General features: G+C 37.0%; 53 protein-coding genes and 3 tRNA genes. 19 read left to right on the top strand and 37 right to left on the bottom strand.

All coding sequences use genetic code 11. From position 1 onward, the window contains the following. Nucleotides 1-131: 131 nt before the first annotated feature. Together ahpC and ahpF are read left to right on the top strand one after the other, a co-directional pair. Nucleotides 132-695: an alkyl hydroperoxide reductase subunit C gene (ahpC, locus tag FDO66_RS01965; protein ID WP_141430733.1), complete on the top strand. Its 564-nt coding sequence runs from the start codon at nt 132-134 to the stop codon at nt 693-695. A gap of 14 nt (nt 696-709) precedes the next feature. Next, nucleotides 710-2,239 (top strand): alkyl hydroperoxide reductase subunit F, encoded by a 1,530-nt coding sequence (gene ahpF, locus FDO66_RS01960; protein WP_141430732.1) that lies wholly within the window; start codon nt 710-712, stop codon nt 2,237-2,239. 217 nt (nt 2,240-2,456) lie between these two features. Here ahpF and FDO66_RS21390 read toward each other — a convergent pair whose 3' ends face one another. Continuing rightward, a complete protein-coding gene (locus FDO66_RS21390) occupies nt 2,457-4,079 on the bottom strand; it encodes a PEP-utilizing enzyme (protein WP_220095141.1) in 1,623 nt (540 codons plus the stop codon). 11 nt (nt 4,080-4,090) lie between these two features. Further along, entirely contained in the window at nt 4,091-4,936 is an 846-nt protein-coding gene (locus tag FDO66_RS01950) for a PEP/pyruvate-binding domain-containing protein (RefSeq protein WP_141430731.1), read from the bottom strand. Between the two features lie 199 nt (nt 4,937-5,135). Between FDO66_RS01950 and FDO66_RS01945 the strand changes: the two genes are divergently transcribed. From FDO66_RS01945 to FDO66_RS20670, 4 genes are all read left to right on the top strand, one after another. Further along, nucleotides 5,136-8,093 (top strand): helix-turn-helix transcriptional regulator, encoded by a 2,958-nt coding sequence (locus FDO66_RS01945; RefSeq protein WP_141430730.1) that lies wholly within the window; start codon nt 5,136-5,138, stop codon nt 8,091-8,093. 205 nt (nt 8,094-8,298) lie between these two features. Next, a complete protein-coding gene (locus FDO66_RS01940) occupies nt 8,299-8,994 on the top strand; it encodes a hemerythrin domain-containing protein (RefSeq protein ID WP_181444411.1) in 696 nt (231 codons plus the stop codon). Nucleotides 8,995-8,997: 3 nt separating this feature from the next. Next, on the top strand, nt 8,998-9,864 hold the full coding sequence (locus FDO66_RS01935) for an SDR family oxidoreductase (protein ID WP_141430728.1): 867 nt from the start codon (nt 8,998-9,000) through the stop codon (nt 9,862-9,864). A 31-nt stretch (nt 9,865-9,895) separates the two neighbouring features. Then, entirely contained in the window at nt 9,896-10,636 is a 741-nt protein-coding gene (locus tag FDO66_RS20670; RefSeq protein WP_181444410.1) for a hypothetical protein, read from the top strand. A 395-nt stretch (nt 10,637-11,031) separates the two neighbouring features. Here FDO66_RS20670 and FDO66_RS01925 read toward each other — a convergent pair whose 3' ends face one another. The 5 genes from FDO66_RS01925 to FDO66_RS01905 all read right to left on the bottom strand — a co-directional run bounded on the left by FDO66_RS01925 (nt 11,032) and on the right by FDO66_RS01905 (nt 16,708). Further along, the gene (locus FDO66_RS01925; protein WP_141430727.1) at nt 11,032-12,309 is read right to left on the bottom strand and encodes a cation:dicarboxylate symporter family transporter; all 1,278 of its coding nucleotides are present in this window, start codon (nt 12,307-12,309) and stop codon (nt 11,032-11,034) included. 200 nt (nt 12,310-12,509) lie between these two features. Then, entirely contained in the window at nt 12,510-13,364 is an 855-nt protein-coding gene (locus FDO66_RS01920; RefSeq protein WP_141430726.1) for a MurR/RpiR family transcriptional regulator, read from the bottom strand. Nucleotides 13,365-13,451: 87 nt separating this feature from the next. Further along, on the bottom strand, nt 13,452-14,867 hold the full coding sequence (locus FDO66_RS01915; protein ID WP_258535534.1) for a sensor histidine kinase: 1,416 nt from the start codon (nt 14,865-14,867) through the stop codon (nt 13,452-13,454). Further along, on the bottom strand, nt 14,857-15,543 hold the full coding sequence (locus FDO66_RS01910; protein ID WP_141430724.1) for a response regulator transcription factor: 687 nt from the start codon (nt 15,541-15,543) through the stop codon (nt 14,857-14,859). The genes FDO66_RS01915 and FDO66_RS01910 overlap by 11 nt, the downstream gene beginning before the upstream one ends. 151 nt (nt 15,544-15,694) lie before the next feature. Continuing rightward, nucleotides 15,695-16,708 carry a hypothetical protein gene (locus FDO66_RS01905; protein ID WP_141430723.1) on the bottom strand — a complete coding sequence of 338 codons (1,014 nt, stop codon included), beginning with the start codon at nt 16,706-16,708 and terminating at the stop codon, nt 15,695-15,697. A 467-nt stretch (nt 16,709-17,175) separates the two neighbouring features. Here FDO66_RS01905 and FDO66_RS01900 point away from each other — a divergent pair, with 467 nt between their 5' ends. Beyond that, nucleotides 17,176-17,412 (top strand): DUF4386 family protein, encoded by a 237-nt coding sequence (locus FDO66_RS01900; protein WP_141430722.1) that lies wholly within the window; start codon nt 17,176-17,178, stop codon nt 17,410-17,412. Between the two features lie 474 nt (nt 17,413-17,886). Here the strand turns inward: FDO66_RS01900 and FDO66_RS01895 are convergent, their stop codons facing one another. Continuing rightward, nucleotides 17,887-18,186 carry a LysR family transcriptional regulator substrate-binding protein gene (locus tag FDO66_RS01895; RefSeq protein ID WP_395939745.1) on the bottom strand — a complete coding sequence of 100 codons (300 nt, stop codon included), beginning with the start codon at nt 18,184-18,186 and terminating at the stop codon, nt 17,887-17,889. Nucleotides 18,187-18,289: 103 nt separating this feature from the next. On the opposite strand from FDO66_RS01895, the gene FDO66_RS01890 reads away from it, so the two are divergent. The 8 genes from FDO66_RS01890 to FDO66_RS21440 all read left to right on the top strand — a co-directional run bounded on the left by FDO66_RS01890 (nt 18,290) and on the right by FDO66_RS21440 (nt 25,733). Next, nucleotides 18,290-19,285: an ABC transporter substrate-binding protein gene (locus tag FDO66_RS01890; RefSeq protein ID WP_258535533.1), complete on the top strand. Its 996-nt coding sequence runs from the start codon at nt 18,290-18,292 to the stop codon at nt 19,283-19,285. A 16-nt stretch (nt 19,286-19,301) separates the two neighbouring features. Further along, on the top strand, nt 19,302-20,222 hold the full coding sequence (locus FDO66_RS01885; RefSeq protein ID WP_141430720.1) for an ABC transporter substrate-binding protein: 921 nt from the start codon (nt 19,302-19,304) through the stop codon (nt 20,220-20,222). Beyond that, nucleotides 20,222-21,370, top strand: a complete 1,149-nt coding sequence (locus FDO66_RS01880) for a phosphotransferase enzyme family protein (RefSeq protein WP_141430719.1) — start codon at nt 20,222-20,224, stop codon at nt 21,368-21,370. The genes FDO66_RS01885 and FDO66_RS01880 overlap by 1 nt, the downstream gene beginning before the upstream one ends. A 157-nt stretch (nt 21,371-21,527) precedes the next feature. Then, entirely contained in the window at nt 21,528-22,292 is a 765-nt protein-coding gene (locus tag FDO66_RS01875; RefSeq protein WP_141430718.1) for an ABC transporter permease, read from the top strand. A 4-nt stretch (nt 22,293-22,296) separates the two neighbouring features. Beyond that, entirely contained in the window at nt 22,297-23,037 is a 741-nt protein-coding gene (locus FDO66_RS01870; RefSeq protein WP_141430717.1) for an ABC transporter ATP-binding protein, read from the top strand. 20 nt (nt 23,038-23,057) lie between these two features. Continuing rightward, complete coding sequence (locus FDO66_RS01865) at nt 23,058-23,903, top strand: MerR family transcriptional regulator (RefSeq protein WP_141430716.1); 846 nt, start codon at nt 23,058-23,060, stop codon at nt 23,901-23,903. A gap of 3 nt (nt 23,904-23,906) precedes the next feature. Continuing rightward, nucleotides 23,907-24,761, top strand: a complete 855-nt coding sequence (locus FDO66_RS01860) for a sulfurtransferase (RefSeq protein WP_141430715.1) — start codon at nt 23,907-23,909, stop codon at nt 24,759-24,761. A 450-nt stretch (nt 24,762-25,211) separates the two neighbouring features. Then, on the top strand, nt 25,212-25,733 hold the full coding sequence (locus FDO66_RS21440) for a hypothetical protein (protein ID WP_258535532.1): 522 nt from the start codon (nt 25,212-25,214) through the stop codon (nt 25,731-25,733). Nucleotide 25,734: 1 nt separating this feature from the next. On the opposite strand, the gene FDO66_RS01850 is transcribed toward FDO66_RS21440, so the two are convergent. Continuing rightward, nucleotides 25,735-27,126, bottom strand: a complete 1,392-nt coding sequence (locus FDO66_RS01850) for an amino acid permease (RefSeq protein WP_181444439.1) — start codon at nt 27,124-27,126, stop codon at nt 25,735-25,737. 490 nt (nt 27,127-27,616) lie between these two features. Here FDO66_RS01850 and brnQ point away from each other — a divergent pair, with 490 nt between their 5' ends. Next, entirely contained in the window at nt 27,617-28,969 is a 1,353-nt protein-coding gene (gene brnQ / locus FDO66_RS01845) for a branched-chain amino acid transport system II carrier protein (protein WP_141430714.1), read from the top strand. A gap of 463 nt (nt 28,970-29,432) precedes the next feature. Here brnQ and FDO66_RS01840 read toward each other — a convergent pair whose 3' ends face one another. From FDO66_RS01840 to FDO66_RS01730, 23 genes are all read right to left on the bottom strand, one after another. Next, complete coding sequence (locus FDO66_RS01840) at nt 29,433-30,680, bottom strand: DUF4153 domain-containing protein (RefSeq protein WP_141430713.1); 1,248 nt, start codon at nt 30,678-30,680, stop codon at nt 29,433-29,435. A 47-nt stretch (nt 30,681-30,727) separates the two neighbouring features. Beyond that, entirely contained in the window at nt 30,728-30,943 is a 216-nt protein-coding gene (locus FDO66_RS01835) for a helix-turn-helix domain-containing protein (protein WP_141430712.1), read from the bottom strand. A gap of 11 nt (nt 30,944-30,954) precedes the next feature. After that, nucleotides 30,955-31,437, bottom strand: a complete 483-nt coding sequence (locus FDO66_RS01830) for a DUF2975 domain-containing protein (RefSeq protein WP_141430711.1) — start codon at nt 31,435-31,437, stop codon at nt 30,955-30,957. Nucleotides 31,438-31,938: 501 nt separating this feature from the next. Continuing rightward, the gene (gene rlmH, locus FDO66_RS01825) at nt 31,939-32,418 is read right to left on the bottom strand and encodes a 23S rRNA (pseudouridine(1915)-N(3))-methyltransferase RlmH (protein ID WP_141430710.1); all 480 of its coding nucleotides are present in this window, start codon (nt 32,416-32,418) and stop codon (nt 31,939-31,941) included. A 91-nt stretch (nt 32,419-32,509) separates the two neighbouring features. Continuing rightward, entirely contained in the window at nt 32,510-32,671 is a 162-nt protein-coding gene (locus FDO66_RS01820; RefSeq protein ID WP_141430709.1) for a CxxH/CxxC protein, read from the bottom strand. A gap of 233 nt (nt 32,672-32,904) precedes the next feature. Further along, entirely contained in the window at nt 32,905-34,119 is a 1,215-nt protein-coding gene (locus tag FDO66_RS01815) for a S1C family serine protease (protein ID WP_141430708.1), read from the bottom strand. Between the two features lie 97 nt (nt 34,120-34,216). Beyond that, nucleotides 34,217-35,011 carry an MBL fold metallo-hydrolase gene (locus FDO66_RS01810; protein WP_141430707.1) on the bottom strand — a complete coding sequence of 265 codons (795 nt, stop codon included), beginning with the start codon at nt 35,009-35,011 and terminating at the stop codon, nt 34,217-34,219. A gap of 6 nt (nt 35,012-35,017) precedes the next feature. Then, complete coding sequence (locus FDO66_RS01805; RefSeq protein ID WP_141430706.1) at nt 35,018-35,815, bottom strand: two-component system regulatory protein YycI; 798 nt, start codon at nt 35,813-35,815, stop codon at nt 35,018-35,020. Next, nucleotides 35,802-37,124: a YycH family regulatory protein gene (locus FDO66_RS01800; protein WP_141430705.1), complete on the bottom strand. Its 1,323-nt coding sequence runs from the start codon at nt 37,122-37,124 to the stop codon at nt 35,802-35,804. The genes FDO66_RS01805 and FDO66_RS01800 overlap by 14 nt, the downstream gene beginning before the upstream one ends. Next, nucleotides 37,121-38,953 (bottom strand): cell wall metabolism sensor histidine kinase WalK, encoded by a 1,833-nt coding sequence (gene walK / locus FDO66_RS01795; protein WP_141430704.1) that lies wholly within the window; start codon nt 38,951-38,953, stop codon nt 37,121-37,123. Before walK ends, FDO66_RS01800 begins: the two co-directional genes overlap by 4 nt. A gap of 8 nt (nt 38,954-38,961) precedes the next feature. Beyond that, entirely contained in the window at nt 38,962-39,672 is a 711-nt protein-coding gene (gene yycF / locus FDO66_RS01790; RefSeq protein ID WP_141430703.1) for a response regulator YycF, read from the bottom strand. A 423-nt stretch (nt 39,673-40,095) separates the two neighbouring features. Further along, nucleotides 40,096-40,168 (bottom strand) — tRNA-Phe (locus FDO66_RS01785). A 49-nt stretch (nt 40,169-40,217) separates the two neighbouring features. Beyond that, nucleotides 40,218-40,293: transfer RNA gene (locus FDO66_RS01780), tRNA-Asp, on the bottom strand. Between the two features lie 23 nt (nt 40,294-40,316). Beyond that, nucleotides 40,317-40,391, bottom strand: a tRNA-Glu gene (locus tag FDO66_RS01775). Between the two features lie 195 nt (nt 40,392-40,586). After that, nucleotides 40,587-41,873, bottom strand: a complete 1,287-nt coding sequence (locus FDO66_RS01770) for an adenylosuccinate synthase (protein WP_141430702.1) — start codon at nt 41,871-41,873, stop codon at nt 40,587-40,589. Between the two features lie 304 nt (nt 41,874-42,177). Further along, the gene (dnaB, locus tag FDO66_RS01765) at nt 42,178-43,542 is read right to left on the bottom strand and encodes a replicative DNA helicase (protein WP_141430701.1); all 1,365 of its coding nucleotides are present in this window, start codon (nt 43,540-43,542) and stop codon (nt 42,178-42,180) included. Nucleotides 43,543-43,853: 311 nt separating this feature from the next. After that, nucleotides 43,854-44,303: a 50S ribosomal protein L9 gene (rplI, locus tag FDO66_RS01760; RefSeq protein ID WP_141430700.1), complete on the bottom strand. Its 450-nt coding sequence runs from the start codon at nt 44,301-44,303 to the stop codon at nt 43,854-43,856. Next, the gene (locus FDO66_RS01755; RefSeq protein ID WP_141430699.1) at nt 44,300-46,273 is read right to left on the bottom strand and encodes a DHH family phosphoesterase; all 1,974 of its coding nucleotides are present in this window, start codon (nt 46,271-46,273) and stop codon (nt 44,300-44,302) included. Before FDO66_RS01755 ends, rplI begins: the two co-directional genes overlap by 4 nt. Nucleotides 46,274-46,299: 26 nt before the next feature. Further along, a complete protein-coding gene (locus FDO66_RS01750) occupies nt 46,300-47,238 on the bottom strand; it encodes a YybS family protein (protein WP_181444408.1) in 939 nt (312 codons plus the stop codon). 412 nt (nt 47,239-47,650) lie between these two features. Further along, nucleotides 47,651-47,893 (bottom strand): 30S ribosomal protein S18, encoded by a 243-nt coding sequence (rpsR, locus tag FDO66_RS01745; protein WP_141430697.1) that lies wholly within the window; start codon nt 47,891-47,893, stop codon nt 47,651-47,653. A gap of 28 nt (nt 47,894-47,921) precedes the next feature. Further along, entirely contained in the window at nt 47,922-48,428 is a 507-nt protein-coding gene (gene ssb / locus FDO66_RS01740; protein ID WP_141430696.1) for a single-stranded DNA-binding protein, read from the bottom strand. A 59-nt stretch (nt 48,429-48,487) separates the two neighbouring features. After that, the gene (rpsF, locus tag FDO66_RS01735; protein WP_141430695.1) at nt 48,488-48,775 is read right to left on the bottom strand and encodes a 30S ribosomal protein S6; all 288 of its coding nucleotides are present in this window, start codon (nt 48,773-48,775) and stop codon (nt 48,488-48,490) included. Between the two features lie 149 nt (nt 48,776-48,924). Continuing rightward, nucleotides 48,925-50,070, bottom strand: a complete 1,146-nt coding sequence (locus tag FDO66_RS01730; RefSeq protein WP_483861450.1) for a glycosyltransferase family 4 protein — start codon at nt 50,068-50,070, stop codon at nt 48,925-48,927. 416 nt (nt 50,071-50,486) lie between these two features. Here FDO66_RS01730 and tnpB point away from each other — a divergent pair, with 416 nt between their 5' ends. Then, nucleotides 50,487-51,683, top strand: a complete 1,197-nt coding sequence (gene tnpB, locus FDO66_RS01725; RefSeq protein ID WP_220095140.1) for an IS200/IS605 family element RNA-guided endonuclease TnpB — start codon at nt 50,487-50,489, stop codon at nt 51,681-51,683. 261 nt (nt 51,684-51,944) lie between these two features. Here the strand turns inward: tnpB and ychF are convergent, their stop codons facing one another. From ychF to FDO66_RS01710, 3 genes are all read right to left on the bottom strand, one after another. Next, nucleotides 51,945-53,045 (bottom strand): redox-regulated ATPase YchF, encoded by a 1,101-nt coding sequence (gene ychF, locus FDO66_RS01720; protein ID WP_141430693.1) that lies wholly within the window; start codon nt 53,043-53,045, stop codon nt 51,945-51,947. Nucleotides 53,046-53,353: 308 nt separating this feature from the next. Beyond that, nucleotides 53,354-53,551, bottom strand: a complete 198-nt coding sequence (locus FDO66_RS01715) for a DUF951 domain-containing protein (protein WP_141430692.1) — start codon at nt 53,549-53,551, stop codon at nt 53,354-53,356. 12 nt (nt 53,552-53,563) lie between these two features. Next, nucleotides 53,564-54,460 carry a mechanosensitive ion channel family protein gene (locus tag FDO66_RS01710; RefSeq protein ID WP_141430691.1) on the bottom strand — a complete coding sequence of 299 codons (897 nt, stop codon included), beginning with the start codon at nt 54,458-54,460 and terminating at the stop codon, nt 53,564-53,566. A gap of 269 nt (nt 54,461-54,729) precedes the next feature. On the opposite strand from FDO66_RS01710, the gene yyaC reads away from it, so the two are divergent. Continuing rightward, nucleotides 54,730-55,341 (top strand): spore protease YyaC, encoded by a 612-nt coding sequence (gene yyaC / locus FDO66_RS01705; protein WP_141430690.1) that lies wholly within the window; start codon nt 54,730-54,732, stop codon nt 55,339-55,341. 100 nt (nt 55,342-55,441) lie between these two features. Here the strand turns inward: yyaC and FDO66_RS01700 are convergent, their stop codons facing one another. Both FDO66_RS01700 and FDO66_RS01695 read right to left on the bottom strand, forming a co-directional pair. After that, nucleotides 55,442-56,293, bottom strand: a complete 852-nt coding sequence (locus FDO66_RS01700) for a ParB/RepB/Spo0J family partition protein (protein ID WP_141430689.1) — start codon at nt 56,291-56,293, stop codon at nt 55,442-55,444. Further along, nucleotides 56,286-57,047, bottom strand: a complete 762-nt coding sequence (locus tag FDO66_RS01695; protein WP_141430688.1) for a ParA family protein — start codon at nt 57,045-57,047, stop codon at nt 56,286-56,288. The genes FDO66_RS01700 and FDO66_RS01695 overlap by 8 nt, the downstream gene beginning before the upstream one ends. A gap of 401 nt (nt 57,048-57,448) precedes the next feature. Here FDO66_RS01695 and FDO66_RS01690 point away from each other — a divergent pair. Continuing rightward, nucleotides 57,449-57,671 (top strand): hypothetical protein (locus FDO66_RS01690; protein WP_141430687.1); only part of this gene is annotated, 223 nt, incomplete at its 3' end.

The following is a 57,671-nucleotide window of genomic DNA, read 5'->3' as shown; positions in this document are numbered from 1 at the left end:
AATAATAAATTTGAAATTAGAATTATTATTTTTAACCAATAATAATAAAAAACAATTTTTGAATTATTTATTGGTTATTTAAAGTTTGGACTAAATGTCCTATTTCAAAAAAACACTAGGAGGAATTTATAATGTCTTTAATCGGAAAAGAAGTACAACCATTCAAAGCACAAGCTTTCCAAAATGGCCAATTTATTGAGGTTACTGAAGAAAACTTAAAAGGAAAGTGGAGCGTATTTTGCTTTTATCCAGCAGACTTTACATTCGTGTGCCCTACTGAGCTTGAAGACCTTCAAAACCAATACGCTACTCTAAAAGAACTTGGAGTTGAAGTGTATTCCGTTTCAACGGATACTCATTTTACACATAAGGCATGGCACGATCATTCAGAAGCTATTGGCAAAATCGAATATATTATGATCGGCGACCCTTCACAAAAAATCTCTCGCAACTTCGATGTACTAAACGAAGAAGAAGGTCTTGCTGATCGCGGTACTTTCATCATCGATCCAGACGGTATCGTTCAAGCAGTTGAAATCAATGCAGGCGGCATCGGCCGTGATGCAAGCACTATTGTTAACAAGATTAAAGCAGCGCAGTATGTTCGCAACAATCCAGGTGAAGTTTGCCCAGCAAAATGGCAAGAAGGTTCTGCAACACTTAAGCCAAGCCTTGATCTTGTAGGAAAGATTTAAGGAGTATTCTCTCGATGATACTAGATGCAGATATAAAAGCACAATTAGCCCAATATCTTCCACTGATGGAGGGCGATGTGCTCCTTAAAGTTAGTGCAGGATCCGATGACGTTTCTCGCGACATGGTGGCTCTAGTGGATGAATTAGCCACCATGTCATCTAAAATTAAGATAGAGAAAACACAATTACAGAAGACACCAAGCTTTAGTGTCAATCGTATCGGCGAAGACACTGGAGTAACTTTTGCTGGTATCCCTCTTGGACACGAATTTACTTCATTAGTATTAGCTCTGCTGCAAGTGAGCGGAAGAGCTCCGAAGGTTGATCAGAAAGTAATTGACCAAATTAAAAGCATTAAGGGCCAATATCACTTTGAATCTTACATTAGCCTAAGCTGCCACAACTGTCCTGATGTGGTGCAAGCACTAAACTTGATGAGCACTCTTAACCCTGGCATTACGCATACTATGATTGATGGTGCAGCGTTTAAAGAAGAAGTTGAAAGCAAAAACATCATGGCAGTACCGACGGTGTTCCTAAATGGGGAATCATTCGGAAGCGGTCGTATGTCAATAGAGGAAATACTTGCCAAGGTAGGCAGTGTTCCAGATGCATCAGAGTTTGCTGATAAGGATCCATTCGATGTGCTTGTAGTTGGAGGCGGACCAGCGGGTGCAAGTGCAGCAGTCTATGCAGCACGTAAAGGCATTCGTACAGGTATTGTTGCTGAACGCTTTGGCGGTCAGATTATGGACACTGTCGGCATTGAGAACTTTATCAGTGTGAAGTATACTGAAGGTCCTAAGCTCGCAGCAAGTCTTGAAGAACATGTGAAAGAGTACGACATTGATATCATGAATTTACAGCGTGCCAAACGTTTAGAAAAGAAAGACTTGATCGAAATTGAACTGGAAAACGGTGCTGTTCTAAAGAGTAAAACCGTCATCCTTTCAACAGGTGCTCGTTGGCGCAATGTTGGAGTACCAGGCGAAGCAGAGTTCAAAAACAAGGGTGTCGCATACTGCCCTCATTGTGATGGACCATTGTTTGCAGGGAAACACGTAGCCGTTATTGGCGGCGGTAATTCCGGTATTGAGGCAGCAATTGACCTCGCTGGAATTGTGAAACATGTAACGGTTCTTGAGTTTATGCCAGAACTGAAAGCTGATTCTGTACTGCAAGATCGTCTATACAGTCTGCCTAACGTAACTGTCCTTAAGAACGTTCAAACAAAAGAAATTACCGGTACTGATAAAGTAAACGGCATTTCCTACATTGAACGTGATACAGGAGAAGTTCATCATATTGAACTACAGGGTGTGTTTGTTCAGATCGGTCTTGTACCAAACACGGATTGGTTAGGTGAAACGATTGAACGTACTAGAATCGGTGAGATCGTTGTAGATAATCATGGAGCAACGAACATACCTGGAGTGTTTGCTGCAGGAGACTGCACAAATAGTCCATATAAACAGATCATTATTTCAATGGGATCAGGCGCGAATGCAGCCTTAGGTGCATTCGATCATCTAATCCGAAATTAATGAACGAAGATGCGTAGCCAAGAAAACCGTTAATGCAACAGTTTCTTGGCTTCGCTCTTTTTTCATCAAATTTACTCGTGTTTTACCGTAGTAACTACTTCGTTATCACACGGGATTAACATCCAATATCTTTAATTTTCGAAAGTCGCTCTAACAATAGTAAAGCGACTTTCTTTCTTTTCCACAAGCTTTCTAATTTTACAATTATGTTATTGGATTATAAAAAGTATACAACCCCATTGGTACCATCTACAGTCACTTGATCCCCATCCTTTAATATGGATGTTGCTACCTTCGTTCCGACAACTGCAGGAAGCTTATATTCCCTAGCAATTATGCTGGCATGCGACAGGATTCCACCAGCATCAGTAATAAGGGCGCCAGCAATTGAAAATAGAACAGTCCATGGTGGTGTCGTTGTTTTACACACGAGGATATCACCTTTATTTAGCTTTGCGAAGTCTTCTTGCCTGTAGATGACCTTAATCCTTCCAGTATAAATGCCCGCAGAAGCAGCGTTTCCTTTGAAGGATTTCCCTTGTTCTTCCCTGACGTCTTGGGGCAATCCAAAAATACGTTCAATCACCAGATCTGGGGGTAGGTTTGGTGGAGTACCAAAGAATGGCTTCGGTTTTATGTTCTGATATTCTTTAAATCTATTTTTATTTTGCTCAACGACATCATGGAGAGCCTTAGGCTCATGTAAGACTTCCAACAAATCGTCAAGGTATACGAAGAAAATGTCCTCTTTGCATGTAATAATCTGATGCTGAACTAAGGTTCGTCCTACATTCTTAAGGAAGTAGCGCGATTTTGCAGCAATCATCGCATCGATATAAAAATGATGATCCTCATCAGCGCCCCAACAGGCTAATGCCCATTTATACATCTTTTTAAAAAGGTTCGTCAGTTCACCATCGGGAAGGCGTTCGAATAATTCTTTCACCTTTGCATGACGTTCAGCAATGACTTGATTGAACTCCGCATCGAAATCGTAATCTTTTTGTACGTAGTTCATAATAATAGACAGGGAAAAGGATGGATTCTCAAACCAAGTTTCTTCAGTGAACTCATGGGTAAGAGCTGTACGGTGACCATAGATACTTAAGAAGTCCTTTAGATCCTTCATAAATTCCCTTCCCTCGGTTGTATGCTCCATCGATTCGACTGGATTCTCAGATGTCGTAAGAGCAGAGCGTAGAAATGCTGAGGATTTGACCTGATTGGCTAAGAGCCATAATCCACGATCCGTTTCAAGAGACATATTCATAACCCCCTGCAACAAATCATATACAACCTTAGTATTCTCTTCTCCAGTTACCTGTCGATAAACTTCCTCCAATGCAACCGCCAAAGATGTTCTGGGTATGGTGATTTCAAAGTGGTACTGCCAGGCTTTCGAATAGAATTCCTGTAATTCTTCAACAAAGTCCAATGCTTGTTTCAACGATAAATTCCCAACAGATCGTTCACCCAACTTCTTATAGAATGGCATATAGAATTCATTAACCTTGCGCTCTAAATATGATTTGATCTGAGGAAAAAATTCATCCATTTTTTTCTTATGCTTGATCATTCTCTCTTCACATGGCTCTGGATGAGGAGGCATCGTTTGATAATAATATCCATTATCGGACTTAACAATGAATTGAGTGATTGGCATTTTCATGTTTTCAAAGGCTCTTTTGGTTCCAGTAGTTACGGCAGGTATCATAAAGGATGCAAAAAGAGGTGTTAATGGTTTGGTGAAGTGGGTATCATCTAGCATCCAATATCCTTGCTGTTTTTCACTTTCGCTAAGTATCAAACTTTTTTTCCATTCTGATATATAGGGAATCATGATACTCTCCTTTAAGTTGTAATCTGTCTTGCTTGTAGGATATAGAGTTTTCCTTGCCGATATGCAAACTCAAGGTCAACGGGATAACCAAAAATTGTTTCAATGTCCATAGTTATTTTCTTTAGTTCATACAGCTGTTCCTCTCGTAAACTAAAACTTGATTTTTCTTCTGGGGGCATTTCGAGTATACGTGTCCCATCCTGATAGAGAACAACTTTGTATTCTTTATCTCCAAGTTCCTTTTTAAGGATCGCATTCCCTTGTTTTGAAAGGATGAAAAAGTCTGGAGTGACTAAGCCTGAAACAACCGCCTCACCTAATCCAAAACTTGAATTTATTACAATCTCGTCTTCGTTGCCTGTAATGGGATTTTTACTAAAGATAACCCCTGCTACATCCGCATCTATTAATTCCTGAACAATAATGGACATAGCTGGTACTTGGTCAACTGCAGAAAATCTTTGTGCCAGATAGGATTGGGCATGGCTCTGATAGACTGAAAGCCAACAGCGCTTAATCGATTCTAGTAAATTAACTGAGGTAATATTAAGAAGCGTTACAAATTGTCCAGCAAATGAGGCCGTCTCTAGGTCTTCTGCGGAACAGGAGGAACGAACGACCACAGGAGGGTTAACATATGCTTTATACGCTTCTTCAATTTCTTTAGACAATGAATTAGGATAAATCCACCAATCAGGATTGTCGCTTCTCTGAATTTCAAGCTCAAATGCATAAGACGTGATGATGAAACCTTTTGGAACAGGGAATTGGGACTGAAAAAGAAGCGCAAGGTTTTCGGCCTTTCCGCCGATAGCATCTTCAGCCTGTGTTTCTGAAAAAGGAATAATCCTACGCAAAAACTAACACTCCTTACTAGTAATGCATTCCTAAGATCATTATACGAATAAATAAGTTGTTCCTCTATCAGGTGAATGACGTATTTATATACATGTAATAACAAGATAGAGCAAAGGAATAAGTTTACAATACGGAGAATATATATCTTAAGATAATTAATTAAACCATGACTCCTTAAGGAAGGATTGTTTTCTAAAGATGATAATAAAAAAATCACAGATTGTTGAGAGGGAGAAATACTTAAACCAAATTCCTGCAATCATTGAAAACCTTATGGATGGAAAGGGAACAGTTGTGACCATAATGGGTGAACCCGGTATTGGGAAAACCAAGCTTACCCAGGAAATCATGAATATAGCAAGTGAGCTTCTATGCAAAATCTTGCTTGGCCGCTCTTATTCTGTCGGAAGTGATATTGCTTACACTCCGATTATTGAAATGTTTAATCAGAATTTCCGAGGTATAGATCCAGATAAAATAACAGCTTGGACGAAGGATCTTCCAGATTTAGGGAAGCTATTTCGCCGATTACAGCTTCCTGAGCCACCAAAAGTAGGAGACCCTGCATTAGAAAAGACACGTCTATTTGAGTCATTGGTTTGTCTTGTGGAACGAATGGCGGAAGGACAGCCACTTTTGATCATTCAGGAGGATTTGCATTTCGCTGATCCTGCTTCCTTGGAATTTCTCCATTACTTGAGCCGTGGAATGGGTATCACTCCTTTGATTCTAATTTTAACGATTGATACCTTTGAACTATCGATCAACCCTAATATAAGCGGATTCATTCAATCCTTACGAAAAGAAGAATTCTTTAAAGAATTTCACCTTAACCGCCTGAGTGAAATAGGGGTTACCCGTCTACTTACTGACCAACTGGGGAGTACCTTACCGGACGGCTTTATTCCTTTAATCATGAAACATTCTGAAGGAGTGCCTTTGTTTATAGATGAATTGCTTCATTCTTTACTTGAAACAGGCGCATTATCCATGCAAGATGGAGGTTGGACTCTCTCCGTACACTCAATCGATACCATTCCATATCGAATTAAAGAGCTGATTAAAGTTCGTATTCAAAGAATTCAATCCAAGGATAAAAAAGTTCTCCTCTATACAGCTATATCAAAGGGTACTGTATCCCATCGAATCCTCCATCGTCTCACACAGATGAATGAAGATGACTTTTTATTAGCTATTCAAAGGCTCAAATCAACAGGACTTATTTATGAAGAAATTCAGGAGATGGAGGTACATTACGGTATCTACCATGCTTTAGTTAAGGAAGTCGTTTACGAAGAGCTTCCTATTATGGTACGCCGACGTGCCTATAAATTTTTCATTGAGGTACTAGAGGAGAGTGGCTATGATGATGTTGAGTATTTAGCTCATTTGTATTATGGCGCTGGGCCTGAAGCAGACCCTGTACAAACCATAAACGTTTTCCTCAAGGAAGCAGAGAGAGCCCTTTCATTATATGCTTATGTATCTGCCGTAAAGTATTATAAATCTGTCCTGCAGCTCATCCAAACAGGTAAGATCGCTGAGGAAAAAAGTCGAATTCCATGCCTCCTAAAACGCTTAGGGATAGCCCATAAAATGCTGGGAGAACGCAGTGAGGCCCAGCGGTATTGTCTAGAATCCATTCGTACATATGTTCAATATAACGATCAAAAAGAGATAGCACGTTTGCATGGATTATTGTCTATTATCTTTTGGGAATCAGGAGACATTGAACTGTCCTTGCAGTATTTGGAGGATGGTCTGGCTATAGCTAGAAGACAGCATGATTCGCCTGAAGTCCGCTATGAACTTTTGCTAACTAGTCTGGTTTTTTTAAGCCGACTTAAAAGACCTGTGGAATATTGCCAAGTATATGAAGAAATTCAAGAGGTACACAAGCTGGTTGGAACACCCGAAGCTGCGGCTCAAGCAAAAGTAGCGGAAATCGATTATTGGACATGCTACGTCTATAAGGAAAATTACATGCCTGGGAAGGTTCAAATATTGATCGAAGACCTTGGCAAAATGGAGGTTGAAGATGAAGCGCTATTCCGCGGTTGCTACGTAAGCTCAATCAATTTTATCTTCTGCGGTCAGTACGAGTTAAGTAGAAGATACTCACAGAAAGCCTTTGAAGTCGCAAAGAGAATGCGTATTCTTGAATATGAGATCCGTAGTTATTGGATACAGGTTCAAGCAGATCTCTTAAGTGGTAATTGGAAACTGGCTCTACCCAAAATCGATATGAGCTTCGCAAAAGCAAGGAGAATCGACATTGGTAGACCTTTAATCTATGCCCATATTACAAAAGGGAGCGTTTATGCATGGATGGGTAAGTTTACAGATGCTCAGTTTTGCCTAGACGAAATGAAACGTCTTATCCCTGCCTTCCCAATAAAAGATGGGCACTTAATGGATATGCTGGCTCCGATCGAGATGATGATTGCATTAGGTACAGAAAGAGCAGCTGAATACTATGCTTCTATGGATCAAACACGACCTTATTACGTTGTATATCCTTTTTTCAACTTGGCACTGTGGGGGGAGATACAATTGGCCGCAGGCGATCGTATTGGAGCCCTAGAATCAGCAAAAGAACTTCTAGTTGGCAACATTGAAGAAAATCTTTTCTCTTGGGCACTAGGAAAACGATTATATAGTAAAGTTGATTTTGCATTAGGGAATAGGGAACCTGCTTTGGTCCACATAATTGAAGCAGCCAACCATTTTAAAAAGTTAAAAATGCCATTAGAACATTCGCGGTCATTACTTTTCTATGCTGAAATGATACTAGATAATGATCCAGATGAATCTAAAAAAAATTTACTCCAGTGTATGGAAATATTTGAGCATCTAGATGCTGAATATGATTTGCACCTGACGCAAGCACTATTAAAAAAACTTGGGGTTCGTTTGACCAAGCGCAACACGAAAAACTCTAATTACAAAGAAACAGAATTAAGCAAAAGAGAAATGGAAGTTGCCCGTTTAGTGTCTGATGGATTAACGAACATAGAAATTGCAGAGGCTCTTATTATTAGTCCGCGGACCGTAAGTACTCATCTTGAGAACATCTACAGACGTCTTGGTATCAACTCTAGAGCATCTCTTGTAAAATATCTAATGAAATTTGATCTTTCACTTGATAAACATTAAACAGAATGAGGTTAGCCGCTATTCACCCAATTTAATAGGGTAATAGCGGCTTTTTACGTATATTACGCTTTGAAAAAAAGAAATACGTAATCTTCGTTAAAAAGAATACGTTATTTACTCGATATGCCCCTAATTACAGTCATGATAATTTTATAAGTATGAACGAATGGTTCATATAAAAACCAAAACCAAAGGAGAGTTAAACATGTTTAATCGTTTTGATCTATATGCTCAAGTACACAAGGGAATCCGCTTCGCATTAAGCGGATTATGCTATCAAGCAGGATCGATCGACAGTTCTGATAACGAGAGAGTGAAATCTTTTGTCGAGGAGTTTAAGCAGGTTGTGATCATTCTGGAAGCCCATTCAAGAGATGAGGATGCACATATTAATGAATTTTACGAAAAATATGCACCTGAGACTTTACATCTATTGGAAGAAGAGCACAGTGTATTGGAACAAAATCTTGAGAAGCTTGTTGAACTAGTGGATCAGTTGGAATTGAAAAAGCAAGATCCCGCCCAGCATCAGAAGGTCTGGTACCAAATTAGTAAAGATCTAAACCACTTTACAGCGGATTACTTTTTCCACCTTCAAAATGAAGAGGGGCCTGGAATGAAGGCGTTATGGGAGCATCTAACGGATGACCAAATAAAAGAGATCTCCATAAATATCCGTTCATCCATTCCACCGCAAACGATGTCTATTTTTTTGCACTATATGATTCCAGCAATGAGCCATCAGGAACGAGTAGAGATGTTAAGTGGAATGAAGAAATTTGCACCGAAAGAAGCGTATGCAGGAGTTTTGAGATTAGCAGAATCCCGCCTAGACCAAATAAGTTGGATACAGTTGAAAACAGCACTTGAAGAAATCAAACCAGAAGGGGCTGGGTTATAAGGGATGAATATTCTTGTTATCGGAGGTACAGGTACGGTAGGAAGTCAGCTGGTTTCAGAGCTTTTAAAACGCAAAGCATCCGTTCGCATTCTTACACGAGATCCAAGTAAATATCAGCATATGAATCTAAACTTAGAATGGGTCCAAGGAGATTTGGAAGTACCTGAAAGCTTAGAGAGAGCATTTGATCAATTGGATGCCGTTTTTCTCTTAACCGGTCTGTCTAAGACGGAAACGAGCCAAGGAATTGCAGCCGTTGATGCGGCAAGAAAAGCAGGTGTTCCTAAAATCGTATTCTTATCCGTTCCAATGTATAAGCACATGTTACACATTCCTCATATTAAAAGTAAGATTGGGATCGAAGAAGCGATTAAGCAATCGGGGATGAATTATACGATTTTACGACCGAACAATTTTTTCCAGAATGATTACTATTTTCGTGAAGCAATTCTTCAATATGGGATCTATCCACATCCGCTCGGTTCGGTTGGATTGCATCGAGTCGATGTAGGCGATATCGCCTATGCAGCTGCAAACGCACTCCTTCTCAGTGGATATGAAGGAAAGGAATACCCCCTTAATGGACCAGAAGTATTAACAGGGGAAGCAATCGCTGAAACCTATAGTCGTATAACTGGTACTACTGTTCGTTATATTGGAGATAATCTGGATACATGGTATCAACAGGCTATTACGATGATGCCAGAATGGCTTGCTCAAGATTTTCGGGTTATGTATGAATCATTTCAAAATTTTGGTTGTCTGGGAACAGATCAAGACTTCATACTCCAGAAGCAATTGCTACTACGTGAGCCCAATTCATTTGAAGCTTTCGTAGCAGAAACCGTTTCTCGTTGGAAAAATGAATGAATAGTCATTATATAAAAGGAGATTATTAGATATGAAGAAATTAATTGCATTAATTGCATGTGGTATTTTAATAGTAACAGCTAGTGTGGTCTTTGCTTACTCTGGAGGCCAGTCTCAGAAAAAGCAACAGAAAGTAGAGTCATCAAGTACATCACATCAGCAGAGTATCCCAAAAGTTCTTGTGAATGGGGTAGGTATAAAGTCCGAGTTGAACCATTTCGCAGGTGAGAAACTATATGTATCGGTAAAAGAATTCGCATCATTATTTGATAAAAGCTATGAATACTCAAAGAAAGATAAGCTAGTAACGTTTAATGGGAAAACCATTAATATCCGAATTAAGTCAGGAGAACCAACTGCAAATATCAATGATTTGGCAGTAGCTGTAGATGCACAAAAGGTTAGCTGGGACGAAGATAACAATGAGTGCTATGTTCTTGCTCTTCCAAAAGGGACGATTCAATTAAATCCTCAGCCTATACCTAAAATGGGAGAACATTGGGCAAATCCTGAAGCAGGAGATCTTCCAATTGGACCAATTTACGGCGTTTACAATGGAAAACTAGTATTCCTTGAATATATGATCGATCAAGAAGACTTCATACAAGGAAAAAATCATGTGAACCTAGAAGGAATGAAAGGAGTACCGATGCCTCCAGTTGTTCAAGTTGATATAGAGTTTCAATCTCATGGACATACAGGTTTTGAAATTCCTCATTATGACATTCACAATTACTTTATTACGGATGAAGAACAACAAGAAATTGAATAATTAAGGAGAGCGGCTGACTCTACGATTGAGTCAGCTTTTCATAGCTTTGTAGGTGCCCTTTGAACTTAATGCTGGATACTTAAGGTTAAAGCTGAATTATGTATACACTACGCCCACCTTTTCGCAGTTATTTATGATACGGTACCCCCCGATTAATTCGAAACGCTCAAAAAAAGTGTCTGACCCCACAGTAGATTAATTAAAATGATTGGTTGATCCGCTTCAGGCATAAAAACTGCCAGAATGAGTAACTTCCATCGTAAATAAAGTTAGTGTGTCCCCACTATTATTATAAAGCGTAAAAAAAGAAGCTATTTTGAACACAAATAATCAAAATAACTTCTTTATCCAACTATCTAAATTAATTATATAAACATCATCTTATATATGTCATATTAAGCTACTTTTGACTTCTTGATAGAATCAATATAAGAATTTGCTTTTTCTTCATCAAACTGACCTTCCCATTTGGCAATAAAAACCGTTGCCAGACAGTTTCCAGTCAAGTTAACAGCAGTACGCGCCATCTCTAAAATTCGATCAATACCCGCAATAAAAGCTAACCCTTCTACTGGAATACCAACAGAGCCAAGTGTTGCTAAAAGGACAACAAAGGATGTACCTGGAACAGCTGCAATTCCTTTTGATGTTAACATCAATACAAGCATCAGTGAAATTTGTTCAGGGATGGATAAGTGTATCCCGTACATTTGTGCAATAAATAGCGATGCCAACGCTTGATATAATGTTGCACCGTCTAGATTAAAGGTATATCCCGTCGGCAGCACAAAGGATGTAATTCCTTTTGGACATCCATAAGACTCGAGCTTTTGCATAACCTTTGGCAAAACAGTTTCTGAGCTTGCTGTAGAATAAGCGAGCAAGAGTTCATCTTTTACCAAACGCAGCAAAGGGATCAGTTTAATTTTGGCGATTTTACAAATCAATCCAAAGACTCCCACAACTAAAAATATCATGCTTGCATACACAAGCAACGCGAACTTTCCAAGAGGAATCAGAGAGGACAATCCAAATTTAGAAACTGTTATACCAATTAAAGCAAATACTCCAAACGGCGCTAATTTCATAATTTGGTTTGTAACCCAAAACATCGTTTCTGCAACGCCTTGGAAAAAAGATAAAACAGGCTTCCCTCTTTCTCCTATTGCAGCAACACCCATTCCAAATAGAACAGAAAAGAAAACAACAGCTAGCATATCTCCTTGTACGAAAGCATTAAAAATATTGGTAGGAATAATATTTACAAATGTATCCATAAAACTATGTTCTTCCACATGTTTGGTTGTTTCTACATAGGAAGAAATATCGGTTTTCGAGAGATGAGCCATATCGACTCCTGCTCCCGGTTGAAAAATGTTCCCGAACAATAAACCTAAAATAATGGCGATTGTTGTAACAACCTCAAAATAAAGAATGGTCTTAAAACCTAGCTTCCCTATCTTCTTTAGATCACCAACACCTGCAATACCAGCAATAATGGAAGAGATGACGATAGGCAGCACAATCATTTTAATAGAATGCATAAATATATCAGCTATTGGCTGTAAATAAGTTGATACTGACGGATTGCCGTAGTAAACAGCGCCGATAATAATCCCAAGTATCAACCCTATGAATATCTGCACTGCTAAAGAAACTTTTAATTTCTTCACTTTTTTCACTCCTTAAAATAAACAAAATATTTCATAATTAAAATAAAAACGGAATATTTATTTCATAATAACCGTACCTTGACTAAAAAGAAAGAGTTGTATCAAAATTTTTTTGTTTTTACGAGTGAAAGTTTGAAATTTCGCCCTATTTTGGCATCAAGAAGACAAAAATAAAGACATAAGCCTAAAGAGACTTATGTCTATTGTTTTTTATAAAAAACATCTAAATTTTCCCAAACATCTTCCAAAAGTGCTAGTTTATCTTGAAAATTTGTTTGGTTTGCTTTTGCTACAGCAATAATTAAGGCATTAATAAGACTAAACGGTGCAACAAATGACTCGATAAAACTTAGCATTTGACTGTTTGCGGTTAATGTAATGTCTGCATGTGGAACAAGAGGAGACAGCAAGTTATCCGTTATCGCAATAGTGGTAGCTTCTCTTTTCTTTGCATAGGATAATACTTGTACCGTACTTTTCGCATACCGTGCAAAACTAATCCCAACCACAACATCCTCTTCACTCAAGTCATATAGATGTTCTGAAGCATTTTCAATCAGATGTATTAGTTCCACTTTTTCTAACATAAATTGAAGATAATATTGTAGAAAAACACCTAATGCGGTTGCACTCCTATTGGCTACAATATAAATACTTTTTCCCTTTGCCAATGCTTCAACAGCTTCTTTAAAAGATTCCATATCCAACTTTTCGATGGTGGCTTTAATATTTTCGATATCGCCTAAAAAGATATCGTATACTGCTTGATCTTCATCCACATACATCTTCTTTGACAATGCAAATTTTTCAGTCGAGGTAAGTTGTCGTTGAGCATTACTTTGCAGCTCTTGATTTAATTCTGGGTATCCGGAATAGCCTAAATAGGTAGCAAATCGAATAACTGTTGCATGACCGACACCTGTTACTTGTGCCAATTTATCCGCCGTCAAAAAAGGAACTGTATTGGGATTTTCTAAAATATATTTTGCTATTTTTTGAAAAGACTTGCTCATATTTGGAAAAAGCTCCGCAATACGCTTATTAATATTTCCCATTAAATTTGTTATCTCCTCTCCCTATCATTGCTTTTAAATTTCATTATTTATTCTATCTACGATTGGTGCCTGATACCATGTATTAATCTACTCTTTATTCCACACAATCGAAAAAGTGCTTCCTTCTTTTGTGCTTTGTTTTAATAGCAGGTCTGCTTTTAGCGTTTTGGCAAGCATTTTACTGAAAGGGAGTCCTAATCCGAGCCCTCTCACTTTTAATTTTTTCTTTTCACCTCGGAAGAATCGTTCAAAAATATATGGCTGTTCCTCTAAAGGAATTCCTGTCCCAGTATCTTTAACATCAATCGAATCTTCCGATAGACTGACAGTGATGGACCTATGTTCATTCATTGCTTGATAAGAATTGTTTAACAAATTAATCAAAATTTGTTTTAGACGAAGAGGGTCTGTTGTTCGATATATAGGCAATTCTGGTAATTTTACTTGATAATGAACAGGATGCTGTTGAGTGACTGCCCATTCTCGGACAATTTCCTTAATTAATAGATTCATATGACAATGCTCGGGCCTAATCGAGAAAGCACCTGCAGATAATGAGTTAAAATCCAATAAATCTTCAATCATCGTCTGCAGACGTCCGACTTCCTTTAAGGTAATATCTAAAAATTCTTTACTCTCTTCTCCTTTTACAATCCCATCTCGAACAGCCTGAACAAGTCCGCTAATAGATGTCACAGGTGTTTTCAAATCGTGAGTTACCCCAGCTAATAACTCAGCACGAAGCTTTTCAAGCTGCATTAGACGATTCGTCATTTCTTTAAAGGAACTAACTAGTTCAAATATTTCCTCTTCATTAATAGAAGTGTTTAGATCAAATTCATAGTTTCCTTCTCTTATTTGTGTAGCTGCATGGGCTACCTCTTGAATGGGTCTTAGTAATTTCTTAGCGAGAAAGTAAATGACAACCCATCCTAATAATCCTAAACCTACTAATAAAACAATTAACAAACGATATTCTTGTTTGACATCTGTTAATTCATCGGAGTTTTGCATGAGGACAACCCAACCCACTTTATTTTCTCCGTCCATGATGGGGGATTTTACAGCATAAACCTCTTCATTTTGCACCTTTATCTTCTGAGTAGTTTCATTATGTTCAATCACTTCAACTGGAACTCCGTCAAGTTCAGGGAACTTTCTATTTTTATGGGCCGGTCCACGAAGCGGTGGTCTTGAAAATATAGTCCTCCCATCCAAATCCGTAATGTATAGCTCTGGCTCCTTATCCAACTCAAGAACCTTTGCTCGCTCATTAAGCATTCGATCAAAAAGTGGGTCTCGTCCTATTTGTCCATTTGATTGAACAATTCGATGTGAAGTCTCAACCGCTAAATATTCCATTAAGTTTAAGCGACTTTGTAAGGTTGTTTGTTTAATCCACCAAAATGAACCGGCTCCGAGAAGAAAAAGACCTACTACAAGCGTAATAAGGTATCTTGTCGTCCACAGCTTAAGCAAGGTGGTTCTTTTTTTATTTTTCATAAACACAGAATTGATACCCCAATCCACGATGAGTTCGTATTTCCCCCTGAGTTAATGGCCAATCTTTCAATGCTTGTCTAATCCTCTTGATTGCTAAATCAACCGCTCGGTCACTGCCATCATAATCCATTCCCCAAACACTTTCGATTAAGTCTTCTCTTGTAAAGGTTCTATTAGGACGTTCAGCTAAAAAAATGAGTAAGCTAAGGTCTTTTGGTATCAAAATTACTTCTTCACCGTTAATGGTCACCATATTAGAATCTAAATTAATTTTTAAACTTCCATACTGCTTGCTATTTTCTGAATCGAGGACATTTGCTGAACGACGGAGCACCGCATGGACACGGGCAATCACTTCCTCCCCGACAAAGGGTTTTGTGATATAATCATCAGCCCCTTGATTCAGCCCCTTTAATCTATAATCAATATCTCCAAGAGCCGTCAACATGATTACAGGACAAGCACTTATTTTCCGAATTTCCTCAAGAGTACTCCATCCGTCCCTTCCAGGCAACATCACGTCAAGCAATACAAGATTAGGAGAGTGCTCTTTGAAGCAGAGGATAGCTTCTTCCCCATCAAACGCCTGGATGACTTCATAACCTGCATGCTGTAAATAGACACTCAAAACTCTTGAAATGGTTTGTTCATCTTCCACTATTAATATTTTTTTCATTTAAGACCTCCCTCATCTTTACTATATAAAGAATACTCACCAATTAACAAGTCTCCAATAGATGTTTCGTATATTTGTCTCATTCATGCCAAAAAAATAGGTCTATTAAAAAAACCCTCGATTTTAAACCGAGGATTTCTCTGATCAACCATTAAATTCCCATACCACCGCCAAAGGGACTTCCCTCTGGACCTTGGCCATGACTACCGCCAGGCCCTCCTTTAGATCCTCCATGTTGCCCGTGACCACCTTTTCCAAAACCAAAACCGCCAAATAAGTCATCTCCTAGTACTTCTTTCAACTTATCTGAATCTTTCTCATTGATTTCATCAACAAGTTCTCGTGTCGTTTTATCTTTCGTTGAGACATCAAGCTCTTTCGCTAATTCTTCCACTTTTTTCTCTTTTACTTCTTCTGCAATTTCTCGAATCATTTTTCCATCAATCGAAATATTAAACTCTTTGGCATCTTTTTTAACCTTTGCCGTATAAACTTCTTGAGCTATTTGATTGATTTCTTTTCCTTCAATGCTAATTCCAAGCTTCTTAGCCTCTTGTTTTACGGCTGCAGTAAACACTTCTTGAGACAAAGTGGTGAGGTCCTTTCCATCTGTAGATACTCCTAATTCTTTTGCCTTCTTATATAATTGAGCTTGTCTAATATCTTTTATTAATGTTTGAGCATCCTTATTTTCAGTCGTAACACCTAGCTCCTTCGCTTCTTTCGTAAGCTTTGCTAGTCTAATTTCTTCATGGAGAGTTTGTTCATCCTTTCCATCTGTTTTAATTCCTAGGTCTTTTGCTTCATTCTTTATTTTTGCTAGTCTAACTTCTTGAGCAAGTGTATTTAGATCCTTATTCGTGGTTTCAATTCCTAATTTTTTTGCCTCATTCTTGATCATAACTTCTTTAATTTCTTCGATTAATGTTTCAGCATCTTTTCCGCTTGTGTCAATTCCTAATTCCTTTGCTTTTGCTAGTAATTCTTCAGAGTTTCCTGCAAAAAATCCTCTTTCACCAAAACCCTTCCCCTTATGTCCCCACATGAAGTTTTCCACTTTACTATCTGTACCGTTCGTAATTGTATTATTAGCAAACGATGAAGTAGCATAACCTCCAAGCAATAAAACTCCTGCAATTGATAAACCGATTACTGACTTTTTCATTGAGAATCCTCCAAAGTTTTTTAAAATTTAGGTTCTGAAGATCCTTGAACCTTGTACTTTAACTTTAAAGCCCAAATAAGTCAGCAAAATGTCAAAGTGAAATTTTTATAAAATTATTCTTTTTATAAACATCCACTTAAATAAAAAGGTTTATCAAATTAATGAAAGATAAATGTGTCAGTTATATGTTTAAACAAAAAAAGCTAATTATTTCTCCGGCTTTTTAACTTCTATTCATTGTTCATCTAATATTCACCTTAAGATCCTATTAATTTCTCACAAAGTAAAAGACAAGTACCTTCTATGTACCTTTCAACATCTTTGAATATAATTTTGAATCTTTTATTTTTTTTAATTTCACCAATAACTTTTCTGTAGCAAATGAAAAACCAAAGCTCTTGACTTAAGTCAATGCGATCTTTCACTGCTTGAATTACAATACTCATAAACTTAAAGAGAGGTTTATTATGACAACACGTAGGAATGATCAAAATACTCAACATTCATCTGCAATAATTGCTGGTATATCCTTACTTATCATGACTATTGCGGCTTTTTTCTCATATGGTTATGTTCACAATTCATTAGTAGTTAGAGGAGATTCTGCTTCGACATTAAAAAACATCCAAGCATCAATTTCATTATTTGATCTCGAGATACTTGGATGGTTAGTGATTATTATTTTAGATATAATCGTTTCATGATATCACAGGAACATCCAATACTATTTCCCCAAGTTCTGTTTCACTTAAATCGGTAAACCGTTTCATATAATTTATGAGGATATCTTTCATACCATTTTCCTCTCGAAATATTTTTAGATTCACCCATTTTCAGTATATCAAGTTCTACAACATTTCATCAATTTTCCTTTGAAAAGGAAATGACTGTCTCTTTCTCATCATACATCCATTGTTAGATGGCAATATGGTATGGTTTGAATAAAGATAGGATCTTCAAGGAGATCAATTGACCCTGTTAAATGAAATCATCTTTATCACTTCAGTTCTATTATTTATCCTAACTTAATTCTAGTTAGTACTCCTCGTTTGTCAATACTTAGAAAACGCCGAAAAAACCTTCAGTATTTGCTGAAGATTTGGAACTTATACTAATCCTTGTATTCGTTACACCTGTTTTGTTCCGCCAATAGAATCAATATTAGTTGTACAGCATGATTAATTTGTCTGTTTAGATATCGCCCCAAAATATTCTACAACTAGCTCACGGAATTCCAGAGCAGCCCGCGAAATGTACCGACTCCTGTTCCATAATAAAGCTATCTCCCGTTCTAATTCGTGATTCTCTACTCGGAGATATGCGATATGTTCCCGTGGATTCCTTGCCGAGCTTGGTATGAAGGCTATGCCTATTTCTACTTCCACAAGAGTGCTTAGCCTTGCAGGTTCATCTCCTTCATATACATATTCAGGTATAAATCCAACAGATTTGGCATTATCTAATGGAATTTGACGTATAAAATTGAATTATAAAAATTATTGACACTCCAGTTAAGTGGAGTGTTTATAATCACTAATAACCAAGTAACACTATATGAATTATAAAATTAGGAGGTATATCGTGAAAAAAATTTTTTTAATCAGTGCAGTTGCATTATTTTTTTTAATCGCGGGATGTTCAAGTAACACAAGTTCCTTGGAATCGAAAAATCTTGAAAAAACAAAAGTAATTCTAGATTGGACACCAAATACAAATCATACAGGGATGTATGTTGCACTTGATAAAGGTTATTACAAAGATGCTGGATTAGATGTTGAGATCTCACAACCTGCGCAAGGAACTGCAGCAACATTAGTTGCATCAGGTAAAGGTGATTTTGGTGTTAGCTTCCAAGAAGATGTCACCTATGCGTTAACAAGTGACAATCCATTACCTATTAAAGCCATAGCTACTATTATTCAGCATAATACATCAGGTTTTGCTTCACCTGTTCATAAAAAAATTAAGACGGTTAAAGACTTTGAAGGAAAAGTTTATGGTGGCTGGGGTTCTCCCTCCGAAACAGCAATCCTGCAATCGGTGATGAAGGATAACCATGCAAATTTTAATAAGTTAAAAATTGTAAATATAGGGAATGATGATTTTTTCGCAGCAACAAAAACGAATTCAGATATCGGCTGGATTTTCGAAGGTTGGACTGGTATAGAAGCAAAACTTAAAGGAATTGAATTAAATTATATCCCGTTAACAAGTTTTAATAAATCACTAGATTATTATACTCCGCTATTAATTTCGAATAATGAGTTAATCGAGAATAATCCGAAGAAAGTAAAAGCCTTTGTGCAAGCAACAAGTAGAGGCTATGAATATGCGATTAAACATCCAAAAGAAAGTGCTGAAATTCTATTGAATTATGCGCCAGAAATCAACAAAGAATTGGCAATCGAGAGCCAAAAGTTTTTATCAGATAAATACCAAGCGGAAGCAAGTGAATGGGGAATCATGAAAGCTGACGTCTGGACAAACTATGCAAAATTTATGAAAGAAAATCATTTGATCAAGAAAAATTTAAACGTGAATGACGCATTTACGAACGAATTTCTACCTGGTCAATAAAGAGGAGGGTTAGACATTGAGACACATCAAAGTAATGTTAGAATACTTTCATCCTTGGACAAACTCTGCTGGATTTTATTATGCACGTGAACAAGGCTGGTATCGAGAAATTAGGTTAGAAATAGATTTTGTATGTTATGACCCTTATCGAGGAGACACGCTATCGTATTTGTATCGAAATGAAGTGGATTTTGGCATATTTCCAACGAATCGTTTGTTCGTTTATCGTGAAAAATCCCCCATTGTGAAAGGAATTGCAGCTATTAATCATACAGGGATGGAAGCCATTCAAACCATTAAAAGTACTGAAATTAAAAGGCCTGCCGATTTATCTGGAAAGCGTATTGCGATGAATCCCTCTCCCCGTGGTCTAGCAATGGTCAAATATTTAATTGAGCAAGATGGTGGAAAACCAGAGTTTGAAGTAGTAAATGCAGGTTATAGAGAACTGGAAGCGATTGACTTAGCAAATGGGGTAGCAGATGCAACATTTGGCAGTTATTGGGCTTGGGAATTACAGCTTCATTCAACAATTCCACATGACGAACGAATTATTTGGCCAGTCGATTCGATAGGTGCACCTAAATACCATAGTTATCTACTAGGCACGCAAGAAAAATTGATTAATCAAGATCCAGAACTTATCAGACAGTTTCTAGAGGTGACAGAAAGAGGATTCCTCGCCGTAGCAAAAGAACCGTTAATAGCTGCTTCTATCTATGAAAAAATCATTCCCTATTTCCCAAGTTATTTAGTGGAGTGCTCCCTTCCACTCATTGCACCAACTTGGTTAAATAATGGGCAATGGGGAGAGCAGCGAGAGGAGATCATGAAAGAGTACTCCGATTGGCTCGTACGATATCAGATTTTAGATGACCCGGATGGCTGGAAAACTGCTTATACAAATCATTTACTTCCTAAAAGGAGCATAGTGTAATGGCTAATAAAGAAATGAATGTAAAAAGTCACGGGATGACGATAGATTTAGTGGAACCTACTTGGATGATGATAACAATCGAGGAAATAGAAGCATTGCTTCTATTTTACCCTCAATTTAAGAAAGCGGAGAAATTAGTTTGGCATAGTCCACGGCCATTTTCCAGTGCAGTCATCAGCGTGATCGACGGTAAACGTTATTTCATAAAACGGCATGCACAAAATGTACGAAATGTGGAAGGATTATTAGAGGAACATGGAATTCTTCACTATTTACAAACGCAGGGTTTGCCGGTTAGTAAAATAGTGGAGGGTGTGCATAAGCAAACCGCTTTTTCATTACATGAATGGACATATGAAATACATGCATTAGGAAGTGGAATAGATTTATATAAAGATGCTATCTCTTGGTCACCTTTTTATTCTGAGCATCACGCTTACTCAGCTGGAAAAACATTAGCCTCCATGCATGTTGCTCTCAAAAATTACACAGCAGAAAAACGTAAGGTTCGTCCGTTAGTTTCTTGCTTTGAAATTTGGAATACAGGGGATCCAATTGCAGCTGCAGAGAAATTTATGATTCATCGCCCCGGTTTGGCAAATTACTTAAACCAACGCAAGTGGAAAGAAGATTTCCAAAATATATTGTTCCCTTATTATAAAAAGTTTTATCCTTTTGCATCATGCTTAGATCCTATTTGGACGCATAATGATTGGCATGCTTCCAATTTATTATGGACGGACCAATCCGATTATGCAGAAGTATCGATGATTTTAGATTTTGGTCTAAGCAATGTAACAAGTGCTGTGTTTGACTTAGCAACAGCGATTGAAAGAAATATTGTTGAATGGTTGGCAATAGATTCATATCAAAAACAAATTGTTCATTATCAATCATTGAAAGCGTTGCTGGCAGGGTATTTATCTATTCGGCCACTCACACAGGACGAACAAAATGCACTAGTCACGATTTTACCGATTGTACATACAGATTATGCACTAAGTGAAATCGATTATTTTGTACGAATGACAAAATCACAGAGGGACGCAGATTTGGCATATGATGACTATTTGCTAGGCCACGCAAAATGGTTCCAAACGGAAGAAGGGAAAAAGCTGCTGCAGAAATTAAAAGAATACCTACCGTAAAACAGCAAGGAATAGGAGAATATGCTAGGTTTTAAAAAAAGTTTTGACAAAAATATAAGATAAGGATAGATTATTAACTATTCCTATAAAAATACTATGTTTTAATATTACAAGTACAAAAACATTTGATATAGCGATGGTAAAGGAAGGAATCAATGTGACTGTTTTACAACGTATTGAGAATAAAATATATCCAATAACAACCATAATTTTATTATTAGTGGTTTGGCAATTTGTCGTCGTTTTTTGGCATATTCCCAAATTCATATTGCCTTCACCGATAAAGGTTATCCAAGCATTGATGGTAAATTTTCCGGTTATTTTAGACCACACAGAAGTCACATTGCTTGAATCTGTGATCGGGTTCAATATTTCTATCTTACTGGCTTTCTTATTAAGTATTCTAATGGATAACTATCCAATTATTAAAAAGTCAATATATCCATTAATGATTGTCTCTCAAACAGTGCCTACGATTGCCATTACTCCCATTATTATGATTTGGTTTGGCTTTGGAATGCTGCCGAAAGTGCTATTGATCGTGTTAGTATGTTTCTTTCCCATTGCCGTAAGCTTGGTGGATGGATTTGAAAAAGTAGACCGAGAGTATATGAATCTATTTAAAACGATGAAAGCAAACAAATTACAAACATTTTTGCACTTAAAGCTTCCTTATGCCATGGTCCATTTCTTTTCCGGTTTAAAAATAGCGGCAACTTATATGGTAATGACGACGATTATTAGTGAATGGCAAGGGGGAGTGAAAGGGATTGGTGTTTACATGGTTCGCGCAAAGAGTGCCTACGCCCTTGACCAATTGTTTGCTTCTATTTTGGTTATTGTAATCATCAGTCTTATCTTTATTTATCTAGTGGAGCTATGTTCAAAAAAAGTAACCCATTGGAAGCAAAGAGGTGTATAAATCCATGGAAAAAAAGCATTCTTTAGTGAAAACAGATGTGAGTATATTGCTTGAACAGATAGAAAAAAGCTACGGTGACACAAAAATATTAAGCGATGTTTCAATCCATGTAAAACAAGGCGAGTTGGTTACTATACTCGGTCCAAGTGGATGCGGTAAAAGTACGATATTTAATTTAATCTCAGGTCTGCAAAAGGCTGATGATGGTATTTTGCAAGTAAAAGAAGCAATTGGTTATATGCAGCAAAAAGACTTGCTGCTTCCATGGAAAAATATTATCGATAACATTGTACTACCACTAGATTTGCAGGGAAGAAACAAAAAAGAATCACGAGATCGAGCACTTGCTTTAATGGATAAAGTAGGATTAAGCGGATATGAAAATAAATATCCTGCAGAACTATCTGGTGGAATGCGCCAGCGGGCTAATTTCTTACGCACCTTTATTTCGTCCCAGAAAATTTTGCTGTTAGATGAACCATTTGGAGCACTTGACTCCATTACAAAAGGGAAAATGCAAAGATGGCTGCTAGATATAAAGGAAGCATTTGATATCACGATATTGTTCATTACCCATGATATTGAAGAGGCTATTTTGTTATCAGATCGTATTTATGTTCTATCGACGAAGCCAGCCAAAATAAAGAAAGAATTTAAAGTAGACTTTTTCCAAAAAAACAAGAAACAAAGGTTTACATCCGAAAAAATGTTGTATTTGAAAAATGAAATTCTCTTATTGTTATAAATAGCAGAAGGATGTGATGGATGGTGGAGCTATTTACGATTGGAAAAGTATCAAAAGAATGTTATATCCCCATACGGACATTACGATATTATGATGAAATCGGTTTGTTAAAGCCAGAGAAAGTTTCATCTGAAAATAACTATCGGTATTATACCCGTGAGCAAATTCAAAAAATACCTTTAATAAAGTATTATAAGGAGCTTGGATTTAAGCTGGAGGATATTAAAGCATTGTTAAGCCATCAACAATTACATTCACTAGATGACTATTTTAAGAAAGAAATAAGAGAAGTAGAATCTGAAATGAGGCGATTGAAGCAAAGACATTTTGCTATGAGCCAGTGGCGGCTCTTGCTTAAGCAAGGTCAATCTGCTTCTTGTGAAACAGACTACGACAAATTAAATATACATTGTATGACCATGCCAACTTATCAAACGGTCTCTTTTCGGTATTCATGTGAAACTATTATCAATAAGGATATTGAGTCGTACTTTAGCAATGCCTTTGTAGAATATTGTCATGCCCATAACTATTATACATATGGACCATTTATGCTTTATTTTGAAAATATTCAGCAGCGAATAGATAATAATGTTTTAACAGTTCAGTGTCACTCCACTGTTATAGATATGGAAGATACAGAATCAACCGCTGTTATTGGAGGTTTTCCTGTCCTTTCTGTCGTTTATAAAGGAAGCTATGATAAGCTCCCGAAAATCTATGAAAATATGCGGCGATGGGCGGAGAATCAACAAATTCGCCTGCAAAATCAGTCGTTTGAGCGCTATATTATTGATCATTGGTCCACAACGGACTCTAAAGAGTATGTTACGGAAATTATCATACCTATCGTTCAGGAGGGTTAAGCATTGAATCATATTGTTTCATTAGAAGAAGCTCATAAAAAATTACATGATGAAAATGTTGTTTTTATGGATGTACAATTCACCTTTGGAAAATCAGAGCTAGGAGATTCATATTATCAAAAACAGCATATTCCAGGGGCTGTTTATTTTCATTTAGATAGAGATCTATCAGGCCCTATTTTAGAACATGGCGGCAGGCATCCTATCCCAGATGCCTCTATCTTTGCGAAAAAACTATCTTTGGCAGGGATTGATAATGACACGGAAGTATTTGTATATGATAATACAGGCGGTGCTACTGCCGCACGTTTATGGTGGCTATTAAAATATTTTGGGCATCAGAAGGTTTCCGTACTCGAACACCCCCTTCAAAAATGGGTGGAACGTGGTTTTGAAGTGACTAGCGAACCCTCAACACCAACTTCGAAAGTATATATACCGAAAATTCAACCGAATACTACCGTTTCGATGGAAAATATTTTACAACATTTAGGCAGTTCTGAGCGCATTTTGATAGATGCAAGAACCAATGATGTGTACTCTGGTGAAAAGAAAACAAAGTATCCAAAAATAGGGCATATTCCAGGGGCTGTGAATATATTTTGGGAAGAGGTATTAAATGATCAATTAGCTTTCAAAAGTCCCGAAGAATTACAAGCCGTTTTTAAGCATGTACCAAGAGATAAAGAGATCGTTGTTTATTGCGGTGCAGGAGTTACCGCTTGTGCTAATGTGTTAGCTTTATATCAATTAGGCTACGAAAATGTAAAGTTATATGTTGGCAGTTGGGGAGATTGGGCAAGCTATAAACATACCCCCACCGAAATTGAAAAAAAGTATAATCCGCACAGGATTTAGTGTCCTGGATTTGCAGATGCATAAAGATCGGTCAACATTAGCATTGTATTTGTAGATACAGATTAAAATCTTAAGATTGGACAATTAATCATTGATTGTCCAATCATTAAATAAATATATACTTTTAGCCCTAAAGTTTCCCTCTACTTATGGTAAGGTTCTCCGAACAAAACATAATAACATGGTTAATTTTGAACACAAAGCATTCATATCTATATAGCATTTTCCCACAATCTTGTTGTGGGTTATATTTTTTCCTCAATATTGACTTCATTCAAAAAGCTTATTTTGGATAACTAATAATAAATTACTTATTTCCTGCTTCATATTCAAATTTAGACAAAATTATTAATTTTTGTTTTATAAAGCCCCTCTATTATGGTATCTAGCTGTTATGTCCAAGCTCACTTATTCCTTTTCCATATACTAATTAAAAAAGGAGGTGAGAAAATGAGTAAAAATAAAAATAGCTCTTCACACAAGGATGAAGAGAAAGTGAGTAATAATAAGCATAGCTCTTTATATACAGAGGAAACCAAAATAGGCGTGGCGCACCAAGAGTGTATTGACCGTGCTTATCGTTTTCCCATATTTTTAAGTACAACCACTCATTTAAATAACAACCAACAACGGTTTCTAAACCGTCTAATTTTAGAAATTGAGAATGCTTTGCTTTTTCCGCGTACATTACCTTTAAGCGAAAGTTATCCCGAGTCCATTTTAACTGATATTCGTCGGTTAGTTTCATCAAGCTATGGAATGTTGGCAGTAAACCTTCGTCGTTTTAAAATTCAAACAGTTGACGTAAATGCAGGACCCCTTCCGCCATCCACTCTTGCCTATATGATGTTTCTTAAAAATAAAATAGGGACCCAATGTTATAACTGTCCCTATTTATTGATAGTATATCATTTTACTTTATTGATTTTTTTACTCGCGATTACTTACTCTAACGTTAGTCAAACAAGGTGATTTATTTGTTAGTAATTCTATCATCTGTTTGAGCATCTACTGAAACACGCTTGCCTATTCCAAAAGCGTAAAAACTAATGACAACGATACCTAGGAAAACAATCCCTGCAATAAGCGACATTCGTGTATCATCATTAATCCACATGCCGATTAATACCATAATTAAAAAGATAATGGTTAAGTAGTTTGTCACCGGTGCAAAAGGCATTTTGAATGGGTGATTGTCTATTTCTGCTCCTTTTATTTTTCTGAATCGAATTTGACTAATCAGAATAACAAACCACGGAATCATACCAGGGAGTACACTTGCACTGTATACATACACAAATAAATTTACTGGTGCAATATAACTTAAAATAACGCCTATTGCTAAACCAACTAACACACCAATCGTACCGAATAAAGGCACACCGTTATTCGATAGTTTCAAAAAGAATTTTGGTGCTTGTCCATTCATTGCCAATGTATAAAGCATCCGCCCCGCACTATAAATACCACTATTACATCCAGACATTGCAGCTGTGATGACGACAAAGTTAATAAGCCCTGCTGCTGCTGTAATACCAACCTTCGCAAAAGTTGCAACAAACGGACTGCCAATTGAATCTAGTTGATCCCAAGGGTAAACTGTTACAATAATAAAAATTGCACCAATATAGAAGATTAAAATACGCCAAATAATACTTTGAATCGCTTTAGACAACGTTTTTTGCGGGTCTTTTGCTTCACCAGCTGTAATCCCAATCAGTTCGACACCTTGATAAGCTGCAATAACTAGTGATAGAGCAAAGAAGAACCCTGACCAGCCACCAGCAAAAAAGCCACCATTTTTCCAAAGGTTAGATACTCCGATAGCGTCTCCTCCGTTTCCAAATCCGAAGAAAATCAGACCAATCCCAGCAGCAATCATCAATACAATTGTTACGATTTTAATCATCGCAAACCAAAATTCAAATTCACCAAATGATTTAACAGAAATTAAGTTCGCTAAACCAAGTATCACCATTGCGATGATACCAGGTATCCAAGTGGGTAAATCTGGAAACCAGTACTTCATGTATGTCCCAACTGCAATAATTTCTGCCATCCCAACAATAACCCATTGGAACCAGTTACTCCATGCTGTCATATAGCCTGCTAATGGATGAATGTACTTATGGCCAAAGGTCGCAAATGAACCCGTACTTGGCTCTACATACAACATTTCCCCCATTGCACGCATAATAAAAAATATAAAAATCCCTGAGATTGCATAAGCGAGCAGTACTGACGGACCGGTCCATTGAATCGTACTAGCCGAACCCATAAATAAACCAACACCAATTGTACCCCCTAAAGCAATCATCTGAATATGACGTGCTTCCAAGCCTCTCTTCAATTCTTTGTGTGTCAATCGATTTCCTCCTCTTACACCATTAATTGCCGCCATTTCAAATAAAACTAAAACAATCTCTATTCGTTATTGAAATGATGAAGCTATCGTCCTTTTTTCAATCTATCTTAAAAGGTCCCTCCTGGAATTATTCATTCCTTGTTTATATAACACCTGAATTACTATCTTATAATAATAAAATCCACTAAAAAACACAAATGTACTTCCATTAAAAACACTTATTAATATTTATTGATTAAATACATACATTGAAATTTTAATAATTTTTTATTTTAAATTAAGTTGGTTTCCTAGTCTTAGAGCAAATGGGAAAGATGTCTCCATGTAACAGCTAATTCGCTTTTGGACATTGAAATGTTTCGCCTTTTTGAAAATTCCGAACTGCCTAATCACTCTCTTGCTCTAATATATTGTACGTTCTCTTATTGCTATGGCTAACTCCTAAATAAGGTGTTAAAATAGACGAAATTCATCTAGAAGGAGCATAAGTATGCAACAAAAAATATCATTTTATACCTATGCCATCATTGGCACGATGCTGTTCGGAATGTTCTTTGGCGCGGGAAATTTAATTTTCCCGATCCAAATGGGGCAACTCGCTGGCACGAATTTTTGGCCGGCATTAATAGGCTTCCTCATAACCGCAATCGGACTGCCATTTATGGGGATTTTAGCATTTGGTTTATCCGGGAGTAATGGATTACGTCATTTAGCAGGTCGAATCCATCCACTATTTGGAGTCGTTTTCGCCGTGGCACTATACTTAACTATTGGACCGTTTTTTGCAATTCCACGGACAGCAACGGTTCCTTTCGTGGTCGGTTTTGAACCGTATATCAATCCAGTGCATGGCAGTTTATATCTCGGGCTCTTTAGCTTTGTGTTTTTTGCGGTTGTCTATTATTTCTCTTTGAATCCAGCAAAAATTATCGACTATATCGGCAAATATTTAACCCCTGCGTTTTTAGTGTTTTTATTCATCTTAATTTTCATTGCCATCGTCAAACCGATGGGTCACTTCGGTAAGCCAATTGGTGACTATAGCGGTTTGGCCTTTATAACGGGCTTTAAAGAAGGCTATAACACGATGGATGCTCTTGCGTCACTCGCATTCGGCATTGTTGTCATACAGGCGATTAAGGGACAAGGCATCACCAATCCGAAAGAGATCGCGAAAACCACTTGGAAATCAGGCATTTTCGCCATGGTACTGATGATGCTGATTTACGGACTCATTACCTATATGGGGGCATCGAGCGTATTGGCCATCGGGACATACGATAATGGCGGTTTAATCTTTGCTGCAGTGGCTCAACATTATTTCGGATCATTCGGCTCCATTTTATTGGCAATTATTATCGTACTCGCTTGTTTAAAAACGAGCATCGGACTTATTACGTCTTGCAGCGAGTTTTTTAATCATATATTTCCAAAAGTAAGCTATAAATTGTTCGTTCTGGTACTATGTCTTATGTCATTTTTCATTGCCAACTTCGGTCTAAACAATATCATTCAATATGCGGTACCCGTATTAATGTTACTGTATCCTTTATCCATTGTTCTGATCTTATTAGCCCTTTGTTCATCTTTATTCGGCCATAAGCAGAGTGTTTACGTAACCACAATGTTCTTCACTTTTTGTGTAAGCTTCTTCGACGGCTATAGCACGTTAGTCGACAGTTTACCAAGCGCGTCTCTCTCTTTGTTCGAATCCATTAAATTATTCTACATGGATAATTTACCACTTTACGATATTGGGCTTGGCTGGATTTTACCAGCTCTAATTGGTGCGTTTATCAGTTTTTTATGGCCAACGAGTGCTAAAAAAACTGCTGTTCAATAATGCTAAGTAGGAACCGGCTTAGAATAATTCCTAAGCTGGTTCCTACTTTTCTATTCTCCGTAATCATAATTCCTCGTGTAAAAACCTCATTTACTTATGGTACGGTTCACCGAATGTCACCAAATAACATAATTTAATTAGAGAATAAAGTATATATAATTGTTTGAAAACAAAAGACCACTTATTCTAAATATATAGCTAATAACTATACTAAAACTTACTGATATTTAACAAAACAGTCTCTTTTGGAAGGAAAGGGACTGTTTTTTATTCCATTAATAAATAAAATATATACAAATTGCAACAATATATTATGTCTTCTAGTTTGAATACCCTCTTTTTAACTTTAATAATGAAAATAAGCCAAAACTATGCAACTCTGTATAAAAAGCTGCATAATATCGGCTCTAAGGATTTTATACGTTATAGAAGATTAGCTTTTCGTTACATTAACAGAGCCTTTCTAATTAAAAAGTATAGGAAAAGTAAATGTAACGAAAGCTGCCCAAAGTCCGTAGACCGGCAAATACTTAGTAACGGCATCTTGGATAGTTGAAGGTCCGGATTTGTTTTGTAGAAAACGCATATAGGAGAGCATAATCCAAATTAGATTTGCCCAGATAAGTATGTTTACTCCTAAAACAGCAAGTCTATTAGGCGTAATCCCATAAGAAGAAAGTCTGAACACGATGGCTGACAAAGCCACACTGTCAATGATAAGCGCAAGAACAATTAAGGCAAAATTTATATAATCTGAAATGTTCTTTTTCTCGTCTGAGTCGCTCTCGGTAATGGAGAATATGGTAACAGCCAATACACCAAGGAGTATTCCGTTGAAGGCTATCAGGAAATTGCGGTCCAAGAATGGATTTTTTCCGACCCATATAACCGTTATAAGATAGACCAACAATGTGACCAGGACAAGAGGACTAAAAATTTTAGCTATATATGGTGTAATATTCTTAGCAAGTTTAAGATTCATTGATACCAGGTATGCAGCCACAATAGCGAGCGCGGCAGCACCAAATAAAACGACATTGCTAAAATAGAAGTCTTCTATATCCAAGCCAACAAAGCTAAATAACTTCATGGTTAATGCTGCTAGTACCATTCCGCTAACTGCCATGCTGGCGTAGAGAATACAATATTCCAAATTAAATTTAATATAGGCTAATCTTGTACTGCCTTTTGAATATTCATTCCCTGTAAATGCAAGCCCTACCAATACCCATAAGAATATGGGAAGGTGTAAATAAGCAAGGATAATACTGTCTTTATAATTTAATGGCAGCATATTAAGATAAAACCCGGAAATTAGGAACAACGCTGCAAGGGAATAAATAACACTTTTTTTCGGAGTATTATTGCAAACAAAATAGGCAGCAATAAAGGGAATTATACCAAAAGCCAGGTTAATTGGGGCAATTGCTTCCTGTTCGACAAAATGGAAAATGATCCTGGTGCTTATCCCGGCCAGAATGGCTAAAATGCCCATGAATAAGAAACCTTTTTGAAGCAAGGAAGATTTTTCTGTATTTGCCGTCTCCTTGAAATGCAATCTTTCATACCAAACGCCAAGAATCTGAGAATCAGGATTTTGTTCCCATGCGTGTGAGAATGACTTTTTAAAAGTTTTCGGGTCTTTTCTATACATTCTCTCCAGCTCATGAGGGTTAGCAATATTTTCAATAATCAAATTGTTAATGTCCATAGTTATACCTCCCTTAATAATTGTTATATTAAGTTTCCTCAATATGTTTAACTGTCTTCATCACTTTTGTATTCTAAAATATCTCCAGGCTGACATTCTAAAGCCTTACAAATTGATTCTAAAGTGGATAATCGAATCGCTTTTGCCTTTCCATTTTTCAATATAGAAAGGTTAGCCATTGTTATTCCAACCTTCTCCGAAAGTTCCGTTACGCTCATTTTCCTTTTTGCTAACATCACATCAATATTGATTATAATTGCCATTGTTATTCACCTCAGACCGTTAACTCATTTTCTGATTTGATATTAATTGCTTCTTGTAAAAGTTTTTGGAGAACAGCTGCAAAGACTGCGATAACCATCGAAGAAAAAGGAACAACCAATCCGACAAAGATAACTCCTGGTGAGTCGTCTACTTCCGCAAAGATATAGAAGAGCGGCCAAACTAGCACATGCAAAATACTGATTGTGATGGCACAGTATTTGATTTTCTTTAAAGCTTTTACAGATAAATCAGAGAAAGCTTTATTTTTGTCAATATAGCGTAAGAGTTTGAAAGCCTGATACAAAGCAAAGTAAAAAGGTATCGCCGATGCATCAAAGGCGATGAAAACGAGATATTTTATAAAAGCAAACTCTGGAAGCAATTTTGCTGCAAGATTCGCCATCTCAGGCACCAAAAAGATGCACAGAGCAAGAACTGGGACTCCTAAAAGAATAACAGCTATTTTTAAAAACAACGTTGTTACTTTTTCCATAAAAAGCACCTCACTTATTTACTCTGATTTTGATTTTAATATATATTTTATCGTTTTACAATAAAATTTTGTTAATTTGAATAACATTTTTATTGTATGTTTTTGTTTTAAGCAAAAATAAAAAGCATTCCTCATTCAAAGAAATGCTCTATAACTTTAAACCATTAAATTTATAACTTGTACAGCTAACCTGCCCTTTTTCTAAGATTCTCATCATTCATGTAGTCTTTAATATAATTTAATTCATTCAATGTTTTTACTCCCTTAACTAATAACCATTATTGTTGGTCTTCGAGTTGCAGATGTCTTTATATTCTATCAACAATGAGATATTCCTTGCTTCATGATCCTGTTCCTTTAACTTAGTTTCGGATATTATTTAAAGCATTGTATATCTTATGGATGGAACATATTGTAAAATATTACTTCTAACTGTATATACACAAATAAAGCACTCCCTAAACAGTAAGTGCTTAAACAATATCTTTATAAACTGTATGCTTACTTATGATACGGTTCCCCTCGATTAATCCGAAACGCCCGATACACCTGCTCCACCAATATCAACCTCATCAACTGATGAGGAAATGTCATTTTCGAAAATGACAGCTTTTCATCTGCTCTTTTTAATACTTCATTGCTTAAGCCTAAAGAGCCACCAATCACAAAAGCTACTTTGCTTTTGCCATAGGTGGCGAGTTTGTCTAATGTATCAGCCAGCTCTTCGGAGGATTTCATTTTTCCTTCGATCGCTAAAGCAATAACATGAGCGTCTGGATTGATTTTGGCTAAAATTCTTTCGGCTTCTTTTTGTTTTACCTGTTCCATTTCTACAGCACTTAGCTCTTCTGGTGCTTTTTCATCTGCTACTTCGATCAGTTCGATCTTGGCATAACTTGATAGTCTTTTCACGTATTCTTCGATTCCTTGCTTTAAATATTTTTCTTTAAGCTTTCCAACCGAAATGATTGAGATATTCACAATTCATCCTCACTTTACAAACAATTTACAAACAACATATCCACAGAAGTTATCCACATGTCCACATTATCTATCCACATCTTGTATGAGATCACTCGTTCCCTACCATATATACAGCTGGATTTTCGCAATATCCACAGGGTGTTGATAACTTTTCATCTTCCTCTATCTTCTCTAAACGAGGGAAAGTTTCATATTCATCAACCACTGTATCTATAGCTATATCAACGTGTTCAGCACAACAATAGATCATTTTCACCGTCTCCTTTTTCGTCGTAAAATTCTCACTATTTCCACTTGTCTGTGGATAACTTCAAGTAAAAAAGATATCCACAACATTCTATACCATCATACCATTTAATCACTTTTACTTCTATTTAGTCTAAAGTTATCCACTTGTTAATAAGAAAAACACAGGCATCCAAATCCGCATTTAACACAAAAAAAACAGAAAGGCTACACATATCACCTTTCTGCTTAATAGTCCTATGATATTCCTTCAACTAAATTTAATGTTGCTTCCTGAAGCTGACCATCTCGATAAAACTTCACCGTCATTTGGTCGCCTGCTTTTTTCTTTGTATAAAGATGCTTTCTTAGAGCGATCACATCTAAAATAGGGTCTCCATCTAGCTCAACAATGACATCGAGCTCTTTTAGCCCTGCTTCTGAAGCTGGTCCGTTAGGAAGGACTTGTTTCACAGCGACACCATTTTTTAAATCCTTTGGCAACTTCAATGCTTCCTGTTGATAGTAGGCTGGAATTTCATTAACCGATTGCAGTTCAACGCCCATATATGGTCGCTTTACTTCTCCAAAATTCTCTAAATCCTTTATAATCGGCCGTGCAGAATTAATTGGAATCGCGAGTCCTATTCCTTCAACCTCTTGCTGGGCAATTTTCATGGAATTAATGCCGATGACTTGTCCATTAATATTGACTAATGCCCCGCCGCTATTCCCTGGGTTGATGGCTGCATCGGTTTGCAATACCTCAGCCTGCCAATCAACAATTCCATCTTGATCAATGTCTACTGGTATGGCTCGCTCCACCCCTGATACAATTCCTTGCGTTACAGATCCTGAAAAGGTTAAACCAAGCGGATTTCCAATCGCAATAACCGGTTCGCCAGCCTTTAACAAATCGGAGTTTCCAAACTCAGCAATCTTTTTTACAGATCCAGCATCAATTTCAATAACAGCAAGATCAGTCCAAACATCACTGCCCTTCAAGGCTGCCGGTGCTTTTGTTCCATCTGCAAGTGTAACCTCCAGCTCAGTAGCTCCTTGAACAACATGATGGTTTGTAACAATATAGGCTTTTCCATCCGCTTTTTTATAAATGACACCTGAGCCTGTCCCTGCTTCTTGATTCCCATTCTCTGCCCAAAAGCTAGTCGATTGAATGTTTGTAATTCCTACAACCGCATCCGCTGCTTTATCTACCGCATTTGTGACATTTGATTCTACATTCAACGAAACATTTTTTGTAATTTGCTGCTGACCGTTTCCTTCAACAGTTGGTACATTTTGCTTTGGCTGAACCGAATAAGGGAGGAGGTTTAATTCAGACAGTTTTGGTACGACGGTCATAACTAAGATCGCACCGATTAAAACACCTGTTAATCCGGCAAAAAAATACCCGCCTCTGCTTTTTCTTTGCCTGTAGCGACGTTCATTTTCATCCTCATAATAACCCAATGACATCCATCCTTTCTGTTCGAGAACGATTGTTTAGAGTTATTCTTCCATTATACCCATTATGATTATACTCAATTACACTTTAAATAGTGTATCGTTAAACCGCTGTTAAAGGCGTTGGAATTTTCGGATCTGTATCATAGAGTCTGATCTGCTCTCCAACGACAATTCCTCTGCTTTCGAGCGTTTGCGAGACTGACATTCTAGCTAAATCCTTTAGATTATTATCTTGGCTTAAATGAGCTAAATAGATTCTTTTTGTTTGATCCCCGATAACATCGCTCATCGCAAGGGCAGCATCTTCATTGGATACGTGGCCAACATCGCTTAATATTCTTCGTTTAATGTTCCATGGGTAGCGGCCCATTCTGAGCATTTGAACATCATGATTGCTTTCAAATACGTAGGCATGAGCGTTCGAAATCAGCCCCTTCATTCGTTCACTCACATAGCCCGTATCGGTAATAATGACGAACTTCTTTCCACCTGAATGGAATGTAAAAAACATCGGTTCGGCAGCATCGTGAGAAACACCAAATGATTCGATGCTTAATGAACCAAAGCTTTTGACTGTTTCCATCTCAAACGTAAATTTTTGATCCAGCGGTATATCGCCAATTAAGCTCTCCATCGCTCTCCACGTTTTTTCATTCGCGTAAATCGGCAATTGATATTTTCGTGCCGCTACTCCGACTCCCTTAATATGATCACTATGCTCATGCGTAACGAGAATTCCTGAAAGATCTCCCATCCTACGATCAATTTTTTGAAAAAGACTCTCCATTTGCTTACAGCTTAAACCTGCATCAACTAAAAATGAATGTCCCTCTGATTCAATGTAAATCGCGTTCCCCGTACTCCCGCTTGCAAGAACACTCATATGTAAAGACATTTTCTCTCACTCCACTATTTTTTTCTCATCTTTATTTAATTCAATAATTTTTCCGTCAAAAGCGTTCACAAATAAATTTTGTTTATCGTTGATTTCAACTCGCCAAGCAGGGGTTAACACTTGAGACTTCAATGTAAAATAGCCTGTTTCTACATCTGTAATTTTAATTTTCGGTTTTAAGGCGTTGTTTTTATATAACGATTCAATCGCACTCATCGGATCAATAATACGTTCATCTACAGGAAGCTCTTTAATATTTTCTAGAATTGTTTGTCTATACGAGAAGATCTCATTATCTTCATTTAAATAAAAAATCAATTCTGCATTCGAATTTTTAAAAAAAACCTTATCATGATAATGCTGATAATAAGTAATCGTATTGCTATCCTTGCTCTTCTCCCAAAAACGGTATTGATCACTATTCAAAATATGATTTAGCATAAATTCATTTAGAGAGGAAGACTTAAATGGGGTACTTATCTTGATCGGTTGATCTAAAACAGCCTGAATAACATGTTCATCGACAATGGTGATCGTTTGCCCCTTTAAAATGTTAGCTTGTAACGTTTTTAATTCATCTACCGTAATCGTTTTCGGCTTTGCTGTTAAATAAGGAGCTTTAATCTCTCCTTTTAGCTGCTTAGGATATGTAATCCCGTCTTCCTGCAGCTGTTTTGGAAACGAGGTTTCCGTTTTAAGCTCATATTGTCTTGCATTTCGCAGGTTAAAAAATTCATACATTAAATATAGATTTAAAACAAGGAAGGCTAAGATAAAGATGGTTTTAATTTTACTCCAATCCATCCTTGTCCCCTCCTTCACTTTTAGTTGAAACAAAATACCAATGATTGGCGTATTGAAAACACCATGCTGGCTCTAAAACAACCGTAGAATCCACATCCGTTATTAATCGGTAGCCTAATACAACATTCTGAAGCAGCTCTGGGTTGTATTGGGTACGATTTTGAATATAATTTAAAGCCTCCTGTCCCGATTCCAAATAAACTTTTGTTGGTTCTGTCGTCTGGAATGACAACGTAAAATTACTCCGAATATACCGATTAACTTCATTTGTTCCCCAATTTAATCGTATTTCAGAAATACTTTGATCCTTGCTGAAAATTGGATAGCCCTGATCATATAGGCGAAACAAAATCTCTTTATCCGTTTCATCTATGTGTACATATCGATAGTTGTTATCCGTCCAGCCGCCATGCTGATTAATAAAATCGATGCTGTTTTTGATTAAACTTTTCGAAGTACCTCTCAACTCTTGTTCTTCAGCTAGATTAATAAATGTGAATAAATGTTCATCATTATTGATTCTGAGTAAGCTTAAACCATCTGTATATTCTTCTACTGTCGAGAGATTATCCCGCTGGATCAAATTAGGATCTGTAAATAGAACTTTTTTAAGCTTCGAAGTAACCACTAGATTCGTTAAATATCTATACTCCAGCATAGGTGTTTTTTGTTCAGGAAGAAACAGCATTCTTTCATTAGAAGCTTTATAGGAAAAATACGTTTGATACGTTGACGTTTTAATTAAATCCTGAAACTCAGTTTCTATGCTCTTTATATATGACTTATGGACATTCGCTTCATACACCTTTTGATCCTCATAGGAAATAAAATAAACATGTCCATTATCATTTTGCACCGAATGAAAGTCGACTACGATTCGATCAAATTGAAAGTTTAATGGATTACGATCCTTTATTTGCAATACGTTTCGATATAAATCCACTGGCACCTTCCCTGGATATACCATTTCCATTCTGCCGTCTCCATGTACGAAACTAAGAAAATCAGTCACCGTATTTGTAACATCTTTTATTTCAAAAAAACTCCATAGCTTCATTTCTGAAAGAATGCGATCGATTTCAGACTTATCAACAGCCCCATAATGTCGTTGATTTAAATGCAAAAAAACTTGATCTGGCTTAATTATCTCCGCAACAACCTTTTTACCACCAAGAGTTACGTTCTGTACGGTATTCGAATTCTTCATTCGGTCGTAGTCAGGCTGATAATTCCATAGACTCCATGACAGAAGGACACTGATTAAAACTAAAATGATTAAAATAGTTGTTTTTATATTTTCATATGTCATACCCAATCATCCTCTATAGATCGAGCAAATGGAAGACTAAAAGAGATGGTCGTTCCTTTCCCTTCTTTGCTTGATGCCCATATACTCCCCTCATGAGCTTCAACCATTTCCTTCGCTATCGCTAATCCAAGTCCTGTTCCGCCTAGTTTTCTCGTTCTTGCTTTATCTACACGGTAAAAGCGTTCAAAGATCATGTCAATATTTTTTTTCGGAATTCCTACTCCCTCATCTGATACACTTACGATAATTTGGTCATTTTGTTCCATCACCTTAAATGTAATTCTTCCACCTTCAGGAGAATATTTAAGCGCATTTGAAATGATATTATCAAGCACTTGAGTAAGCTTATCCACATCAATTTCTACAAAAACGGCATGCTTTGGCAGCTTTCTTTGAAAGGTGACATTTTTTCCTTTTGTAAATTCAAAGCGATCAATGATTTGATGATAGAATTTATTAAAGTCTACCCAGTCCTTGTTCAATTCATAGTCTCGGCTATCAAGCTTTGATAACTGCAATAAATCATTGACCAATCGAATCATTCGTTCTGTCTCATTTTGCGTCACTTCTAAAAACTTAGGAGCAATTTCTTCCTCTTTCCATGCTCCATCAGCAAGCGCCTCTAAATAGCTCCGCATCGTCGTTAATGGTGTCCGTAGTTCATGAGAGACATTGGCAACAAATTCACGTCGCTCCATATCAATTTTTTCTTGTTCTGTAATATCATGAAGCACGGCAATCAACCCGTTTACAAATCCGGTCTCCTTTTGAATGACAGAAAAGTTGGCGCGGAGAATATAATGCTTTGAATGGGTACTGTAATCCAAAATAACGGATTCTCTTTCCCCTAACAGCTTTTCAAACGTATATTGGTCTTCGATTCCTAATAATTTGACAAGCGGATACGATAGCACTGTTTCACGTGAAACATCCAGCATTTTCGCTGCTGGCTCATTGATTAAAATGAGACGTCCTTTACGGTCGGTGGCAATAACGCCATCGGTCATATAAGAGAGTACAGTGGACAGCTTCCGTCTCTCTCCTTCCGTTGTAGCCTGCGCTTCTTGAATTTTTTTCGTTAAATTATTAAAGGTAATGGCTAATTGTCCAATTTCATCCTGTCCATAGACCTTTACTTTTCTAGCAAAATTCCCTTTTGACATCGCTAAGGCAAGCTTTTGCATATCGGTAATCGGTCTCGTAATCGTTCTAGCAAGCAGAACGCCTAATACTGCCGTAATGATTAAAGCAATAAAGGTTCCTTTTTGAAAAATTTTATTGATTTGCTCCATTTGTTGATAGACCGTTTCAATTTTAGAAACGACGTAAATCGCTCCTTTTGCTTCTTCTTTTGAATTTATCTTAACAGTAATCGGGGTAACAAGCACCCAGATTCGTTTGCCCGCTTCAATGTAATTTTTGCTAGCTGGCTGAGAGGAATTAATGGCACTTTTAATGAAGTTATCCGTCGTTTTTTGGCCAACAATTCCTTGATTATCCGGATCTGAAGTTCCTAAGATGTTAAAATTCACTCGATCAATGACCTGTATCTCTTGAATGTCAGCTGCATCATAATCTCTCAGCAGTTTTTTAATATCTTCTTCGATTGATGAATCCCCTTGCAATCTTTCCTTTGTAAATTGCTCCTCTAAATAAATAGAAAGAATATTCACCTTTTCTTGGATCGAAATTTGAAAATTGTTTAATAACGTTTGTTCAAGCTTTCTTACGAAATACGCACCAATAATTTGAATGGAGACAAAAATTAGGAGGACAATAATGATCGTAAGCTTTAGATGAATCGAACGAAAAAAACTAACTTTTTTCATTAATCAGCTTACTCCTGATCGGGATTTTTTAAATAATACCCGACTCCTCTTCGTGTAACGATCCATGCAGGATGACTTGGATTATCCTCTATTTTTTCCCTTAAACGACGAACAGTAACGTCTACCGTTCGAACATCTCCATAATAATCATAGCCCCATACGGTTTGCAGCAAGTGCTCCCGTGTCATGACTTGTCCAATATGCTTAGCTAAATAATGCAGAAGCTCAAATTCCCGATGCGTAAGCTCAATCATTTCGCCTCTCTTAGAGACAATATAGGCATTTGGATGAATCGTTAAGGAACCAATCTCTATTTCGTTCGTTTCATCTTCTTCCTCTACTTGAGCGATTGCTTTTTGATGACGTCTTAGATTTGCCTTCACCCTCGCAATCAGCTCTCGAGTACTAAATGGTTTTGTCACATAATCATCTGCACCAAGCTCAAGACCAAGAACTTTATCAATTTCTGAATCCTTTGCTGTCAGCATAATAATCGGCATTTCATATTTTTTGCGTACTTCTCGACATACCTCCATGCCATCTTTTAAAGGAAGCATAATATCTAATAAAATAATATCTGGTTTAATCTCTTCAACCATTGCTAGGGCTTCATTTCCATCATACGCACAATGAACATTAAAGCCTTCTTTCTTTAAATTAAATTTTAATATATCTGCAATTGGTTTCTCATCATCTACAACTAAAATTTTCTTTTCCATTTATGATTCTCCTTTATAAGAAAAGCGCAAGCGCCTTGGTCAGCACTGAAAAAAATGCTCTAAAAAGTTTATCTGCTTATTTTTTATACATAAGTTTATTATGATCTTTTTTTACCATTTTCTATTATTTTTTTCATTTAAGCTCTATGCCTCTCCTAGTGAAGAGCCATAGAGACTCTAATTTACTTTACCATTATATAAGGTGGAAATCATCTATTAACCATTAGAAGGGCACAAGCATATTTTTACATACTGAGTGTATCTAGTGGTCCAGCTTTCCAACACAATTGTTTGTTGAAGAAATATGAAAGCGTATAATTCAATTATATCAAGCTCTTGAGCAACGATGTTTTTATTCTTAAAAGTAAATACAAAAAAGGATGCTTCAAAAGCTGAACTTTTGAAGCATCCTTTTATAAAAAGTGGCTCAGGACGGAATCGAACCGCCGACACAAGGATTTTCAGTCCTTTGCTCTACCGACTGAGCTACTGAGCCATCGTATGTATTTATAAAAACATTGATCGAATGTTGATTCATTTTTATATGGCGGTCCCGACGGGAATCGAACCCGCGATCTCCTGCGTGACAGGCAGGCATGTTAACCGCTACACCACGGGACCTCTTTGTAATATAAAAATGTTTATGGTGACCCGTACGGGATTCGAACCCGTGTTACCGCCGTGAAAGGGCGGTGTCTTAACCGCTTGACCAACGGGCCAGTTTAAGGAAAAAGTTATTATATATTGTCTCAGCGACGTTTTTTATAATATCATAATTACATAGATTTTAGCAATAGTTTTATTAAAAAAATTCATGTTTTTTTCATAGAAAAAGATAAAGGTGTGAATTCGCAAAAAAAGAGAGTGCCCAAAGTGTCAATTACATTTGGGACACTCTCCATTCTTTTAATCCCTTATCGCCAAGGGCTAAAAACTACATTTGTTTGTTTACGATCAGGACCTACAGAGAAGATAGATAATGGAATGCCTGTAAGCTGTGCTATGCGCTCAATATAGTGACGAGCATTCGCTGGTAATTCACTTAATGATTTACATCCTGTGATGTCTTCTGTCCAACCAGGCAGCTCTTCGTACACAGGCTCACATTCTGCTAATATTTTTAAGCTAGCAGGGAATTCTTCCATTACTTTTCCTTTGTAGCTGTATGCCACACAAATCTTTAATGTCTCAATTCCAGTTAATACATCGATTGAGTTTAGAGAAAGATCTGTAATGCCACTAACGCGTCTAGCATGACGAACAACGACACTATCAAACCAGCCTACACGACGAGGACGTCCAGTTGTTGTTCCATATTCTCTTCCTACTTCACGAATTTGATTGCCTATTTCATCATTAAGTTCAGTAGGGAAAGGACCATCACCTACACGAGTCGTATATGCTTTCGATACACCAACTACGTGATTAATTTTCGTTGGACCTACTCCTGAACCAATCGTTACTCCACCTGCAACAGGGTTTGAAGAGGTAACAAACGGATAAGTACCTTGGTCAATATCAAGCATAACCCCTTGTGCACCTTCAAAAAGCACTCTTCTGCCTTCATCTAATGCATCATTAAGAACGACAGAAGTGTCGCAAACATAATGCTTAATTTGCTGTCCATACTCATAATATTCATCAAGAATTTGATCGATTGTAAATCCATCTGCTTCATAGATGCGCTCTAATAAACGGTTTTTCTCTTCTAAATTACGTGCAAGCTTTTCTTCGAATACTTCACGATCAAGTAAGTCAGCAATACGAATTCCAACTCTTGCAGCTTTATCCATATATGCCGGCCCAATACCTTTTTTTGTTGTTCCAATTTTATTAGCGCCTTTACGTTCTTCATCTAATTCGTCTAATTTAAGGTGGTAAGGTAAAATAACATGTGCTCTATTGCTAATTCTAAGATTATCAGTAGAGACTCCTCTTTCATGTAAATACGCAAGCTCTGCCACTAGAGCTTTAGGATCCACAACCATACCATTCCCAATTACACTTACTTTCTCTTTATAAAATATCCCGGATGGAATTAAATGTAATTTGTATGTTACTTCGTTAAAACGAATTGTATGTCCAGCGTTGTTACCTCCTTGGTAACGAGCTATTACTTCAGCGTTTTCAGAAAGAAAGTCTGTAATTTTTCCTTTTCCTTCGTCTCCCCACTGTGTTCCTACCACCACGACTGATGACATTCTTTAAAGCACCTCCAAAAGATTCCAATAAATTGCTTTCCGATTCAAACAATCTAAGTTTATAATTACGCCTAAGAAAAGTCAATAAAACACGAACATTTTTTATATCAAATATTCTTATGTTCGTAAATTGAGGCAAGGTAACCATTGTTTTTTATTTTTGATAGCTAAAAAATGCATAAATCATTCTCATATAATATTCTGAGGCTCGTCCAACTACATAAATGATTAGAACTGCCATTTCTAACTTCGATTTGAAAACCACATTAAAAAGGATTAATTGGCTCTAAACCAGTTAATCCTATTATGCTCCTGATGGAACAGACGAATCATCAAAACGTCTTTCTAAATTGACAAACTTATTATATTCTTTGACAAACGCCAGCTGTACTGTGCCTACAGGACCATTACGCTGTTTGGCTATAATTATTTCAATAATGTTTTTGTTTTCCGATTCTTTATCATAATAATCATCACGATATAAAAAGGCCACAATATCCGCATCCTGCTCGATACTTCCTGATTCACGAATATCCGACATCATTGGACGTTTATCCTGACGCTGCTCTACTCCCCTTGAGAGCTGTGAAAGGGCGATAACGGGAACTTGAAGCTCACGTGCTAGTGCCTTTAAGGATCGAGATATTTCAGATACTTCCTGCTGACGGTTCTCACCTGATCTTCCGCTGCCTACAATGAGCTGCAAGTAATCTATTAAGATCATTCCAAGCCCGTGCTCCTGCTTTAAACGCCTGCATTTTGAACGAATTTCTGTAATACGGACACCTGGAGTATCGTCGATAAAAATGCCTGCATTGGATAAGCTACCCATTGCCATCGTTAGCTTTCCCCAATCTTCATCGGTCAATGAGCCCGTACGAAGCCGCTGAGCATCAATATTGCCTTCCGCACAAAGCATACGCATCACGAGCTGCTCAGCACCCATCTCTAAACTAAAGATGGCTACATTTTCACCCGTTTTTGTGGCCACATTCTGGGCAATATTCAAGGCAAAGGCTGTTTTCCCTACAGATGGACGTGCTCCAACAATGATTAAATCATTCCGTTGAAAGCCAGCTGTCATTTTATCAAGTTCTGCAAAGCCTGTTGCAATCCCCGTAATATCCCCTTTACGATTATGCATGACTTCAATATTATCATACGTACGAACTAATACATCTTTAATATTATGAAAGGCTCCAGCATTTTTTCTCTGGGCTACTTCTAGAATGCTTTTTTCGGCTTCTCCTAAAAGGACTTCTACTTCATCTTCGCGTGTATATCCTTCTTGGGCAATTCCAGTTGCTGTCCGAATCAATCTTCGAAGCAATGACTTCTCTTCCACAATTTTGGCATAGTATTCAATGTTTGCAGCTGTTGGAACAGAGCCTGCTAAATCACTTAAATAACTAACTCCACCTGTATCCTCTAATATTTGCGCAGCTGCGAGCTCTTCTGTCACTGTGATTAAATCAACCGCTTTTCCTTGATCACTAAGCTTTAGAATAACAGAAAATATTTTTTGATGAGCAGCACGATAGAAATCCTCTGGAATTAATATTTCAGATGCCATAATTAATGAAGATGGCTCGAGAAAGATCGCTCCAAGCACTGCTTGCTCTGCTTCAATATTTTGTGGAGGAAGTCGGTCAGCCATTACATCACTCATCTCTCCAACCCCCTATCGTTCTAGCAGAATATCTATAGTCTATTCGGTTATGAAAATGAAAGCTGAGAGCAAATTATAAGCGCCTCAATCAGCTTCGATAAACATAGAACACAATAACCCAAACACTGATTCATTTGTTTATTGTGGCTTATAATATGAGCTACTAGGCTCCCTGAGCTAGATAGATGTCAACCTTTTATAAGCATACATTTTCAATCCTCAAGAAAAAAAGCGATCGGCTGAAACACGATCACATTTTTTTCAATCGATTCTATTTTAACATGTTTTTTCGCTTCAATGAGCTTCCAAAATTAGCTTAATTCTTTTACATGTACATTTAAAATGGCTGAAACCTCGGTATGAAGCTTAACAGGTACCTTTGTATAGCCTAATGCACGAATCGCATCTTCCATTTCAATTTTTCGTTTATCAATTTTGATTTGTGCTTTCTTTTGCAGTTCTTCTGCAATTTGCTTGCTTGTGATTGATCCAAATAAGCGGCCGCCTTCTCCTGCTTTAGCTGATATCTCGATCGTTAGTTTTTCAACTACTTCTTTTAATTTTTTTGCTTCTTCCAGCTCTTCTAAAGCTAGTTTTTCTTCTTTTTTCTTTTGTGCAGCTAGTGTGCTAACATTCCCTTTATTCGCTTCGATAGCCAACCCTTGCTTTAGCAAGAAATTTTGTGCATACCCGTCCGCAACGTTTTTAACTTCTCCTTTTTTCCCTTTACCTTTTACATCTTTTAAAAATATGACTTTCATTCTTTTAATCTCCCTTCAAAATACTCATCAATAGCAGCTTTTAATTTTTCCTCTGCCATCTCGACCGATATATTTGATATTTGGGTGGCTGCATTCGTTAAATGGCCGCCTCCTGCCAAGCCCTCCATAATGAGCTGTACATTGATATCCCCCAAAGATCTAGCACTAATCCCAATCACATTATCCGACCTTTTCGAAATAACAAACGATGCAACGACACTATCCATCGTCAGGAGAGTATCAGCAGCCTGGGCAATAAGCACCTGATCATACACTTGATCACTTTGAGCTTTGGCGATAGCGATCCCTTCTTTATAAAAGGATACCGTTTCAATTAACTTCGCTCTTCGAATATACGTATAGACGTCTTCCTTTAAAAATTTCTGCACGAGTACCGTATCCGCACCTTGTCCTCTTAGATAAGATGCTGCATCAAAGGTCCTTGCACCGGTACGCAATGTAAAGCTTTTTGTATCTACGATAATTCCAGCAAGTAGAGCCGTTGCTTCAAGCATATCAATTTTTTCTTTTTTCGGCTGATATTCTAATAGCTCTGTCACAAGCTCGGATGTAGATGAAGCATATGGCTCCATATAAACAAGCAGTGGATTTTCAATAAACTCTTCTCCTCGTCGATGATGATCAATGACGACCACATGATCGATCTTATAAAGGAGCTTCTCTTCAATAACGAGAGATGGTTTATGCGTATCAACGACGACAAGCAAGGTGTCTCCCGTAGCCAGCTCCAACGCCTCTTCCGGGGTGATAAAACGTGAAGATAATGTCTCCTGCTTCATAATTTCTGTCATCAGCCTTGCTACACTCGTATCAATCTCCTGGAAATTCACAACGATATAAGCGTCACGTTGATTCATTTGGGCTACCTTCTGGATTCCAATAGAAGCTCCAATGGCATCCATATCTGGATTTTTGTGCCCCATAATAATAACTTTATCGCTTTCTGTAATTAATTCTTTTAGCGCATGAGAAATGACACGGGCACGAACCCTTGTCCTTTTTTCAACAGGATTTGTTTTTCCTCCGAAAAACTTCACTTTGCCATTCAATTGTTTAATCGCCACTTGGTCACCGCCTCTGCCAAGTGCTAGATCAAGACTTGACTGAGCTACAGTTCCTAGCTCTGGAAGAGACGATACTCCTGAGCCTACCCCAATGCTTAATGTTAAAGGAACATTTTGTTTCGAGGTTAACTCCCGCACATCATCAAGAATCGTGAATTTTCCTTTTTCTAAATGCTGAAGGATGTGTTCATTAAACACAGCGATAAATCTTTCAGAGGAAACTCTTTTTAAGAAAACGCCGTTATCATTGGCCCACTTGTTTAAAATGGATGTAACCATGCTATTCAGACTGCTTTTCGTTTGATCATCCATTCCTTGTGTTAAATCATCATAGTTATCTAAAAAAATGATTGAAATAACCGTTCTTTCATCCTCATACAGCTTTTCGATTTCTGTTTGTTCTGTCACGTCAAAGAAATAAAGAAGACGCTCTTCTCGTTTATGAATGACCCTAAATTTACGGTCATGCAGTGTAATAATTTCAGTTTCAACCTCTTGCTTGATCAGTGGGATAAGTAAATCAGCGACATCATAAAGAGATCTCCCCACTAAAGTTTCTTCTGCAAGACAAGAAGCCAAAAAAGGATTCGTCCATTCGATATAGTAATCATCATTAATGAGCATAATTCCGATCGGCATCTCCATTAATGCTTCTTCGCCGACTTTTTTCACTCGGTAGGAAAGAGTTGTAATGTATTCTTCAGTCTCTTTTCGCATCCGGTAATCAATCATAAAAATATAATAGAATGGAAACACGGAAAGAAAAAGACCAATTACACTAAATAGCCAATTGAAGTAAGCTATAACGCCAAGAAGCACGACGGTAATGCCCATTAACCAGACTAATGGATATACAATAGAACGATTTTCTAAATATGAAGGCATACATCCACCCCTTAAGGCAATTGCTGTTATTTCTTAACAAGGATTTTCTTTAAATCATATCCTAAATCAATTATACCTAATATCCACACAATAGAAAGAAGAAAAGGAAAGATGAACGTTAACACAGTCATGATAATTGGAGTTGCCTTTGGAAGCTCGTACCTCTTTGCTAGAAAAAAAAGAAATACCATTCCTTGAACGACCATACACCACTGGAGTATAAGGATCGTATTTAAAAGGATCGAAAATCCTAAGCTTCCTTTCTCTATATGAAACAAATAGGCAATTACCATGGCGATTACATTATACCAAAGAATTGATTTTGGAAAAGAAAATGTATGAAGCTCTCCCCAATTGTCGACTTTGACCCCTAATCTTTTTACAATAGGAAAACATACAAGCTGAATAACGAAAACAGCAACAAAAGAAGTGATAATAAAGAGGCTTGGAACCAGTATTTCCAGCAGCTTAAATGTGTCCTCCACCTGCTCGATTGTTAGGTTTGCATTACCTTGTCCAAATGCCTTCATCAACTCGATGGATTGTTCAAAGGCTTTCTTTAAAGCCTCCAACGTATCCTTGATAAAATTAATCTTTAAAAAATAAATGCTAACTATGTAAGTTCCAACGAGATTAATAAGATAGATAAAGGAAGCTGCCATATATAAAGCAACTCTACTTTTTCCTCTTCTAATAAAATCTCCCATCACAGCTCCGGTCATTCCATAACAAATCGTGAATGAAAGAGCAATGAATGAACCGATAAAAAAGGAAATGAATACAGCTGAGCAAAAAAAGACAAAGGAGTCTTTTCTAGTATATTTTGCCGTAAATAAGATAAAAGGAATGGAGAGAATTAAATGAACAACAGCACCCAATAGAGGGACATAAAGTGCCAGAAGCAAGAAGATTGAAAAGATCGATAATAAAATAGCTCCCTCTGTTAGCTTATATGTATTCTTCAATGTTTTATTTCCTCTCTTAAAAATGTCCAAGATCTATTGTAGCAGGCTTTACATATCAGCTTCAACTTTAATGGAATATTAGAAAAGCGCAAGGCCCTTGGTCATCGACGTAAAGTGCTGGACTGAATCGAGTGAGATAAAGGAAACACGAAGAGCGTAGAGATTCGATGTTGACTTATCGTAGACGAGATGAGGGAAGCACTTCTAGTCGATAGGGCGCTGGAGCTAGACACCAGTCGGACTTCAGAAACTTATAAATTCTGGTTTATGAGATAACCTTTTTTCATTCTTTATAGTGTAGAAGATCTTAATAGAATTAAGTATCCGAGGACATTAGATTGGTACAAGTAAACAACTAGTCAAAAAGAAAAACACCCAAATCACAGATGAAATGGGTGCCTTTCTCATTTTATTACTCTCCAGAAACATAAGGCAATAAAGCCATTGTACGAGAACGCTTAATCGCAATCGTTAATTTACGTTGGTATTTAGCGCTAGTACCAGTTACACGACGAGGTAAAATTTTTCCACGTTCAGAGATGAATTTTTTAAGTAGATCTACATCTTTGTAGTCGATATGTGTAATTCCGTTTGCTGTAAAGTAGCAAACTTTACGACGTTTTGCACGTCCGCCTTTACGTCCACCTAAAGCCATTGTATTTCCCTCCTTTTATAGTTTTTGGTTAGAATGGAAGATCATCATCTGAGATGTCTATTTTTCCACTATTTGAAAACGGATCTTCATCCATTCTGGTGTATCCTTGGTTCATCGGTTGGCGCTGATTCTGATTATGATTTTGACCAAAAGCTGAATCTTGCTCTCTTGATCCACCATAATTATTCATGCCGTCGCCTCTGCCACCTGAGCTATTTCTTGGTTCAAGAAATTGTACGCTTTCTGCTACTACCTCTGTGACATAGACACGCTTCCCGTCTTGCCCTTCATAACTGCGTGTTTGAATGCGGCCATCCACGCCAGCTAAGCTTCCTTTTTTCAAGAAATTAGCGACATTTTCAGCAGGACGCCTCCAAATTACACAATTGATAAAGTCTGCTTCTTTTTCTCCTTGCTGATTCGTAAACGTACGATTTACAGCGAGTGTAAAAGTAGCCACAGGCACTCCACTAGGTGTATAGCGTAAATCAGGATCCTTCGTTAAACGCCCAACAAGAACAACACGATTCATCATCAGAATCAACTCCTTTCCTTTTGAAATGTTTCACATGAAACCATATATTTAATTAACGATTATGCTTCTTCTTTAACAACGATATGGCGAATGATATCTTCGCTGATTTTCGCTAAACGAGAAAATTCTTCTACAGCTACTGGTTCAGCGTTCACTTTTACAAGTTGATAGTAACCGTCACGGAAATCATTGATTTCATAAGCAAGACGACGTTTACCCCACTCTTTAGATTCACTAACCTCCGCACCATTATCAGCTAGAATACCATTAAAACGTTCAATTAACGCTTTTTTAGCTTCATCTTCAATATTTGGGCGGATGATGTACATTACTTCGTACTTTTTCATCACTTTCACCTCCTTTTGGACTAACGGCCCGTTATGGGCAAGGAGCAATTATTCATTACTCACAGTTTGAAAGTATAACACATATACTTACTAAATGCAATCTATTATCGCATTGATCAAAGGGTTTCCATAGATCAACCTAAAACATCCTAAGCATGTTTTAGTCGAGTGGATCGGTGTAAGGCAATATTCTCAAACTCGTCTAATAATTGATCAAGTATGGTGTCCCAAGATTGCTGTAATGCAAAGTTTCTTGCTTCCAATTCCATTCTTCTTAGTTTCTTTTCATTTTCTAGCAGCTCCATAATCGCACGAATAAACGCTTGGTGATCCTTAGGCGGACACACTTTTCCTGTTGCATTATCCATCACAATTTCTTTTACGCCGCCTGCATCAGCAACTATAGCTGGTGTACCTGAAGCTAATGCTTCCAATACAACATTTCCAAATGTTTCTGTTGCAGAAGGAAATACAAATAAATCCGCACTCGCATAGGCTTGTGAAAGCTCATCTCCCATCAAATATCCCGTTAAAGTGACATTTTCTTTTTCGTTCATCTGAGCATCTAACTCCTCATAACTCGGTCCATTTCCTACAATTAACCAATGAACTTCTTTCTGAAGCTTTTCAGGAAAATGTTCAATAATATTTGTTAGTGTACAAATATCTTTTTCAGGCGCTAGTCGACCTACATATAAGACAATATGTTTTTCTTTAATGTTATATTTGTCTCGAAGAAACATGGAGTTTTTATTCGGGTGGAATTGATTACAATCAACGCCTCTTCCCCAAATGGATAAAGAGTGAAATCCTTGTAATTCAAGATGAATTTTTGTTTCTTTTGAAGGCACAAATATTGTTTCAAATGGCTGATGGAACCATTTTAAATACTTGCAAAGAATAGGAGAAAGCCATGAAGATTTATAATAATCAAGATAGCGATCAAAATGAGTATGATAAGACGCAGTCATTGGAATATTTAATCTTTTCGCACCATACATTCCATAAAGACCCATCGTTAATGGTGTAGCTATATGAACCAGATCAGGCGAAAAAGCGCGCAATTGATCCATTATTTTTTTCGGATTTGCAATCGCCGCTCTGCATTCAGGATAAAAGAAGAATGGAAAGCTAGTAAATTGATTTGTATTAGGATAGGATTGAGCCATTTCTTTCATTTCTGGTACAAATATTTCATACTCAATCCCACTTTTCATCATGTGGTCTGTTAATCTTTTTAGTGTACGTGCCGCTCCATTGACTTGAGGATAAAACGTATCTGAAAATAAAGCCACTTTCAACCTTGAGTCCCCCTTTAAGTCATCCATCGTAAGTATTCGGGATCTAAACATGTTCATTTATTGAATGATAGCTTTATTTTAGAAAAAGATTTTTAGTCGATCATAAATGCTATGTAAATAATTTATGAAGATTTTTCGTCCAAAAGAACGAAAAGCGGAAGTGCTTTGATCAGCCCTGAAGAAAAATGTTCTTTTGACTCCATTACAGATTTTTCGAACGGGAAAGCCCACTGCGGTGCGTTAGCACCCCCTTTAGGGGTGGGGATGAAAGTGAGATCAGATACGGAGTACCGTAATTATGGTGCTTCAGGCATCTGAAAATATACAGGCAGATAACAGTATTCCTCTTGTCTTTTTTATTTTCAGAATTATATAATAATAGAAACAAATGTTCGGAAGAGGGTTATACATTGGAGACTTATCATAAAGGGTTTAGATTTCGCCTATATCCAACAACTGAACAAGCGACTCAAATGAATAAAACGATAGGTTGTTGTCGGTTTTCATTTAATTTGGCATTAGCTAAACAAAAAGAAATAGATCTATTGTGGTGGATCACAGAAGAAATGTTTCAAAATGGTCAACTTCTTTCAAATGAATGGAAAGGTACAAGATTTAGTGCTAATGCTTCGATGAAAGATAGCACGGAGTTTAAGAAAACCACTCCGTGGTTAAAAGAAGTTGATTCAACAGCCATCCAAAACGCTATTCAAAATTTAGGAAATGCTTATCAAGCATATTATAAAAAAGAAAAAGGAAGACCAAAATTTAAATCTAAAAAAAATGAAATTCAGTCCTACACATCTAAATGCAATTATAACAAAGGAGTAGGAACCATTCGGATTATAGATGAAAACTTTATCATTCTACCAAAGGTAGGGAAAGTCCGTTTTGCTAAATCAAAAGAAATAAAAGGTAGAATTATTAACGCCACTGTTCGAAGAACACCAGCAGGTAAGTATTTTGTCTCTGTTTTAGCTGAAGTCAAAAAAGAGCCTACTCAAATATGTGCGTTTCAAACAGGGATCGACGTTGGGTTAAAAGAATTTGCCACCATTTCAGATGGCTCTGTGATTCACAATCCTAAACATTTTTATCAACTAGAAGAAAAAATGAAAAAAGAGCAAAAAATTCTATCAAGAAGAGTGATCGGAAGTCGAAACTGGTATAAACAAAAGATAAAAGTAGCAAAAGTACACGAAAAAATAGCCAACACTAGAGAAGATTTTTTGCAAAAAATAACGACAATGCTGGTGAACGAAAACCAAGTTATTTGCATTGAAGATATTAAGGTGAAAAATCTATTAAAAAATGGGAATCTAGCAAAAGCTATTTCAGATGTTTCTTGGTCAGAATTTAGAAGAATGCTAACTTATAAATGTGATTGGTACAACAAAACACTTGTGGTTGTTGGATCAAATTATGCATCTTCACAAATTTGCCACAATTGTGGTTATAAAAACAAATCCGTTAAAAATTTAGCTTTGCGAGAATGGGAGTGTCCGAATTGTAAAGAAATACACGACCGAGACCATAATGCTGCTAAAAATATCTTGGCCGAAGGGTTGAGAATACTTTCTGAAATGAACCAACCTCAAGTAGCGTAAACGTCATTTCTAACCGTGGGGCACACGGGGATAGCCTAATGAGAATCGCTAGAGATTAGATTCTCTTTTCAAACCGAAGGTTTGAAGGACATAGGAAAACTCATAGCAGATAGAATGTGTGAAAAAAACTCTATCTAACGAGCTTTGGGAAAAAGAATCCCACTGCTTAAGCCGTGGGAGCAGTCAAAAAAAAACTGCACCTCAAATTGTTAGTTGTGTCTAACAAATGGGGTGCAGTTCAAACATCCACTTTTATCAAATCTAAACATTAAATCGGAAATGAATAACGTCTCCATCTTTTACAAGGTATTCTTTTCCTTCTAATCGAACATTGCCTGCTTCACGTGCAGCTGTCATATTTCCTGCTTCAAGAAGATCGTCATATGAAACAATTTCTGCACGAATAAAGCCTCTTTCAAAATCTGAATGGATGATTCCAGCGCATTGAGGGGCTTTCATTCCTTGTCTGAATGTCCATGCACGAACCTCTTGTACACCTGCTGTGAAATACGTTGCTAAACCAAGCAGATGATAAGCAGCTCTAATTAATTGATCGAGTCCAGATTCTTCAATACCGAGCTCCTGTAGGAACATTTGCTTTTCTTCTCCATCAAGCTCCGCGATCTCAGATTCAATTTTTGCACAAACAACAATGACCTCAGCATGATCCTTTGAAGCAAAATCCTTCACAAGTGATACATATTCATTTGAGGATGGATCTGCTACATCATCTTCGCCAACATTTGCCACATATAGAACTGGCTTAATCGTTAAAAGGTGCATCCCTTTTGCTATTTTCAATTGTTCATCTGAAAATTCAACTGTTCGCGCAGGCTTTTCAGCTTCAAATGCTTCTTTAAGCAAAGTTAATACATCTAATTCAGCCAATGCATCTTTATCTTTTTGTTTCGCTAATTTTTCAACACGACCAATTCTTTTCTCAACAGATTCTAAGTCAGCAAGAATAAGCTCTAAATTAATCGTTTCAATATCAGAGATTGGATCTACTTTTCCCGCTACATGTGTAATATTATCATCTGCAAAGCAACGAACGACCTGACAAATCGCGTCCACTTCTCGAATATGAGATAAAAACTTATTACCTAGACCTTCTCCTTTACTTGCGCCCTTAACAATTCCTGCAATATCTGTGAATTCAAAGGTTGTTGGAACTGTCTTTTTTGGTTGTACTAATTCCGTTAATTTGGTTAAACGATGATCAGGAACTTCTACAATCCCTACGTTCGGATCGATTGTACAGAAAGGATAATTCGCTGATTCCGCACCTGCTTGAGTAATCGCATTAAATAAAGTAGATTTTCCGACATTCGGCAAACCTACGATTCCTGCTGTTAAAGCCATCCATGTCACTCCCTTAAAATAAACTATCTATAAAATTAAGATAAAATAAATCCTATTAAATATACTAAAGCCTTTAACAATTATAGAGACATAAGAATAAAAAGACAAGTGAATTAGAAAAGCGGAAGCGACTTGATCAGCCCTGAAGAAAAATGTTCACTTAGCTCAACAAGTGCTTTTTACTTTTATTAAACAAGGGTTATTTTTCACAAGGGCTAGGCGCAGGCTAGACAAAAAGAAAAGCGATAGCGACTTAATCCCTGAAAGATACACACCAATTCTTTTAGAAGCATAAAAAAAGCATGAGATTATTCCTCATGCTTGACCAAAATCTTTTTTATTTTACGTGCAAATTCTTTTCGCGGGATTAATACGCTATGTGAACACCCCTCGCACTTAATGCGTATATCCATCCCCATACGAATGATCCTCCAACGATTCGTACCACATGGATGAGCTTTTTTCATTTCCACTACATCATTTAAAGAAAAGTCTTTTAGTTCCATGCTTGTCCCCTCCTACTCAGCCATCGTTCCTTTTTGCTTCATTGCTTCTTCGTTCTGCCTCGAATACATCACAAGACGTGGATACGGGATTTCAATTCCGTTTTTATCAAGAATATTTTTAATTTCTTTTCGAAGCATTCGTGCAATAGGCAAATGCTTCATCGGAAGCGTTTCTGCTACAACACGGATCACAACCTCAGAGGGACCTAAATTTTGAACACCCATTAATTGAGGCGTTTCAACCATATCTTCATATTTCTCAGGCAGCTTTTCCAAAAATTCTTGTAAAATTGACTCCACACGATTAATATCACTTTCATAAGAAATACTAATATCAACAACTGCTTTACTATTATGAAGAGAGAAATTTGTCACTTGAACAATGCTTCCATTTGGCAAAATATGAATCTCACCTGTCCAGCTTTGGAGCTTGGTTGTTCTTAAGCCAATTTCATCAACAATCCCTTCAAATTGATCAATACGAACAAAATCTCCTACTGAAAATTGATCCTCAAAGATAATAAAAAAACCTGTTATAATATCTTTAACTAAACTTTGAGCACCAAATCCAACAGCAAGTCCAACAATCCCAGCACCTGCAAGAAGGGCACCAACCTTTATTCCCACACTTTCTAATATCATAAGGAAGGCAATAAAATAAACAACATAGGTTAATATATTTACCAATAGTTTAAGTAAAGTTGCTTCTCTTCTTTCTGATATCCTTAAGGCAGAATGAGTTCTCACTTTAAAAAGATTGGAAATAGCAAATGTACCAATCCTTATTATTAATCCACTAGCAATAATAATTGCGATAATTTTTATTAATCCTTCACCAAATGATATCCAAGTATCTTCATTTAAAAAAAGTTCGATTAAATCATTCTTCATTTTTTCAATATGATTCATTATTTAACACCTGCTTATTTGTAATATCTTTTAACAAATTCTATTTTAACAATATTTCTTAGAAGTTTACACTATTCATAAGGAGTTATATATATTGATCGTTATTTTTTCTTGATAAAAGTTCCTACTTTTCACCCTGTTTATGTATACATTTAATTAGGTATGTATAGATTACAATAAATTACCGTATACTGTTATCACCAAACGATAAAAAAGGAAATAAATGCGGAAAAATAATACAAATTATGGTGGATGAAGGAGCGTTCTCAATGAATCTAAAGCCTCGTTTTTTTGAAAAAAGAGGAAGTCCTGTTCGGATCCTGCATGATGAATATAGAGCAGCAAGCAAATTGGCTGAAGAGCTTGTTACTCTTTTGCCAGAGGAAAAAAATTCACGCCAAATCGTTTGTGTTTGTATTGGAACAGATCGATCTACAGGAGACTCATTAGGCCCTCTAATTGGCACATTATTAAAGGAAAATTCTGTTTCTCCTTTTCATGTGTACGGTACTTTAGAAGACCCTATCCATGCAGTGAATATACACGAAAAACTAAAAGCCATCAAAGACTTGCATCCTCATTCCTTTATAATCGGAATTGATGCATGCTTAGGGCATTTAAAAAGTGTAGGTGTAATTCAAATTGGAAATGGTCCAGTAAAGCCAGGTGCAGGAGTCAATAAAAAGCTTCCTGAAGTAGGCGATATTCACATTACAGGAATTGTAAATATCAGTGGGTTTATGGAGTTTTTCGTTCTTCAAAATACTCGACTAAACTTAGTCTTAAATATGGCGAAAACGATTGCAAATGGAATCCACCGTGCAAACAAGTACTACCATTCCGAACAATCGTGGTCTAATGTTAATGAAAACATCTTCTAAAAGGGCCAAGGGTACAACAGAGACTCTTCCATATATTCCATTTCCCAAAGCCCCTTTTTTTCTCCAAGATGCCAAAAAAAAACCATCTCATCAAGATGGTTTAAACATTTCTTGAGTCAAGGATTTCCAAAATTCTTTCAAGATCATCCTTTGAGAAAAATTCAATTTCAATTTTCCCTTTGTTTTTGGAGCGCTTGATGTTTACAGTCGTACCGAATCGCTCTCGTAAGGATGTTTCTTGTTCTTTAATGAAAAGATCCTTTTCCTTGGCTGTTTTTTTTGTTTCACGTGAAACATGTTCATTTAATTGTTGAATCAGCTGTTCAAGCTGCCTAACATTTAACCCTTCTTTCAAAACCTTATCCACTACAGGAAATAGCTTTTCTTGCTTTCTTAAGCCTAATAGTGCTCTCCCGTGACCCATCGAAATCTTCCCATTTGAGATTAATTCCTGCACCTTTGCCGGCAACGATAATAGTCGAACTTGATTGGCGATATGAGGCCTGCTTTTTCCTAGACGTTTAGCCAGCTCCTCTTGAGTCAAATCAAGCTTTTCCATTAGGAGTTGATAGGCTCCACCTTCTTCAATCGGTGTTAAATCTTCTCGTTGTAAATTTTCAAGAAGAGCTAATTCCATCATTTTTTGTTCAGAAAAATCTCTTACAACGGCTGGTACCTTTTCTAAGTTAGCTTCTTTTGCAGCACGTAAACGTCTTTCTCCTGCGACAATTTCAAAGCCTTTTATGCTTTTTCGAACGATTAACGGCTGAAGGATGCCATGTTCTAGGATCGAAAGCTTCAGTTCCTCAATCGCTTCTTTATCGAACATTTTTCTTGGTTGATAAGGATTTGGACGAATTGTTGAAATGTTGATCTCTTGAATGACTTCATCCTTATTTACCTCAATATTCGTAAAAAAAGCATCTAGACCTTTGCCCAAGCCTTTAGCCATTCGTCATCACTTCCTTTGCCAAATCTAAATACACTTCAGCTCCGCGTGACTTTGGATCATAAACAATAATGGGTTCTCCATGACTAGGCGCTTCACTTAGACGGACGTTTCGAGGAATAATGGTTTTGTACACTTTATCCTGGAAATATTTCTTAACTTCTTCAATGACTTGAAGACCTAAATTCGTTCGAGCATCCAGCATCGTTAACAAAACACCTTCGATTTTCAAATGATGATTTAAGTGTTTTTGAACAAGTCGAACCGTATTTAAAAGCTGACTAAGTCCTTCTAAAGCATAGTATTCACATTGAACAGGGATCAGCACTGCATCAGAAGCAGTTAAGGCATTAATCGTCAATAACCCAAGAGATGGTGGACAATCAATGATAATGTAATCATACTCTTTTTTAATTTCTTCTAAAGCTCTTTTTAAACGTACTTCTCTTGAAATCGTGGGAACAAGTTCAATTTCAGCGCCTGCTAATTGTATTGTTGCTGGAATGGCTGATAAATTTTCAACAGAGGTTTGTTTGATGACCTTTACAGCTTCTTCATCATCCACTAAAACGTCATATATACAATGTTCTACATCGGCTTTCTCAATTCCTACACCGCTCGTAGCATTTCCTTGAGGATCGATATCTACCAACAATACTTTTTTTCCTATGTATGCTAAGCAGGCGCCTAAATTAACGGAAGTAGTCGTTTTTCCGACTCCCCCTTTTTGATTGGCGATTGTAATTATTTTGCCCATGATGCCACCTACCTTTAATTCCATAGAGTGAAGCTAAATCAACAAGAGCTTCTCTCTTCCTGAAAAAATCTTTTAATCAATCTGTACAATTTGTCTATCTTCGATGTATATGGCCGATGCTGCCATGAGAATTGGCGATTTTAATCGGCTAGCTGCTAGATTTGAAAAAAAAACGTACTTTTTTTTTCAAAATGACAATCATGTAATCTATTTTATCATGAAATAGATAGAGAATAGAATTTTTTATCATTTTTATGCGAGAAGACTCCTTCCTCAAAATGCGTTAGCATTTAGGTGGGTGATGAATCGCCCTTTTTTTGTTTTAAAAAGGTAAATCTATTGAAACGTATGTTCCTATTTTGGTAAAATATTCTTATGAAAACAAGGAGGTGAAATGAAAGATGCCAACCATTACAATAAAGTTCCCGTTGTTTGAACCAACGAAAACCAAATCTACCATGTATGAAACCATGCAAATTGATTTTTCAGATTCTTGCAACGAGGTACTTAAATTGAAAAAAGAAAACACAAAATTAACAAAGTCATGCATTGATAAACAGCTGGCTCATTTTCAGTTGCCTTCAACTTTAATTCAAGAAGCTAGAAAACTAGCATTAAGTCGTT

The sequence above is a fragment of the Bacillus sp. 03113 genome (assembly GCF_006546985.1).
Taxonomy (GTDB): Bacteria; Bacillota; Bacilli; order Bacillales; family Cytobacillaceae; genus VATK01.
The sequence above is the reverse complement of the archived record's forward strand: the minus strand, read 5'-3'. Positions and strand labels throughout refer to the sequence as shown.

What these genes read in the sequence shown, in the direction of transcription:
- ahpC (WP_141430733.1), top strand. Translation starts at nt 132, where the DNA reads ATGTCTTTAATCGGAAAAGAAGTACAACCATTCAAAGCACAAGCTTTC.
- ahpF (WP_141430732.1), top strand. Translation starts at nt 710, where the DNA reads ATGATACTAGATGCAGATATAAAAGCACAATTAGCCCAATATCTTCCA.
- FDO66_RS21390 (WP_220095141.1), bottom strand. Translation starts at nt 4,079, where the DNA reads ATGATTCCCTATATATCAGAATGGAAAAAAAGTTTGATACTTAGCGAA.
- FDO66_RS01945 (WP_141430730.1), top strand. Translation starts at nt 5,136, where the DNA reads ATGATAATAAAAAAATCACAGATTGTTGAGAGGGAGAAATACTTAAAC.
- FDO66_RS01940 (WP_181444411.1), top strand. Translation starts at nt 8,299, where the DNA reads ATGTTTAATCGTTTTGATCTATATGCTCAAGTACACAAGGGAATCCGC.
- FDO66_RS01935 (WP_141430728.1), top strand. Translation starts at nt 8,998, where the DNA reads ATGAATATTCTTGTTATCGGAGGTACAGGTACGGTAGGAAGTCAGCTG.
- FDO66_RS20670 (WP_181444410.1), top strand. Translation starts at nt 9,896, where the DNA reads ATGAAGAAATTAATTGCATTAATTGCATGTGGTATTTTAATAGTAACA.
- FDO66_RS01920 (WP_141430726.1), bottom strand. Translation starts at nt 13,364, where the DNA reads ATGGGAAATATTAATAAGCGTATTGCGGAGCTTTTTCCAAATATGAGC.
- FDO66_RS01915 (WP_258535534.1), bottom strand. Translation starts at nt 14,867, where the DNA reads ATGAAAAATAAAAAAAGAACCACCTTGCTTAAGCTGTGGACGACAAGA.
- FDO66_RS01910 (WP_141430724.1), bottom strand. Translation starts at nt 15,543, where the DNA reads ATGAAAAAAATATTAATAGTGGAAGATGAACAAACCATTTCAAGAGTT.
- FDO66_RS01905 (WP_141430723.1), bottom strand. Translation starts at nt 16,708, where the DNA reads ATGAAAAAGTCAGTAATCGGTTTATCAATTGCAGGAGTTTTATTGCTT.
- FDO66_RS01900 (WP_141430722.1), top strand. Translation starts at nt 17,176, where the DNA reads ATGACAACACGTAGGAATGATCAAAATACTCAACATTCATCTGCAATA.
- FDO66_RS01880 (WP_141430719.1), top strand. Translation starts at nt 20,222, where the DNA reads ATGGCTAATAAAGAAATGAATGTAAAAAGTCACGGGATGACGATAGAT.
- FDO66_RS01870 (WP_141430717.1), top strand. Translation starts at nt 22,297, where the DNA reads ATGGAAAAAAAGCATTCTTTAGTGAAAACAGATGTGAGTATATTGCTT.
- FDO66_RS01865 (WP_141430716.1), top strand. Translation starts at nt 23,058, where the DNA reads ATGGTGGAGCTATTTACGATTGGAAAAGTATCAAAAGAATGTTATATC.
- FDO66_RS21440 (WP_258535532.1), top strand. Translation starts at nt 25,212, where the DNA reads ATGAGTAAAAATAAAAATAGCTCTTCACACAAGGATGAAGAGAAAGTG.
- brnQ (WP_141430714.1), top strand. Translation starts at nt 27,617, where the DNA reads ATGCAACAAAAAATATCATTTTATACCTATGCCATCATTGGCACGATG.
- FDO66_RS01840 (WP_141430713.1), bottom strand. Translation starts at nt 30,680, where the DNA reads ATGGACATTAACAATTTGATTATTGAAAATATTGCTAACCCTCATGAG.
- FDO66_RS01835 (WP_141430712.1), bottom strand. Translation starts at nt 30,943, where the DNA reads ATGGCAATTATAATCAATATTGATGTGATGTTAGCAAAAAGGAAAATG.
- FDO66_RS01830 (WP_141430711.1), bottom strand. Translation starts at nt 31,437, where the DNA reads ATGGAAAAAGTAACAACGTTGTTTTTAAAAATAGCTGTTATTCTTTTA.
- FDO66_RS01820 (WP_141430709.1), bottom strand. Translation starts at nt 32,671, where the DNA reads ATGATCTATTGTTGTGCTGAACACGTTGATATAGCTATAGATACAGTG.
- FDO66_RS01810 (WP_141430707.1), bottom strand. Translation starts at nt 35,011, where the DNA reads ATGTCTTTACATATGAGTGTTCTTGCAAGCGGGAGTACGGGGAACGCG.
- FDO66_RS01805 (WP_141430706.1), bottom strand. Translation starts at nt 35,815, where the DNA reads ATGGATTGGAGTAAAATTAAAACCATCTTTATCTTAGCCTTCCTTGTT.
- FDO66_RS01800 (WP_141430705.1), bottom strand. Translation starts at nt 37,124, where the DNA reads ATGACATATGAAAATATAAAAACAACTATTTTAATCATTTTAGTTTTA.
- walK (WP_141430704.1), bottom strand. Translation starts at nt 38,953, where the DNA reads ATGAAAAAAGTTAGTTTTTTTCGTTCGATTCATCTAAAGCTTACGATC.
- yycF (WP_141430703.1), bottom strand. Translation starts at nt 39,672, where the DNA reads ATGGAAAAGAAAATTTTAGTTGTAGATGATGAGAAACCAATTGCAGAT.
- FDO66_RS01770 (WP_141430702.1), bottom strand. Translation starts at nt 41,873, where the DNA reads ATGTCATCAGTCGTGGTGGTAGGAACACAGTGGGGAGACGAAGGAAAA.
- dnaB (WP_141430701.1), bottom strand. Translation starts at nt 43,542, where the DNA reads ATGAGTGATGTAATGGCTGACCGACTTCCTCCACAAAATATTGAAGCA.
- rplI (WP_141430700.1), bottom strand. Translation starts at nt 44,303, where the DNA reads ATGAAAGTCATATTTTTAAAAGATGTAAAAGGTAAAGGGAAAAAAGGA.
- FDO66_RS01755 (WP_141430699.1), bottom strand. Translation starts at nt 46,273, where the DNA reads ATGCCTTCATATTTAGAAAATCGTTCTATTGTATATCCATTAGTCTGG.
- rpsR (WP_141430697.1), bottom strand. Translation starts at nt 47,893, where the DNA reads ATGGCTTTAGGTGGACGTAAAGGCGGACGTGCAAAACGTCGTAAAGTT.
- ssb (WP_141430696.1), bottom strand. Translation starts at nt 48,428, where the DNA reads ATGATGAATCGTGTTGTTCTTGTTGGGCGTTTAACGAAGGATCCTGAT.
- rpsF (WP_141430695.1), bottom strand. Translation starts at nt 48,775, where the DNA reads ATGAAAAAGTACGAAGTAATGTACATCATCCGCCCAAATATTGAAGAT.
- ychF (WP_141430693.1), bottom strand. Translation starts at nt 53,045, where the DNA reads ATGGCTTTAACAGCAGGAATCGTAGGTTTGCCGAATGTCGGAAAATCT.
- FDO66_RS01715 (WP_141430692.1), bottom strand. Translation starts at nt 53,551, where the DNA reads ATGGAACTAAAAGACTTTTCTTTAAATGATGTAGTGGAAATGAAAAAA.
- FDO66_RS01710 (WP_141430691.1), bottom strand. Translation starts at nt 54,460, where the DNA reads ATGAATCATATTGAAAAAATGAAGAATGATTTAATCGAACTTTTTTTA.
- yyaC (WP_141430690.1), top strand. Translation starts at nt 54,730, where the DNA reads ATGAATCTAAAGCCTCGTTTTTTTGAAAAAAGAGGAAGTCCTGTTCGG.
- FDO66_RS01700 (WP_141430689.1), bottom strand. Translation starts at nt 56,293, where the DNA reads ATGGCTAAAGGCTTGGGCAAAGGTCTAGATGCTTTTTTTACGAATATT.
- FDO66_RS01695 (WP_141430688.1), bottom strand. Translation starts at nt 57,047, where the DNA reads ATGGGCAAAATAATTACAATCGCCAATCAAAAAGGGGGAGTCGGAAAA.